This window comes from Mesorhizobium sp. WSM4807, from assembly GCF_055811615.1.
Genome location: NZ_JBVVQY010000020.1, coordinates 1 through 56,357 on the forward strand (window position 1 = coordinate 1; position 56,357 = coordinate 56,357).

Annotated in this window: 52 protein-coding genes, 1 tRNA gene and 6 pseudogenes (1 of these 59 running past the window's edge); 28 read left to right on the forward strand and 31 right to left on the reverse strand. The window is 58.4% G+C overall.

Annotated features, from left to right (window positions below):
• Positions 1-107 precede the first annotated feature (107 nt).
• Positions 108-983, reverse strand: a complete 876-nt coding sequence (gene gluQRS, locus AC0L3N_RS23360) for a tRNA glutamyl-Q(34) synthetase GluQRS (RefSeq protein WP_473549687.1) — start codon at positions 981-983, stop codon at positions 108-110.
• A 91-nt stretch (positions 984-1,074) separates the two neighbouring features.
• Here gluQRS and AC0L3N_RS23365 point away from each other — a divergent pair, with 91 nt between their 5' ends.
• Together AC0L3N_RS23365 and AC0L3N_RS23370 are read left to right on the forward strand one after the other, a co-directional pair.
• On the forward strand, positions 1,075-1,716 hold the full coding sequence (locus tag AC0L3N_RS23365; protein WP_473549688.1) for a DNA-3-methyladenine glycosylase family protein: 642 nt from the start codon (positions 1,075-1,077) through the stop codon (positions 1,714-1,716).
• 129 nt (positions 1,717-1,845) lie between these two features.
• Positions 1,846-2,403, forward strand: coding sequence for an HNH endonuclease (locus tag AC0L3N_RS23370; protein ID WP_029348574.1), 558 nt, complete (start codon positions 1,846-1,848; stop codon positions 2,401-2,403).
• A 152-nt stretch (positions 2,404-2,555) separates the two neighbouring features.
• Here the strand turns inward: AC0L3N_RS23370 and AC0L3N_RS23375 are convergent, their stop codons facing one another.
• Entirely contained in the window at positions 2,556-3,074 is a 519-nt protein-coding gene (locus AC0L3N_RS23375) for a disulfide bond formation protein B (RefSeq protein WP_473549689.1), read from the reverse strand.
• Positions 3,075-3,131: 57 nt separating this feature from the next.
• Complete coding sequence (locus AC0L3N_RS23380; protein ID WP_473549690.1) at positions 3,132-3,719, reverse strand: YqaA family protein; 588 nt, start codon at positions 3,717-3,719, stop codon at positions 3,132-3,134.
• 271 nt (positions 3,720-3,990) lie between these two features.
• Here AC0L3N_RS23380 and AC0L3N_RS23385 point away from each other — a divergent pair.
• A tRNA-Leu gene (locus AC0L3N_RS23385) sits at positions 3,991-4,075 on the forward strand.
• Between the two features lie 6 nt (positions 4,076-4,081).
• Here the strand turns inward: AC0L3N_RS23385 and AC0L3N_RS23390 are convergent.
• The 3 genes from AC0L3N_RS23390 to AC0L3N_RS23400 all read right to left on the reverse strand — a co-directional run bounded on the left by AC0L3N_RS23390 (position 4,082) and on the right by AC0L3N_RS23400 (position 7,061).
• On the reverse strand, positions 4,082-4,807 hold the full coding sequence (locus tag AC0L3N_RS23390) for a tyrosine-type recombinase/integrase (RefSeq protein ID WP_473549691.1): 726 nt from the start codon (positions 4,805-4,807) through the stop codon (positions 4,082-4,084).
• Between the two features lie 1,285 nt (positions 4,808-6,092).
• Complete coding sequence (locus AC0L3N_RS23395; RefSeq protein WP_473549692.1) at positions 6,093-6,779, reverse strand: hypothetical protein; 687 nt, start codon at positions 6,777-6,779, stop codon at positions 6,093-6,095.
• Positions 6,780-6,842: 63 nt separating this feature from the next.
• Positions 6,843-7,061, reverse strand: coding sequence for a hypothetical protein (locus tag AC0L3N_RS23400; protein ID WP_473549693.1), 219 nt, complete (start codon positions 7,059-7,061; stop codon positions 6,843-6,845).
• A 132-nt stretch (positions 7,062-7,193) separates the two neighbouring features.
• Between AC0L3N_RS23400 and AC0L3N_RS23405 the strand changes: the two genes are divergently transcribed.
• The 5 genes from AC0L3N_RS23405 (at position 7,194) to AC0L3N_RS23425 (ending at position 12,099) form a co-directional block, all read left to right on the forward strand.
• Positions 7,194-7,415, forward strand: a complete 222-nt coding sequence (locus AC0L3N_RS23405; protein WP_473549695.1) for a DUF6471 domain-containing protein — start codon at positions 7,194-7,196, stop codon at positions 7,413-7,415.
• A 345-nt stretch (positions 7,416-7,760) separates the two neighbouring features.
• Positions 7,761-8,120, forward strand: a complete 360-nt coding sequence (locus AC0L3N_RS23410) for a hypothetical protein (RefSeq protein WP_473549696.1) — start codon at positions 7,761-7,763, stop codon at positions 8,118-8,120.
• A 6-nt stretch (positions 8,121-8,126) separates the two neighbouring features.
• Positions 8,127-10,562, forward strand: a complete 2,436-nt coding sequence (locus AC0L3N_RS23415) for a primase-helicase family protein (RefSeq protein WP_473549698.1) — start codon at positions 8,127-8,129, stop codon at positions 10,560-10,562.
• On the forward strand, positions 10,540-11,034 hold the full coding sequence (locus tag AC0L3N_RS23420) for a hypothetical protein (protein WP_473549699.1): 495 nt from the start codon (positions 10,540-10,542) through the stop codon (positions 11,032-11,034). The genes AC0L3N_RS23415 and AC0L3N_RS23420 overlap by 23 nt, the downstream gene beginning before the upstream one ends.
• Before the next feature lie 411 nt (positions 11,035-11,445).
• Positions 11,446-12,099 carry a hypothetical protein gene (locus AC0L3N_RS23425; protein WP_473549700.1) on the forward strand — a complete coding sequence of 218 codons (654 nt, stop codon included), beginning with the start codon at positions 11,446-11,448 and terminating at the stop codon, positions 12,097-12,099.
• A gap of 682 nt (positions 12,100-12,781) precedes the next feature.
• On the opposite strand, the pseudogene AC0L3N_RS23430 reads toward AC0L3N_RS23425, so the two are convergent.
• Both AC0L3N_RS23430 and AC0L3N_RS23435 read right to left on the reverse strand, forming a co-directional pair.
• Positions 12,782-13,297 (reverse strand): annotated as a pseudogene (locus AC0L3N_RS23430) (transposase); the annotation flags it as partial.
• Positions 13,298-13,651: 354 nt separating this feature from the next.
• Positions 13,652-13,764, reverse strand: a pseudogene (locus AC0L3N_RS23435) (IS3 family transposase); the annotation flags it as partial.
• Between the two features lie 273 nt (positions 13,765-14,037).
• Here AC0L3N_RS23435 and AC0L3N_RS23440 point away from each other — a divergent pair.
• The gene (locus tag AC0L3N_RS23440; RefSeq protein ID WP_473549702.1) at positions 14,038-14,838 is read left to right on the forward strand and encodes a thermonuclease family protein; all 801 of its coding nucleotides are present in this window, start codon (positions 14,038-14,040) and stop codon (positions 14,836-14,838) included.
• Between the two features lie 118 nt (positions 14,839-14,956).
• Here AC0L3N_RS23440 and AC0L3N_RS23445 read toward each other — a convergent pair whose 3' ends face one another.
• Positions 14,957-15,121, reverse strand: a complete 165-nt coding sequence (locus AC0L3N_RS23445; RefSeq protein WP_353825612.1) for an ATP-binding protein — start codon at positions 15,119-15,121, stop codon at positions 14,957-14,959.
• A 349-nt stretch (positions 15,122-15,470) separates the two neighbouring features.
• Between AC0L3N_RS23445 and AC0L3N_RS23450 the strand changes: the two genes are divergently transcribed.
• From AC0L3N_RS23450 to AC0L3N_RS23465, 4 genes and pseudogenes are all read left to right on the forward strand, one after another.
• Positions 15,471-16,034, forward strand: a complete 564-nt coding sequence (locus AC0L3N_RS23450; RefSeq protein WP_473549703.1) for a hypothetical protein — start codon at positions 15,471-15,473, stop codon at positions 16,032-16,034.
• Between the two features lie 326 nt (positions 16,035-16,360).
• Positions 16,361-16,536: pseudogene (locus tag AC0L3N_RS23455) on the forward strand (transposase); the annotation flags it as partial.
• A gap of 435 nt (positions 16,537-16,971) precedes the next feature.
• Positions 16,972-17,361, forward strand: coding sequence for a hypothetical protein (locus tag AC0L3N_RS23460; RefSeq protein WP_473549705.1), 390 nt, complete (start codon positions 16,972-16,974; stop codon positions 17,359-17,361).
• Positions 17,362-18,875: 1,514 nt separating this feature from the next.
• Complete coding sequence (locus AC0L3N_RS23465) at positions 18,876-19,259, forward strand: hypothetical protein (protein ID WP_473549706.1); 384 nt, start codon at positions 18,876-18,878, stop codon at positions 19,257-19,259.
• A 221-nt stretch (positions 19,260-19,480) separates the two neighbouring features.
• Here AC0L3N_RS23465 and AC0L3N_RS23470 read toward each other — a convergent pair whose 3' ends face one another.
• Genes AC0L3N_RS23470 through AC0L3N_RS23490 form a run of 5 tightly spaced genes read right to left on the reverse strand, consistent with a single transcriptional unit; the run spans position 19,481 to position 20,956 of the window.
• Complete coding sequence (locus AC0L3N_RS23470; protein WP_473549707.1) at positions 19,481-19,855, reverse strand: hypothetical protein; 375 nt, start codon at positions 19,853-19,855, stop codon at positions 19,481-19,483.
• Between the two features lie 57 nt (positions 19,856-19,912).
• The gene (locus AC0L3N_RS23475) at positions 19,913-20,095 is read right to left on the reverse strand and encodes a hypothetical protein (protein WP_473549709.1); all 183 of its coding nucleotides are present in this window, start codon (positions 20,093-20,095) and stop codon (positions 19,913-19,915) included.
• 44 nt (positions 20,096-20,139) lie between these two features.
• Entirely contained in the window at positions 20,140-20,403 is a 264-nt protein-coding gene (locus AC0L3N_RS23480; RefSeq protein WP_473549710.1) for a hypothetical protein, read from the reverse strand.
• On the reverse strand, positions 20,396-20,725 hold the full coding sequence (locus AC0L3N_RS23485) for a hypothetical protein (protein WP_473549712.1): 330 nt from the start codon (positions 20,723-20,725) through the stop codon (positions 20,396-20,398). The genes AC0L3N_RS23480 and AC0L3N_RS23485 overlap by 8 nt, the downstream gene beginning before the upstream one ends.
• A gap of 3 nt (positions 20,726-20,728) precedes the next feature.
• Positions 20,729-20,956, reverse strand: coding sequence for a hypothetical protein (locus AC0L3N_RS23490; RefSeq protein WP_473549713.1), 228 nt, complete (start codon positions 20,954-20,956; stop codon positions 20,729-20,731).
• A gap of 270 nt (positions 20,957-21,226) precedes the next feature.
• Between AC0L3N_RS23490 and AC0L3N_RS23495 the strand changes: the two genes are divergently transcribed.
• Positions 21,227-21,568, forward strand: coding sequence for a hypothetical protein (locus AC0L3N_RS23495; RefSeq protein ID WP_473549715.1), 342 nt, complete (start codon positions 21,227-21,229; stop codon positions 21,566-21,568).
• A gap of 116 nt (positions 21,569-21,684) precedes the next feature.
• Here AC0L3N_RS23495 and AC0L3N_RS23500 read toward each other — a convergent pair whose 3' ends face one another.
• Positions 21,685-22,887, reverse strand: a complete 1,203-nt coding sequence (locus tag AC0L3N_RS23500) for an IS256 family transposase (RefSeq protein WP_473549717.1) — start codon at positions 22,885-22,887, stop codon at positions 21,685-21,687.
• Positions 22,888-23,116: 229 nt separating this feature from the next.
• Here AC0L3N_RS23500 and AC0L3N_RS23505 point away from each other — a divergent pair, with 229 nt between their 5' ends.
• The gene (locus tag AC0L3N_RS23505) at positions 23,117-24,124 is read left to right on the forward strand and encodes a DUF262 domain-containing protein (protein WP_473549718.1); all 1,008 of its coding nucleotides are present in this window, start codon (positions 23,117-23,119) and stop codon (positions 24,122-24,124) included.
• Positions 24,125-24,736, forward strand: coding sequence for a hypothetical protein (locus tag AC0L3N_RS23510; protein ID WP_473549720.1), 612 nt, complete (start codon positions 24,125-24,127; stop codon positions 24,734-24,736).
• 744 nt (positions 24,737-25,480) lie between these two features.
• On the opposite strand, the gene AC0L3N_RS23515 is transcribed toward AC0L3N_RS23510, so the two are convergent.
• Positions 25,481-25,810: a KTSC domain-containing protein gene (locus AC0L3N_RS23515; protein ID WP_473549721.1), complete on the reverse strand. Its 330-nt coding sequence runs from the start codon at positions 25,808-25,810 to the stop codon at positions 25,481-25,483.
• A 100-nt stretch (positions 25,811-25,910) separates the two neighbouring features.
• Positions 25,911-27,074, reverse strand: a complete 1,164-nt coding sequence (locus tag AC0L3N_RS23520; protein WP_473549722.1) for an SH3 domain-containing protein — start codon at positions 27,072-27,074, stop codon at positions 25,911-25,913.
• An 876-nt stretch (positions 27,075-27,950) separates the two neighbouring features.
• On the opposite strand from AC0L3N_RS23520, the gene AC0L3N_RS23525 reads away from it, so the two are divergent.
• The 3 genes from AC0L3N_RS23525 (at position 27,951) to AC0L3N_RS23535 (ending at position 29,614) form a co-directional block, all read left to right on the forward strand.
• Entirely contained in the window at positions 27,951-28,124 is a 174-nt protein-coding gene (locus tag AC0L3N_RS23525; protein WP_473549724.1) for a hypothetical protein, read from the forward strand.
• A gap of 140 nt (positions 28,125-28,264) precedes the next feature.
• The gene (locus AC0L3N_RS23530) at positions 28,265-28,462 is read left to right on the forward strand and encodes a hypothetical protein (RefSeq protein ID WP_473549725.1); all 198 of its coding nucleotides are present in this window, start codon (positions 28,265-28,267) and stop codon (positions 28,460-28,462) included.
• A 456-nt stretch (positions 28,463-28,918) separates the two neighbouring features.
• Positions 28,919-29,614 (forward strand): hypothetical protein, encoded by a 696-nt coding sequence (locus AC0L3N_RS23535; RefSeq protein ID WP_473549726.1) that lies wholly within the window; start codon positions 28,919-28,921, stop codon positions 29,612-29,614.
• A 145-nt stretch (positions 29,615-29,759) separates the two neighbouring features.
• Here the strand turns inward: AC0L3N_RS23535 and AC0L3N_RS23540 are convergent, their stop codons facing one another.
• From AC0L3N_RS23540 to AC0L3N_RS23555, 4 genes are all read right to left on the reverse strand, one after another.
• A complete protein-coding gene (locus AC0L3N_RS23540; protein ID WP_473549728.1) occupies positions 29,760-30,302 on the reverse strand; it encodes a hypothetical protein in 543 nt (180 codons plus the stop codon).
• Positions 30,303-30,492: 190 nt separating this feature from the next.
• On the reverse strand, positions 30,493-31,164 hold the full coding sequence (locus tag AC0L3N_RS23545; protein WP_473549729.1) for a hypothetical protein: 672 nt from the start codon (positions 31,162-31,164) through the stop codon (positions 30,493-30,495).
• Positions 31,165-31,255: 91 nt separating this feature from the next.
• Positions 31,256-31,690, reverse strand: coding sequence for a hypothetical protein (locus AC0L3N_RS23550; protein WP_473549730.1), 435 nt, complete (start codon positions 31,688-31,690; stop codon positions 31,256-31,258).
• Positions 31,691-31,993: 303 nt separating this feature from the next.
• The gene (locus AC0L3N_RS23555) at positions 31,994-32,236 is read right to left on the reverse strand and encodes a hypothetical protein (RefSeq protein WP_473549732.1); all 243 of its coding nucleotides are present in this window, start codon (positions 32,234-32,236) and stop codon (positions 31,994-31,996) included.
• A 351-nt stretch (positions 32,237-32,587) separates the two neighbouring features.
• On the opposite strand from AC0L3N_RS23555, the gene AC0L3N_RS23560 reads away from it, so the two are divergent.
• The 5 genes from AC0L3N_RS23560 (at position 32,588) to AC0L3N_RS23580 (ending at position 38,161) form a co-directional block, all read left to right on the forward strand.
• Entirely contained in the window at positions 32,588-33,343 is a 756-nt protein-coding gene (locus AC0L3N_RS23560; protein WP_473549733.1) for a thermonuclease family protein, read from the forward strand.
• A gap of 64 nt (positions 33,344-33,407) precedes the next feature.
• Positions 33,408-34,847 carry a hypothetical protein gene (locus AC0L3N_RS23565; RefSeq protein ID WP_473549734.1) on the forward strand — a complete coding sequence of 480 codons (1,440 nt, stop codon included), beginning with the start codon at positions 33,408-33,410 and terminating at the stop codon, positions 34,845-34,847.
• A complete protein-coding gene (locus tag AC0L3N_RS23570) occupies positions 34,840-35,676 on the forward strand; it encodes a hypothetical protein (protein ID WP_473549736.1) in 837 nt (278 codons plus the stop codon). The genes AC0L3N_RS23565 and AC0L3N_RS23570 overlap by 8 nt, the downstream gene beginning before the upstream one ends.
• On the forward strand, positions 35,673-37,031 hold the full coding sequence (locus AC0L3N_RS23575; RefSeq protein ID WP_473549737.1) for a hypothetical protein: 1,359 nt from the start codon (positions 35,673-35,675) through the stop codon (positions 37,029-37,031). The genes AC0L3N_RS23570 and AC0L3N_RS23575 overlap by 4 nt, the downstream gene beginning before the upstream one ends.
• Before the next feature lie 71 nt (positions 37,032-37,102).
• Positions 37,103-38,161, forward strand: coding sequence for an OmpA family protein (locus AC0L3N_RS23580; protein ID WP_473549739.1), 1,059 nt, complete (start codon positions 37,103-37,105; stop codon positions 38,159-38,161).
• A 695-nt stretch (positions 38,162-38,856) separates the two neighbouring features.
• On the opposite strand, the gene AC0L3N_RS23585 is transcribed toward AC0L3N_RS23580, so the two are convergent.
• From AC0L3N_RS23585 to AC0L3N_RS23595, 3 genes are all read right to left on the reverse strand, one after another.
• A complete protein-coding gene (locus tag AC0L3N_RS23585) occupies positions 38,857-40,023 on the reverse strand; it encodes a hypothetical protein (protein WP_473549740.1) in 1,167 nt (388 codons plus the stop codon).
• Positions 40,024-42,665: 2,642 nt separating this feature from the next.
• Positions 42,666-43,766, reverse strand: a complete 1,101-nt coding sequence (locus AC0L3N_RS23590) for a helix-turn-helix transcriptional regulator (RefSeq protein ID WP_473549741.1) — start codon at positions 43,764-43,766, stop codon at positions 42,666-42,668.
• 167 nt (positions 43,767-43,933) lie between these two features.
• Positions 43,934-44,362 carry a transposase gene (locus AC0L3N_RS23595; RefSeq protein WP_473549802.1) on the reverse strand — a complete coding sequence of 143 codons (429 nt, stop codon included), beginning with the start codon at positions 44,360-44,362 and terminating at the stop codon, positions 43,934-43,936.
• A gap of 464 nt (positions 44,363-44,826) precedes the next feature.
• On the opposite strand from AC0L3N_RS23595, the gene AC0L3N_RS23600 reads away from it, so the two are divergent.
• From AC0L3N_RS23600 to AC0L3N_RS23615, 4 genes and pseudogenes are all read left to right on the forward strand, one after another.
• Positions 44,827-45,459: a hypothetical protein gene (locus AC0L3N_RS23600; RefSeq protein WP_127208446.1), complete on the forward strand. Its 633-nt coding sequence runs from the start codon at positions 44,827-44,829 to the stop codon at positions 45,457-45,459.
• A 29-nt stretch (positions 45,460-45,488) separates the two neighbouring features.
• A pseudogene (locus AC0L3N_RS23605) lies at positions 45,489-45,698 on the forward strand (transposase); the annotation flags it as partial.
• A gap of 525 nt (positions 45,699-46,223) precedes the next feature.
• Positions 46,224-47,161, forward strand: a pseudogene (locus tag AC0L3N_RS23610) (IS5 family transposase); the annotation flags it as partial.
• A gap of 692 nt (positions 47,162-47,853) precedes the next feature.
• Positions 47,854-47,992 (forward strand): annotated as a pseudogene (locus tag AC0L3N_RS23615) (IS1380 family transposase); the annotation flags it as partial.
• Between the two features lie 280 nt (positions 47,993-48,272).
• On the opposite strand, the gene AC0L3N_RS23620 reads toward AC0L3N_RS23615, so the two are convergent.
• From AC0L3N_RS23620 to AC0L3N_RS23650, 7 genes are all read right to left on the reverse strand, one after another.
• Positions 48,273-49,112 (reverse strand): PAN domain-containing protein, encoded by an 840-nt coding sequence (locus tag AC0L3N_RS23620; RefSeq protein WP_473549743.1) that lies wholly within the window; start codon positions 49,110-49,112, stop codon positions 48,273-48,275.
• 91 nt (positions 49,113-49,203) lie between these two features.
• Positions 49,204-50,403: a glycoside hydrolase family 3 protein gene (locus tag AC0L3N_RS23625; protein ID WP_473549744.1), complete on the reverse strand. Its 1,200-nt coding sequence runs from the start codon at positions 50,401-50,403 to the stop codon at positions 49,204-49,206.
• Positions 50,404-50,405: 2 nt separating this feature from the next.
• Positions 50,406-51,299, reverse strand: coding sequence for a PAN/Apple domain-containing protein (locus tag AC0L3N_RS23630; protein WP_473549746.1), 894 nt, complete (start codon positions 51,297-51,299; stop codon positions 50,406-50,408).
• A 53-nt stretch (positions 51,300-51,352) separates the two neighbouring features.
• The gene (locus AC0L3N_RS23635) at positions 51,353-52,102 is read right to left on the reverse strand and encodes a PAN domain-containing protein (RefSeq protein ID WP_473549747.1); all 750 of its coding nucleotides are present in this window, start codon (positions 52,100-52,102) and stop codon (positions 51,353-51,355) included.
• Positions 52,103-52,160: 58 nt separating this feature from the next.
• Entirely contained in the window at positions 52,161-53,093 is a 933-nt protein-coding gene (locus tag AC0L3N_RS23640) for a hypothetical protein (RefSeq protein ID WP_473549749.1), read from the reverse strand.
• On the reverse strand, positions 53,090-55,774 hold the full coding sequence (locus tag AC0L3N_RS23645) for a virulence factor SrfC family protein (protein WP_473549750.1): 2,685 nt from the start codon (positions 55,772-55,774) through the stop codon (positions 53,090-53,092). The genes AC0L3N_RS23640 and AC0L3N_RS23645 overlap by 4 nt, the downstream gene beginning before the upstream one ends.
• 15 nt (positions 55,775-55,789) lie before the next feature.
• Positions 55,790-56,357: the end of a virulence factor SrfB gene (locus tag AC0L3N_RS23650; protein ID WP_473549751.1), read on the reverse strand. 2,546 nt of this gene lie beyond the right edge of the window; only the last 568 of its 3,114 coding nucleotides appear in the window; its start codon lies off the right edge, out of view; it ends in the stop codon at positions 55,790-55,792.

Sequence of the window (56,357 nt, forward strand, 5' to 3'; positions counted from 1 at the left end):
CCGCTGCATTGTTCGGCTGATGTCACGGCATGGATCCAAGGGTCTGCGCCGCGTCGCTTCGCTCCTTGCTCCGCCCTGGGAATGACGAAGCGACTATGCGCTTGGCCCTAAATCCCGATCAGCCGCCTGACATCGGCCGGCGATGCGCCAGCCTCGCGCAGGGCGGCAAGGCCGGTATCCGCAAAACTCTTCGACAGCTTTCTTCCGTCCGGGCCGAGGACGAGACGATGGTGGAAGTAGCTTGGTTGCGGCAGGCCGAGGATCTCCTGGAGCAGGCGCTGCACGCCGGTGGCGGAATAGAGGTCCTGGCCGCGCACGACATGGCTGATACCTTGCAGCGCGTCGTCGACGACGACGGCGAGATGATAGCTTGTCGGGATTTCACGGCGCGCCACGATCACGTCGCCCCAGTCCTGCGGCCGAGCATGCACCGTGCGTGTCGCGGAAAGCCTCTCATCCGAAAATTCCAGCCATGACAGGTCTGTGCCGGCGCGCGCCATCGCAGCATCGACGTCGAGCCGCCAGGCGAAAGGCGCGTTCTCGGCAATCCGACGCTGGCGTTCCCTCATTGGCAACGTCTTGTCGACGGCGGGATAGAGCGGCACCCCGTCCGGGTCGCGCGGCCAGTCGCGGCCGCGCCTTTCGCTGTCGGCAATGAAGGCGCGGATTTCGCCGCGGCTCATGAAGGCCGGGTAGACGAGTTCTTCCCTGATCAGCCGATCGAGCATCGCCTGATAGTCCGAAAAATGCTCGGACTGACGGCGCACCGGTTGTTCCCAGCCAAACCCGAGCCATCTCAGGTCGCGAAAAATGCCGGCCTCGAATTCCGGCGTGCAGCGCGTCGTATCGATGTCCTCGATGCGCAGCAACAGCCGCCCGCCGGTTGCGCTGGCCAATTTTTGATTGAGCAGCGCCGAATAGGCATGGCCGAGATGCAGTTCGCCATTTGGGCTCGGCGCGAAGCGGAATGTCAGGAGTGTCATTCTTCGGCGGCAATCGGGTTGTGCGGCGCTTTCACCAGTTGCTACTTTGCGCCTGATTACATCTGCTATTTTGCGCTGGGAACAAGCAAGCATGCAACGCATCGCCACGCTCGACGACATCGCACAAGGGCTGGACGCACTCTGTCTGCTCGACCCGCGTCTTGCAAAGGTGCGCGGCATGGCCGGCGAGGTGCCGCTTCGGCTTTCCGAGCCGGGGTTCAGAAGCCTTGCCTCGATCATCGTCTCGCAGCAGGTTTCCCGCGCCAGCGCCGACGCCATCTTCGGGCGGCTGACAAAACTCGTCGATCCGCTGACGCCGCATGCGATCATTGCCGCCGACGAAGCCATGTTTCGCGAGGCCGGACTGTCGCGGCCGAAGCAGCGCGGCCTGATCGCCGTCGCCCAGGCGGTGGTCAATGGTCTCGACCTCGATCATCTCTGCTTGCTCGACGCCGCTGAGGCGATCACAGCGATGACCAAGGTGCCGGGCATCGGCCCGTGGACGGCGGAAGTCTATCTTTTGTTTGCCGCCGGCCACCCCGATGTCTTCCCGGCGCGCGACGTTGCCCTGCAGAGCGCGGTCGGCCACGCGCTCGGCATCGACCCGCGTCCGCCCGAGAAAACACTGATCCAGCTCGCCGAATCATGGAGCCCGTGGCGAGGTGTCGCATCGCGGCTTTTTTGGGCCTATTATCGTGAAACCCGGGGCAGGGACGCCGCGCCTCCTGCCTGAATCCGCAAAAAAGCATGAAAATCCTGCATTTTTAGCGCTGCGTTTGATCGACAAGCCGCTTCACATCCCTGTCATGTCGGGCTTACAGTATCCGCGCCGACAGGTTCGAGAGCCAAGGAGGTCAATGACGTGACGGTTGCCGTATCTCCGGATGGGCTTCCAGCACTGGTGCTGAACGCGGATTACCGTCCGCTCAGCTATTACCCCCTGTCGCTCTGGTCGTGGCAGGACGCCATCAAGGCGGTGTTCCTCGAGCGGGTGAACATCGTCGCCGAATATGAGCACGCCGTGTCGTCGCCGACCTTCTCGATGAAGCTGCCGAGCGTCGTCAGCCTGAAGGCCTATGTGAAGCCATCGCGGCATCCGGCCTTCACCCGCTTCAACGTGTTCCTGCGCGATCGTTTCCAGTGCCAGTATTGCGGCACACCCGAGGATCTGACCTTCGACCATGTCGTTCCCCGGCATCGCGGCGGCGCGACGACGTGGGAGAATGTCGTCGCCGCCTGCTCGCCCTGCAATCTGAGGAAGGGCGGCATGATGCCGGCTCACGCCAAGATGTGGCCGCTGCAGAAGCCATATCAGCCGACGGTGCATGACCTGCACAACAATGGCCGCCTGTTCCCGCCCAACCACCTGCATGAAAGTTGGATGGATTATCTGTACTGGGATGTCGAACTCGAACCATAGAGTTCGGCAGAAATCCGCCATGCCGGTCGCCTGACGCAGCTTTCTGCGCTTCCGGTGCTCACGTACTGTAAGTACGCTCCGCTCCGGTTCTCGAAACCCACGTCATGCGCTCCGGCCTGACGAATTTCTGGACGAACTCTGCGCTGTGCAGCTCAGTCGCGGGCAAAGGCGCCGCGGAAGGCGATGACCGCCAGGACAAAACTGGCGATAGCGTTCCAGCCGGCCAGCGACAGGCCGAGGATACGCACAGCCGCCTTGTCGCAGGAGGGCGGGACGAATTTGTCGAGCGCGTCGAGCACGCCCTTGCCGCCGGTATCCACCGGTCCTGCCGCCGCCGCACAATCGGTCGGGCCCGGCCACCACGCCCATTCGACGCCGGAGTGATAGACGCCGACATAGACGCCGTATGCCATCAGCAGGCCGCCGACGGCCAGCAGGCCGCGGGTCAGCCATGCGGGGGCACGCAGTGTCGACGCAAGCGCCGCCAGCAGCATCAGCGGCACGCCGATATAGTAGGGGGTGCGCTGCTCCAGGCAGAGCTTGCAGGGGATGTAGCCGCCCAGATACTGGAAGGCCAGCGCCGAGCCGACGGTGGCGGCCATGGCGACAGCGAGGAACAACGCCGTTCGCAAGCGCTGGCGTGCAGTGTCGGCATTCAAGGTCGCTGTCATCGATCTACCGTCCATTCCCGTCAGAGCAAAGGATGGGTCAATTCGAACATCCTTGCTCTAAAACGCGTATTTGACGACGATATAGAGCGAAATCAGGGCAGCGGCGGCGCCACCCGCAATCATGCCAAGGCGCTTTTCGATGAACTCGCGGATCGGTTCGCCATAGCGGCGCAGCAGCCAGGCGAGGAACAGGAAGCGGGCGCCGCGCGCCACGATCGCCAGCACGATGAACAGCAGCAAAGGCGTGCCGATGACGCCGGACAGGATCGTCACTACCTTGATCGGCGGCAGGTGGGCGAGGCCGGAGGTGACCAGCATCAGGATGATGAATCCGGTGCCCGCCGAGACGCGCAGTGTCTCGAAGTCGTCGTACTTGCCGTAGAATTCGAGGATCGGCCGCGCCACCGTGTCGTAGGCATAGTGGCCGATGTACCAACCGGCGATGCCGCCCAGAACGGAGGCCAGCGTGGCGACCAGCGCGTAGCGATAGGCGCGATCCGGCCGTGACAGCGCCATCGGCAGATAGAGCACGTCGGCCGGCACCAGGAACACCGAGCTTTCGACGAAAGCGATGATGGCCAGCCACCATTCGGCGGATTTCTTTGCCGCCAGCGACAAGGTCCAGTCGTAAAGTCCGCGAAGCATCGGCACTCCTGATGCATGTCGCCCAAATGCGCAGCGGTTTTGGGATAACAATGCATAAAAACAAAGACCAAAGCGCGCCACATGAATCTCTCCAGACGCGACGCGCTTCAATGCGCTGCCTGTCTAGAAAGATTTTCTGCGCTGCACAATGGCCGTAGCTTCACGAAATCGAAAGGCCAAGTCTAAGCGAAGGCCGGATGTCTGGAATTGGCCAGTTGACGAACAGGCCTCCAACCGTATAGTCCGCGCCCATCCAGGCCGCCCGGTCTGAGCCCCTATGGCGGAATTGGTAGACGCGCTCGACTCAAAATCGAGTTCCGCAAGGAGTGCTGGTTCGATCCCGGCTAGGGGCACCACCACCTTTATGGAGGTGTTGATTTACCGGAGCTTTTTCTGATTTTTGTCCCACTTTTCGTTGTCGACTTTTTTGGTGGGACAATTTCGTCCTGATTTTGTTCCGGAATGGCCAAGAGGTGGGCGGCCTGTCCGGCCATCCGGCGGCGTTGCGCCTTCCTCGTGTAGTGCGTGGTTTGCTGCTTGGTGGTCCAACCGAAAATCGCCATGAGTTGCTCGTCCGTGGCGCCGTTCTCGGCTGCTATAGTGGCTCCTGCTTTTCGGAGGCCGTGAAGGGTGCAGTGGGGCAACTCTGCTTGATCGCACCAGTCCCGCATTTTGTTACCAAGTGAATTAACGGTGAAGGGTGTTCCCCACTCCGACGTCAAGAAGGTCAGGTCACCGCAAGCACTGGCGTCGATTGTCGCCCTCAACTGAGGAAGAATGGGGAGCTCCACCTCCACTCCTGACGAGTTGCTGGTCTTCTGGGGGCGGATGTGTAGCCACCCATTCCTGACGTGCTGGCGCCCAAGGATCGCAAGATCCTGGCGACGCAGTCCTGTGAACAGTCCCAGATGCAGTGCCAGACGTGCCTTGCTGCCAGGTGGATGGCGTGCCTCGAACTGACGCACCTCTGCGACGGACCATGTGTGAAATCCATCGCCAGATTTCAGGCGCTTGATCCCGAGAGCTGGATTGCTCCGGACGATCTCGTTCTCAATCGCCCAACCGTACATGGCCGAGATTACCTTCACGACCTCATTCTGGGCACCTGGCGTCGAACGGAGATCATCTCGAATTTCGAGGACGTGCTTCCGCTCCAGGAGGTCGAAGGGGAGTGTCCCCCGCTTGCTGCCGCTTTTGTGCTCGCTGTTGCAGATTTCATCGAGAACCGATGACCGTCGAGCCAAGATTTTGGGTGAGAGCCTTACACGTCGCTTGTACTCCTGGCATAGCCAGCGAAAGGACCTCTGGGACACCGGTTCATTTCGGTCCGCGGTGCCGCTGAGCTTCTGAGGCGCGTAGGGAACGTTTAGCCGAGCACAAGCCACCTCGGCCTCAAACTCCTTTGTCCCCGGCTTCTCCCGTAGTCGGACTTTGGACCGGCCGAGGGCGCGAAAGTACAGGCGCACATTTCCATGTCGGTCACGATCAGGGGAAACGCCCTTTGGTAGCTTTCTAGGCATCAGTTCCAGGGGTTGTTTGATGGGGACGGTATGCCCAATCTATTGGACTCGCCCCGATGTGGGATCGCGCGAAAGGCGGCAACTACCTCCTCCACGTCCCAAAGAAGGCGTGAAGCAATTGGCCTTGGTTCTGGCATTTGGCCTGCAGCCACTAGCTGGGTGAACAGAGACGAGCCGATCCCGATGAGCGCGGCAGCTTGGTCAAGATTAACCGCAACAGGTGCGAGGTTGTCTGGCAATCGGCTTGACGGTCGCTTCATCCGATGTCGGCTCAAATCATGTGGAACTTGACCGAGATCTAGTTCCGTGATCGCCGCGGTTCCATGGGCCTCCTGCGTGGTACTAGAGGGGAAATGCGTTTTCACAGCTGAGCGACCTGTGGCGGCGCATGCTATTACTTGAAAAATCAAATTTTCATACGGGCCGTGTTCGGGACCATACCCGCCGCTAACCCCGTCCTCTCAAAGGAATATCGTGTACTCCTTCCCCTTCCCACCCAAGGTGAGCGGGCGATCGATAGATCCCGCTGCCGAGCCAGTTCAAAAACGTCCCAGCTAATGGCGAAGTTGCAGGCCAGAAATGCCGCCCGAAAATCCACCGGGCCGTGCCGCTCCTCCTCGGGCCTGCAGTTGGATGGCTTGACCGACGGCGAGCCTCTGACGGAGGAGACGGCACGCGCGAGACGCCCTGTAGGCTCCTGGAGGGCGCCGTTGTCGATCAGCAGATGCAAAGAACGTGGCGAGAGCGGTGGCCGAACGTGGGCGCTGGGGAGGATCATTGAACGATAGCAGGCTTGTTTGTGGAATGGGGGACCGGTGCTCGCGACCTCATGGGGCACAAAGTGCGCGGGCGATCATTCAGCATCGTTCTTAGGCACGATACGCTCGACGGCCTCCCGAAGCCTCGCGGCCGTCCGTCGTTCGCGCTCCTGGATCAACTCCTGCAGCCGATCAGGCGGAATGGTTGGCACGAAGTCCGCTGCGGTTACTTCGCCATCCCGATAGGTGAAGTTGAGCGCCATTGCTCCGACCAGGTTCACGTGCCGGGCGAGAAAGGACGCAAGTTCTTTGAGGCGGGCGGCATGGGCATACAAGAGAGCTGCGGCCGCGGGGGATTTGTGAATAATGACATCGTCGACCAGCAGTTCATAGCCCCTCCACCACATGAGTTCCCCAAGGCTTCGCCATGGGACCGAGTGGGAGGATCGGACCGCGACCGCGTACCTGGCCAGAAAGTCTTCGTCATACAGGATCTCGAGATCGCCGCCGCGGGCCCAATTGATCTCCGCGTTGCCCTTTTGATTGGTGCGGCCTTGGAGGAACACCCTGGGCTTCCTGTTCTCATCGCGAACGGCGGCGCTCCAGTTGACGGGGTCAATCAGGATGTCGACGTGCTCCTTGTTGAGGCCGCAGTCGTAGGCCGCGTCGCCCAGCATCCAGGCCAGTTCCTCGCTCAGTCTAGATGTCCCGGTCCGATGGTGCTTACGCGCCAGAGCCAGGTAGTCGGAGCTTGATATGGAAGGATCGAATGGTTCAGTCATTTTGAAAAGTCCTGGAGAGGAGATGGTTGGATGCCATGGAACTTTCGCTGTCGCATCGCTATGTCAGGAGCGAGTCATCCGCTCGAAGCGGCCCATGACATGGTGGTAGACCTCAGGGGTCTTGTGGCCGGCGTTCGTCATCAGGGTAGCGGCACGTCGCAAGGTCTCGATTGTTTGGCTAAGCGCGTGGAAATCGTGATCATCGTAGTGAAGATCGAGTTCCGAGGAGAGTTCGCGCAGGAGGTCCGTCAGCACTTTTGCCGTTGTCGGGTCGATGGTCATGTCGTGGTTTCCTAACTGAGTTTGAGGAAGTTATCTATCGTGTTCAGTAGATTTATATTGAATACGATAGATAAACACTAAAAAGGTGGTTTCAATGGGCCGCACAAGATTTTTTTGGCGGAGAATGTTCGGATGACCGAGACAGAGTGGGAGCGGCTGGTGAGCGGGCTCTTAAAGGCGGAGCTAAAGCTCCAGGGCCTGAGCTATGCCGATCTGGTCGAAAAGCTGGCAGCCATCGGGGTGGAGGAGAAAGAGGCCAACATCAGCAATAAGCTGTCACGGGGACGCTTCAGCGCCGTCTTCTTCGTTCAGTGCCTAACGGCCGTAAGATCGCAGAGGCTGAAGCTCGACTGACCCTATGAGAGGGGATGGCGCCTGCGCATCGCCTGCGCAGTGATCTAGACGTAGCAATCGCAGCTCTGGGTGAGCAGACCGGGTTTGGGCCTTGGGCCTGGCTCGAGTTTTGGCGCAGGCGGGGCCGGGTCGAGTGGCGCCCTTGTTGGACCTGTTGCGCGCACCACTTGCGGAGGCGCGGGCATTCGTCCTAGGGCACAATATTAATATTACAACCCCACAAAAAATAAGAGTGATGCGCAGAGCATCGTCATGATGCACCTCATCATCGATCAATACTTGCGCGTAATATACACGATCAACACCTAAGGCACATCACCACAAACTTGAAAAGGATGTGTCCTAATGGAATCCAAAAGATCAATCGATCTCTATCAGTATTTGGCAAAATGTAGTGACCTGCTTGTGGACTTCAAAGTCGCACAACGGCTTCATATCCCCAGGGACGCGCTTGTCGAAATGGCGAAGGAAGGGCTGTGCCCGGAGCCGCGTCCCGCGTTTGCTTGCAACCGCTATTGGTTTTATCGGTGGCAGCCTACGAACTATAAGTCCTGGGCTCGCACCGCCAGCGACGACGATGTGAGGCGAACAGCCGATATCATCCTGAAGGACGATCGCGCTCGACGCATCCGTGAGTTCGCCCATTACGACGACGCCGATCCGCGAACGTTTCTCACGACCGTGTTCTCCAGGAAGGCATGGTAAGCGCCCATGCACTCCAACAGGAAGCAGATTAAGGACTACATCGAGCTGATGTTCGGGCAGGAAGGCGAGGGCAACCTCGTTGTGTTCGAGTTGTCGGGTGGGCGTCCGCGGCACACGGTGTTTCCGTATAGCAGTCGAGAAATCGCCTTCGATTTTTTGGCAGCACAGCCCGATGACGTTCATCGGTACCTCGCGGTAGCCCTTCACGATGGGCGCGCCGTCGAAAAACAGACGCGCCAGAAAGACACGGCCTGTGCCGTCGCCTTCCTGGCGCTCGACATCGACCTCGCCACTGGGGTGCACTCCGCCAAAAACCTCCCGGAAAACGAAGAGCAGGCGCTCAAGTTGCTAGGGGAGGCCGGACTACCCGAGCCCACCCTGATCGTCCATTCGGGTGGGGGGATCTACCCGATCTGGCAGTTCGAGCAGCCCTTGCTTCTGAAGACGTCGGAAGATCGGAGGCGCGTTGAGCGACTCTGGTCAGCCTGGAACGAGCAGGCTCGGGTGGTCTGGGAACGACATGGGCTCAAGCTGGACACGATCGCAGAACTCGCACGCGTCCTCAGGGTGCCGGGAACGTTCAACCCTAAGACCAAGCCGGCCAAACCCGTCCAGATCTTGGACGGGGCAAGTGGTCGGACCTGGACCCTCGAGCAGATGGAAGGCGTCGTCGCAGCCCGAATAGCCGAGAGTTCTGACAGTTCGTCGCGTTCTGGCGGGCATGCCCTGGCTGACGCACTTCGTCAGGAAATGATCTCGGGGGATGGGGACGCCAGCAAGAGTGCCGCTGGTGCTCTTGCGATGGTTACAGCCTGCAGCTTTCTTCGTTCATGTGACGAGGCCAGTGAGCGCCTGACCGAGCCGCAGTGGAAGGACGCCGCTGATATTCTGGCGCACATCCCCCAAGGGCAGCGGTATTTTCATCTGATGTCTGCCCGCGACTTGCGATACGACTATCGTGAAGCCCAGGACAAGCTGGATCACGCCAGCAAGTACCGCCCGAAGCTGTGCCAGACGATCGCCGCAACAAACTCCGAGTGCGTGGGCTGCCTTTTTCGGGAAGGAATGGTCATTCGCACTCCGGTGGAACTGGCCAACACCGATCCGGGGCTTGCACCGCTACAGGCGAAGTACGTGCTCGACACTAAATCGGGTTTGTTCTTTGACGTCTCGAATGGGCGAGACAAGACGCGGGAGGATTTCGATCGCTCCTTCACGCGGGACATGCGCAAGAAACAGCCGGCAAGCACCGCCTTCCGCAACTCGAAGCTGTCGTGTCTGGCCGATGAGCACGACTTCCTGGTCGGAAATGAAAAGCTCATTGTAGAGGAGAACGGCATCCGAAAGTTGAACACGTGGCAGGACGGAGGAGTCGCAGCCGCGAAAGGCGATGCCTCGATATGGCTTGACCACCTTCGCTACCTTCTGCCTGGCGAGGACGAGAGGCGGTGGGTCCTTCAATACCTTGCTCATCTTACCCAGCGGCCGGCCACCAAGATCAAGTCGGCGATCGTGCTGCAATCCAGACAGGGCGTTGGCAAAAACCTTCTGGTGCAAGCCGTCAAGCGCATGTTCCACGAGAATGATGTTCGGGAGCTGTACGGCGCCATCCTCGGCGAGCGTTGGCAGGCGGAGATGGGAAACGTTCGCCTGCTGGCCCTCGACGAACTGCAGATCGATGAGTTGAAGACGGCTTACAACCGCCTAAAGCGATGGGCGACAGAGGAGATCCAATCTGTCGAGCGCAAGGGGGTTGATGCGTTCAACGTCAGGACGCCTCGTGGCATCATCATCATGACCAACAGCGAAAAGCCCATGGCCATCGAGCATGACGACCGGAGGCTCTTCGTGTGCAAGGTGGAAGCCGCGAAACGGGAAGACGCCTATTATCGTCAGCTCAGGCAGGTTGGCTTCTCGGACGAGAGCATTGCCGCCTTCAAACACTATCTTCTGAACTTCGACCTCTCCGACTTCGACGCAAATGCCGAGCCGCCGCGAACCGTTGCGAAAGAAGAGTTGATCCGGGCTAGCGCATCCGTGCCGGAGCAGATCATTGCGGAGCTTCGGGAGAGCGGCTCTTCGCCGTTCAATCGTCCGGTGTATCTGGCCGAGGACGTGGCCAGCGCCGTCGAGGAGCGTATGAAGAGAACGATTACCGTGCAGCAGATTACGCCAATCTTGAAGAAGCTGGGGGATTGTAAGCGGAGCACGAAGACATCCATTCCGCGCCCTGTGGGAGTGACGCAACGTGGCTATGTCTGGGCGTGGCAGGAAGTGGAACGGTGGATGAGCGCTTCGAACGACCAGGTAAGAGCTGCTCTGCTGGGTAGAGACTCGGATGTCATCACATCGGGATTGATGCCAGTCGTCGCGGCACTGTCCAACCGGCAATCTAGCCAGGTGCGCGGAGCAACGGAACATGCAGACTTATATCTCTTCTAACTATCATTTTGAAGAAAAAGAGGTTGGACAGTTTGACAGTTGGCCAAGCTGGCAACCGAAGGGGATCGCCAAGAACGTCGACATTCAACACTTCATCGCGGTTGCCATGACGACAAACCTTCCTCCATGGCGTCCGATACCGTCTCGCCTTGCAGCACGGTTTCTTGGCGCCAGCCTCCAGAGCTTAGCAAATTGGAGGATCCGGGATTTGGGGCCCGCAACCGAGCCGATGCGGCGGGGGCAGGGCAACCGCATATATTATCGCCCTGACAAGATCGCCGAGTGGCTCTCGGGTGGTAGGTGTTCTGATTGGCAGTTCTCGGCGCTCTGGCTCCAGCAGATGGGCATGCCACTCGATGTGATCAGCGAGGATGCCGTACGCGCACGTATCGCCCAGCTAGAGGGCGTGGATAATCTGTTTCCCCCCGTCAACCGGCTGTGGCGGAATTTCCGCGAGGTCGAGGCCATCTAGCCCAGTGAAATACTTGTACGGAATGTGGCGGCCACCACCTATCGACCGCACCTCCCAAGTTGCTTCCGCAGTGGCGGCCAACCTGCTCGGTCGGTTCTTTCAGCCGCGAGACGTCGGCGCTGCCAACACCAGGCCCACCGCCGCCTCAGCCATGCCTTACCGGGAAGCGCCGCGAGGGGTTGAAGATCTCCTGCCCGGCGGATCATTCGCAGCAGCAGCACTGCAGCACTCAGCGTGCGTCTGAGGGTGACAGCGCTCAAGGTCTGAACTCACGGACCGGCCTTCTGAACGATACTATAGGGCAAGTCGAATTTGGCCATCGTGAGGCGTGGCAGCGTTTCCTATTTCACGTTGCGAAGCTGGCGCGAAGGGCGTGCCAGAGACGGACTTAACCGAAGGAGACATCCAAAAATGGATATTTGTGAATGGATTGGTGAGGTGGCCAACGACCTCGCAGACGATTGGAATGCCGATTTCCTCTACATCAATTCTGATATCGATGAAGAAGCCTTTGAATGTGTGTTCCATGAGACAGAACCTCGCCGGAGTAAGGGGGAATATCTGTTCATGCTGATAAATGCAGAAGCCGGCTCGGCTGCATCAGCACTCAAGATCATGAGCTATTTCCAATATAAGTATTCAGGGACCTGCATTGTTGTCTTGGGTCAGTGCACGGAGGTTGGCAAGATCATGTGCGGAGAAGCCACCGAGACCTGGGTCGGGAAGGCCAGCGGGTTGGCGCTCCTCGATCTTCGGAACATTGTAGAAAGCGTTGCGTGTGACTTCGACGGGCCAGTAGGAGGAGGGAGCATGGAAACATTCCAGCGCCTGCATGACCAGAGTGATTTTTCTGCTCTTCACGGAGCAATAAATGCTGTCGAGGTTTGCGATTTTGTGACCTTCAGGGAAGGCGGTGTAAGTATTTTCAGCAGGGCGATCGACGTTAAGAAGAAAGATGACAAAAAGCTGAGCACGATGCTCGAGGTTCTTCCAAAAAAGCCCAAGAAATATATCAGTGGAGCGGAGCGCGATATTTTCTACCTGAACGGTGAGTATGGCTGGTAGGCGTACTGCCGGCAGCTTCGCGGGCAGCTAACTATTAGCGCGCCGTCATGCACGTCGCCGGCTTCTTGGGGCAGGGCGCTGCCGCTTTACGCCCAGGCTTTCGGAAGCGATGCCACTACGCGCAGGGAGGCGCGAAACAGCGTGCGCAACTGCATGGCGTGAGGCTCCTGGGTATCTTTTGTGGGTCATCCAGGAAATGAGGGAAGATAGCCCGTCGGCTTCGGTCGGCGGGCTTTTCTTTGGCGGAGCCGAATCCCGTCGCCTGTGCCTCTCTTAGCATCAGTAAGTGTGTCTCGGACTTCGTGGATGAGTGCGGGCCACATGCTGAATGGGACGAGAGAGGACTCGGCCGTCATCAACTCAGCAGAGGGTTTCGCATGGACGCCGTCACCGTCCCGATCTAGCTTCCGGCCCCATGAACAGTACTGCAGATACCATTGGGCCTCGTCGCACGATTGATCTGTCCACACGTTTGCCGCGGTTCGCATGACAGACCGCTTTTGCGCGACCAGCCTTCAGCATTCGCCTGCTGCGCCGCATAGGCACCATGGCTGTAGCGCGGCCAATCGAGCGCCTGGCCGTGCTCGACCATCCAAGCCGCCACGCTGGCGCTGTCTGCGCGCCGGCAGTCCCACGTCTCGGATGAGCATTGCACCGGCCTTGAAGCTGCCAGGAACGCGTCCAGCGCTTCCACCGATCGCCGGCCGGCGTCCCACAACAGGCTGCTGTCGCTCGGCTCGTGGATGAGGGCTGCGGTGACGGTGCTGTCCACACGTATCACCCTGCCGCTTTCCAGCTTCTCGTGGCGGGGGCTCGAAAGCAGCACCTCGTTGATGTCTTCCCAGGTCGAGGCCCGGATCGCGCTGATCGTCTTGTGCAGGACCGACTTCTTCGGGCTCCATCCCCATGGCAGCCGGGCAAACGCCCGGAACGAGGCGGAGTCCTCCAGGTGGAAAGCCAGTTCCTGGTAGCTGAGCTGGCGATGCTGCTTGAGCAGCGCGCAGCGCAGCACCGCCTCCGCCGGCAGGCTCTCGCGGCCGGTCTCCTTGACCCCGTGCCGGCGCAGGTCGGCGGCCACCAGCCCGGTCAGGTGACGCTGCTCGTCCAGCCAATCGGACATGCCCTTCAGCTCACGGCCGATCTCGTGTCCGGCGAAAAGATCGAATACACTGGCTTGGACGGTGCGTTCTTGGCGCATTGTCGGCTCCGGGGGTGGCAGAAAACGCTTTGGAATCAGTGGTATGATGCCAAAGTGTATCTGAAACCGCCGGAGCTTTCCTGCGGAAAACTACGATTCCTCAAAGAAGGGCGACACCAACTCAAGGCGCATTTCTCGGACAACCTGATTGGGCCGTGTAAGCCAGAGCTCATCTACCGGTAGTCATCGAGGGTTACATCTATGGCGCCATTGGCCACGACGACGGTGTGAGCATCGAATTTGGTGTCAACGTCACTGACGTGACGATCGCCAGCCGACCTGTTCAGTCTCGATAAAGGATCAGGCCAATGCCTCTTCTTACGGCGACACATCGAGCGCACTGCACGACTATTCCACCGGCCAGATGCTCCGGTGCCTCGCGAAGAAGAATCTGACGTCACTTCCCTCGCGAAGTAGGCTGTGGCCTTTCTTAGGATGTCGCGCTCCGCATTCAGTTTGGCCGCTTCGGCGCCGTCCTCGCTGGCTTTGCCGCGGTCTCGCGCCCGAACCCGCTGGCCGTCATTGCACAGCCACTAAACTCGAACCCACAGTGCTGGGAACGATGGATGAGCAGCAAGCTAGGGCCGCAGCCGTTGCAGCAGCACCGTGTGGTATGAATTTGGGGGCACGGGAGGCGGTCTGTGCATCGGCTTCATGTGATGGTAGCCTGGAACTTGGACCTCGCTTGCTTGAGGCAACGCAGGCGTTAGTTTGCCTTGTGAGGCCGGGGGCATTCACGCATGGAACCCGAGGACCTGAAGTCCCGCATCGAGATTGCGCTGGGTCGCGGTCACCTCAGCCAATGGCAAAGACAATTCCTGGTCGACATTCACGCCCGTCTGATGAAATACGGCCCCAAAGCGAGGCTGACCGACAAGCAGCGCGCCAAGCTCTTCGAGGTTATCGGCTACGTCCCGGCGACCAGTCAGACACCACCGCAGTCACGCCCGAACAGCTCGCAGCCGCCACGGTGGAGGCAGCGGCGGCGGCGGAACCCGCTCGTGCGCGAGGTCCGGTATCTGGCCGGCCGGTTTGTCCGAGCCTTTGGGTTCGCGCTGGCTTTGGTCGTCGGTTCCCTAATCTACTCTTACGTCGACCGCTCCCACACGACCTCCCCAAGCAGTCCCGCCCTTGCATTGCCAGACGCTGGAACCCTGAAGCCATTGGCGAGGAGCCAGTTCACGATTACGGACGGTGATACCATTCGGCTCAAGGGTGCCCCGAAGGGGACCCGGCTGGTCGGCTTCAATACGCCCGAAAGCATCGAGCCAAGATGTAGAGCTGAGGCTGACCTGGGGCGTCGAGCGAAGGCACGCCTCCAAGAGTTGGTTGCTGTCGCGAAGCTGGAACTGAAGATGGTTCCGTGTTCATGCCCGCCGGGAACCGAGGGTACGGACGCCTGCAACTACGGCCGAAGCTGCGGCTCTCTCTTTGCTGATGGCCGCGATGTTGGCGAGGTGCTGGTGTCAGAGGGGTTAGCCCTTACGTTTGTCTGCGGTTCCACAAGTTGCCCGCCAACGCCCCGCCCTTGGTGTAAGTAAACGATGGCACCCGCCGACGAGACCGAGAAAGCGCCTACTTCGGCTTACCCTTCGCCGGGTTGGTTAAATGCCGATGCGCGACTTCGGATGATGGCTGCTAGATCGTCTGCTTCTTTCATCAGCCTGAATACCTCAGCCCTGATTCAAGATACTTCGCTAACTCGTTGCGGGCCTGATGCTTCATGTCATCAAAGGTGAGCCGCTGCGCCAGCATCGATTTTCCCGACCCCGTCGGTCCGACCATCAGCATGTTATATACAAAAGACCCTACCCTGTGAGGCAATTGGAAAACACACGCAGCGCGGGATCACCACCCCCGTGCCCTCTTCGGTTCCATCACAGGCCATCCTAGGACAGCCTCGACCTTGCCGTGCGGTTGACGCGCCAGAGCTGTTGGGGGCGCTCCGACCGCTCGCCGTAAGGCCGCAGATGTCGTGCGCCTCAAGGCAGAGGGGTTACAGGTGACGCGCCATTTGCCGCCGAACTAGGCTTTTTCCGTGTCTTGAGGCATTTTCAGACCAAAAAATGCTAGAATGGGAAGTATGTAGCTATTCCTGTTGACATCACCTCTCTGAAGGCGCATTTAGGCGACAGACTATTTATGCCTAAAACGCTGCAAAGAGGAGCCAAAAATGTCTACTTCCGAGGTTTTCATCCCGTTTGATCGAGTGCTTTATGCGGACATCGTCTATCTTTCGGGCGGCAAGATAGAACCTAGTACGCTTGCTGAAACGCTGGTGCGTAGCTGGATCGAAAACACGATTCGCGACGGCTGGTGGCCAGAGGAGCATCTCGAAACAGTGGCCGAGAAGTATGCTCCTGACGTGTACGCGCAGTGGATGGAGGAGGACTTTCGCACCTATACGCGCAGAGAGGACGCAGCGCCGTTGGTATGGAAGGAGATTGCGCTTCGCCCAGGTACCGAAGTCCGCATGGCCTACGGCGGCAAGCACCACTATGCCAAGGTTCAAAGAGGGCGTATCATCGATGAAGAAGGCTCCTACTCTCCCTCCGAGTGGGCGTCCAAAGTTGCAGAAGGCACGTCCAGGAACGCTTGGCGCGACCTTTGGTTCAGAGAGCCGCCGTCCTTCACGTGGGTGCCCGCCCAGCTTTTGCGGCAACAAGCGGTGGAAGAGCTTCGCCGACGTTCAAATCCCAACCCTGCAGGAGGCAGTGATGAGCAAGCATCATCGTGACTGCGTAAGGTTGTGCAGGGAGGCAGGGCTCCATCCTCTCGAAACGGAAAATCGCGGTCGGCATTGGGCCGTGGTTTGCATTGAGGGCCGGGTCTTCTTCCCCTCTACGCCCTCTGACCATCGGTGGCGTAGGAACCTCTATGCCGTGGCGCGGCGGCTGGGTACTGCGCCATAGTCACTCCCGATCTTCATTCCCGTATTGAATAAGTGACGCCAATATTTCCCCCTTGGGGGGTGGTTGCGCAAGGCGGGACGGCAAGCGTCGTGAGCGCCAACGGCGCGACCGAGGCTTTTCATATTGCGGCAGAATCTGATTCAGGCTCATCATGAGCCGATATGACCTGACTGACTTCGAATGGCGCGTGATCGAGCCTATGTTGCCGAACAAGCCGCGAGGCGTGCCCGCGCGTCGATGACCGGCGGGTGCTCAACGGGATCTTTATGGGTGCTGCGATCCGATGCGCCATGGCGCGATCTGCCAGAGCGATACGGCCCACGCACCTAATGATGCAGCACCTCGCCAAGGTTTCGCTTGTCGAACGTCTGGCCACAGACAGGGCAGAACTCGAAATGCGCTGCTTCGTCGTTCACAGGTGGCCCGTGGCGCTTGCCCCTGATCCCCGTTGCGGGGTAGTTGGTTCGATCTCGGCTCACGCTGGTCGCTACCGTGCATACTCTGATTGGGACGGCCCGACAGCCTATCGGGGGTGACCATCGGGCCTAACCAGCGGAGGGCAACTAGGGTTCGTTCGCCGGCTGCGAATTATATGCCACTTTCATGCATCGTTCCTAATTAGTAAAATGGTTATGGTCCGTCGACGCGGCAATGCGCTTTGATGAACGTCAGCTAAATGGCGGGTTCAAGACGAATTCATCACTAGAAGCGCAAGTTCCCCCAATCCTCATAGATGAGTTCTGAGGACAACGGGAGGAAGAAATGAACGCACTGCTTGTGAAGACCACGCTTGCATTCGTGCTTGCCAGCTCACCTGTTGCCGCCAACGCGGGCGGTTTCCTCGGCGACATCGTTAACGAGTTCGTCCCCGGTGCGGGCACCGCAATGGACGACTGGAATGACGAGTTCAAGAGCAGGCAGTCTGATGAAAGCGTCTGGAACCAGGTCGACGACTATCTCTCTGTGGACAACGATGGCTTTCGCTCGGCGCGGCCCACCCCGTCCAAAGCGCCGGACTATCAGACCCAGGCCATGGGCTATCACTGCTGGACCTATCTTGGCCGTTCCGGCCAGGGCGCGCCCATGCCGCTCGGCTCGCAATGCCACGTGATGGTCAACGGCATGATGTATGTGGGCCAGATCGGCAACTAGGAATGTATTTCCCAACTAGCTCGACTTCACCCATCTCTCCAAGCCCCGGCCAATTCGCCGGGGCTTTTGCAGCACCCGCAGCGTTTTTGCATCGGGCGCAATAAGTGGCACCTGCGGTTCGAAGATTTTGTTCGTGCTGCCTTCGTCAAGAAAGCTCAACCGCTACACATTAGTTAGCAGTTACCGTCGTCCCCGTCGGCGCTGACCGCCCAAGGCTTGTGGCGGTCACGCGTCTTAGTCAAAACGTACTACATAACAGGTGCTAAATACTAGCTCCAAAAAATAACTCCATGCGATTTTCTATGTCATGACAACGACACAATTAGGTCGAGATTAGACTGCGCGGTTTAAAATCTTAGGAGAGAACTATGCGTGTCATCCTAGCAGCAGTGCTTTTGGTTTCGGCGTTTTCCGTCCTTCAAGCCGCCGACTTTCACGGCAAAGCCGATTCAACAATAATCGCCTTCGCGGTGCCTACGCCAGACGTAAAACAGAGTTTTCCTGCGTTGAAAGTAAGCGAGTGCACTCAGAGTTGCCGGATAGTCTATGAACATTGCAAAAACATCGGCAACGAGGACTGCCGCGAGAGGTACAACGTCTGCCGCGACTCCTGCTGATTGATCCCATATCGTTTGGCGGCCGGAAAGTGTCGTGCTGCCTGCGTCGAACATGAGTATTAGCCGGGCCGGACCGATTGATCTGGCCCGCCACGACGCTCAAGACTTTCACTGCTATCCTATGGCCTGCTGCATGGACGCCTATAGGGAAGTCTGTCGTTCTAACCACTGGGATTGACGCTATGGCCATTCTAAGAATCATGTTGCTCGCCGTAAGTGTCTTGATGACAACCAGCGTCTCGGCTTTTTGCAGTAGTTGCCCAACTTTTCAGAAGGATTACCAGCTTTCCGTTGGACAAATGCTGAATATAGCATGGCCCGTTTCGTTCAGCATGCGTCTAGAAAAAATAGATGCAAATGGTCATCCGAAAGGGAGAATGAAATTCAAGAACAGAGTTATACACGCTGGTTACTGGTTCTTTGGTGAAGACGACCCCTTTGTAGTCAATGTGAGAGATCAGAACGGGGTTAATTGCGAATTATCTGTTTACTGGTTATACACAAATCGAAACCTCGATCCAACGGAGGCGGGATTTAGGGTGTCGTTGTTTTGACAGTTGTCTACAGCATCTCCGCTAATATTTGAATCGTCCTGTTTCCCGATAGCGAGGTGATCCACCGGGGTCTGAAGGACGGACGAGACCCCGCGGCTCGGCCCAAGGCACCGACGCGATGGTTCATCGAACCGGCAGCCGCGGCTGCTTGCAAACAGGGACCTAAAAATGACAGGGAAGCCCTTTGGCAGGCTTTATGGCTCTCTCCGGCGCCGCGAGAGCGAAACAAGCATGCCCACGATATCGCCACCGCCGGTAGCCGGCTTGTTGCGGTGGCCGGCTTCCACTGCCCGGCGAGCCAGACGCGATCTATCATCTGATCGACGCGGCCGGCCTGGAAGGGATGGTATCGAAGCGTCGAGACAGCAAATATCGCAGCGGCCCAACTACCAATTGGCTGAAGACAAAATCCTTCACCGAAAGCGAGTTCGAGCTTCTCGGAGTTGAACGCGAGCGGGGCAAGCCGGCGTTTGCTCTGATGGCTGACCCAGGCACCCGCAAATATGTCGGCAGTGCGTTCGTGAGAATCAACCGCGAGATGAGGGAACGACTTTGGAAAAGAGTCCAGGAACATGCCGGGCCACCGCCCAAGGATATGCCAAAGCGGCCGGCAACGCAGTGGGTCAAGCCAGGCATCAAAGCCCGCGTGAAGCACCTTCGGGGCGAGGAAGAACTTCGCCATACCTCACTGCAGGACTTCTGGGATGAAACCACGAAGAGGCGATGAAGGCAGACTTGTCCTGACAGAAACTCAGCGTTCATCCGGGGCTATCACTGGTGCCTTGATGTCCGTCCGATAGGACCAGCGCAGTTTTATCTCTACAACCTCGACGGGATCAACGCTCACGCAATCCGATTTCCGGTTCCTGTATTCTGGAATCTCAACCCAGATGGTGCATCGATAATATCGCGAATCATACTCGGGGTAATGTTTCCGATAGAAGATAACTACCGTGTTGACACCATCCAGCACCTCTTCGCGCAGCCGGTGACAATCCGAACGGCGGACATTGTCAACGATACTGTACGGCGTGCTGCGCCAAGCCCGGAAGGTGCGCTCCGTTTGTACGCGATGCCATTGTCAAAGATCGTCTCTTCATACATCACCTTGCGTTTGTTGTGGAACATCTTGATCACGAGGTTCCACGTCGTCTGAAAGGTAGGCATCCTAGCGAGCGCTTCATTAGCCGCAGCAATAGGGTAACAAGCGTCTTCAATCTGCTGATTGTTGCGCAAATCTGCATAAGATGCCGAAGGCAAACACGCCGCGCTGACGGCAAGGGCGGTGAATCGTGTCAAAAGGCTCATCATCGTTGGAAGCATGTCTCGTCTGGCGCGGTGAGATGGAATCTCCGACTGAATTAGACCATGCCTGGGGCCTTAGAGGAAGCGCTCGCCGTCGGCGCGGTGCTCGAAACAGAACCAGTGCGGCGTCTGCCTCGGCTTGGCGAAGCCCCATCCCGCATTCTTGCCGCAGCCGCGATGCTCGCACCTATGGTGTTGAATGCCGGGGCGCGTGACGGGCTCCATTGCATCCGGAAGGCGGATCCGTTCGTCGCTCATCCTACGATCCTTCCTTCTGAGCAGGAGGTGGGCTAGCCACCTCTTCACTCCATGTCGGGCACGTCACCGCCAACGAAGAGCGTAGTCGGTTCCCCGTATTCGCCGAGCGCGGGATTGGCTTCGCGCGACCATGCAATCACACCAGCATGTTTCGCCGCCAGACCCTTGGCGGTTCTTATCGCCCGGTCTTCGGTCTGCTGCTCGGCTGGCCCAAAGACAGGCTGAAGGTCGCCGCTCTCGTCGCGGTCGAAGGCGGTGACCACGATGAGTTTAGTGGTCTTCTGCTGTGGGAGGATGTTCTCAGACACGTTGGTTGCCTTTCCGCTGGGCGGGGAGTTGGACAGCAGGCATGGGAAGTCGCTCCGGTTCCCTGGGATAAATCGCAGTGGCACCGATCAAAGGCACCATCGACAGTTCCCGCTTTGGAGCTTTCTGTTCGCCCTTTAGGTCTGCGATTTCCTCGTCACGTCTTGCTATTCGGCTTTCCAGATTGGCGATACGCTCGGTCAGCAAGTAGCGGCCGACTAGGAAGCCCCCGCCTCCGAAGAGAACTGCAAACGTCGCAAAGACGACCGGGTTCGCCAGCACCAGCGCTGAGTTGGCTTCTAAAAAGGCGATAAGTTCCTGCATAGTCTATTTGGCGCGTCCAAGGTCATCAAAGACAACCGGCGTGTCGTCGTAGCTGACAGTTGCCAGCCCCGGGTGCCGATGCACTATGACGAGTATTTTGGTCTCCAGCTCACAGTTGTAGGCCATGAGCGCCTTTACGGTCTCGAGCGGGTTGTCGTAACGGGCGATCAGCTTGACCGCTTCGGAGTGCAGTTCCGCCTTGGCCTCGGGGTCCAGATGCATAATGCCCATTTTGGTGCCTCCTACCGCGTGGCCCGGCGCGGTGCCGACAAGGCGTCCAGGCGCTCTTGAAGATGACCGTTGAGGACGGTCATTTCCTGAGCGCCTTCAGCACATCCCCGTCGTGGACGGCAACGGACCTGTTGGCGGTGGCCTGTAGGGTAGCCTCTTGGCGGCTGTCGAGCGTCACAATGCGGTCCATGGCAGTGCCTCCAAACATTCCATGGACGCAGTGAACAAAATAGGAACAAATCTGTCAAGAGTGGATTGACCAGAAGAGGAATGGGTTCCTATTTTTGGGTCATGCCTGACACTGGTGGAAGACGTAAGCGTGGCAGCGAATGGAAGCTCAGCAATGCCCATGAGGTCGGGCAGCTTGTGCGCGTCCAGTGCGGGCTCTGCAGTGTCAAGCGCTGGTATCAACCGGGAGACCTGAAGGAAATCTTCGGGGACATTGAGGCTGAGCTGGTGGGGAGCAAGATGAGCTGCGAACGCTGCGGAAAGCACGATTTCATGCATGTCGAGACGCAAAACCCAACGGCGCGAGAACGCCAGGGCATCCGGGTTAGGCGGCTTGCTCACATAAGAGTGGTGCGCCGAGTGGTCTGGCGCGATGAGGACTGAGGAAGGCTGACTTCGGACCGATAGCGGACTTCGGACAACACATGGTGGACGGCCGCTCGCTCCGCCGACAGCGGACTTTGGGACTGTCAGGAATTCTGTGCGCGAGGCCGATTTCGTCATTGGCTGACGAACCTCTCGCCGAAGACGACGGCGAACTGGGTCTTGGCCTCGAACCACTCGCGCGGCGGTCGTTTCCATTCCTCGGCGGCGTGGTTCAGGACCAGGTATAACAGTTTCATTGCCGCGTCGTCATTGGGGAAATGGCCTCGGGTGCGGACGGCGCGGCGCAGTTTCGAGTTCAGCGCCTCGATCGCGTTCGTGGTGTAGATGATCCGGCGCACGCTTTCGGGGAAGGCGAAGAACGGTACCACGTGTTGCCAGTTGCGCCGCCAGCTCTGGGTGATCGCCGGATACCGCTGGCCCCAGTAGCCGGCCTCGAATTCCTCCAGGGCCTTCATGCCGGCTTCGGCATCCTTTGCCCGGTAGATCGCGCGCAGCGCCGGCAAGACCAGCTTACGATCCTTCCACGACACGAACTCCAGCGAATGACGGATCAGATGCACGATGCAGGTTTGGACCACGGTCTGGGGGAAGACGGCGTTGATCGCCTCGGGGAAGCCCTTCAGGCCGTCGACGACGGCGATCAGGACGTCGGCGACGCCACGGCTCTTCAGTTCGTTCATGACGCGCAGCCAGAACTTGGCGCCCTCGGTCTGCTCGATCCAAATGCCGAGGATCTCCTTCGTGCCGTCCGGCAGGATGCCGAGCGCGATGTAGACGGCCTTGTTGCGCACGAAGCCCTCGTCCCTGATCTTCACGCGGATCGCATCGGAGAAGACGAGCGGATAGACCGCATCCAGCGGGCGGTTCTGCCACTCGGCCACTTCCTCCAGGACGGCGTCGGTGACGGCCGAAATCAGGTCCGGCGACACGTCGATGCGGTAGAGCTCCTCCAGATGGCCGCGGATCTCGCGCACCGTCATGCCGCGCGCGTACATGGAAATGATCTTGTCGTCGAAGTCGGGAAAGCGGCGCTGGTATTTGGCGATCAGCTTCGGATCGAAGGTCCCGGCCCGGTCGCGCGGGATCGACAGCGTCATCTTCGACGTGCCCGTCAGAACCGACTTCCTCGAATGGCCGTTGCGGCGATTGGCGCTGCCGTCAGTGCGGTCGTCCTCGAGATGCTCGTCGAGTTCAGCGTTCAGAATCCGCTCTGAAAGCGCCTTCTTCAGGTCGTCGAGCAATCCGTCCTTGGCAAACACCTCATTCGCATCGCGGCCGGCAAGCAGTTGGTCCAGAAGTTCCTTCTCGATGGCCATGTGATGATTCTCTCCTTTCCATCATCATGGCCTCGCGCACAGAATTCCTGACAGTCCCGCGGACTTTCGAGCCTACCGCTTACAACCGCCTAGCTTCGGCTTCGAACCGTGGTACGTCCCATCTGATCCGCTAATGCGTGGTGAGCTTTTCATACGCATCCCCGGCACAACCATAGCCAATGAAAGGAGCGATGTGCCACAATGATCGTAAAGAATCTCGGGGGCATATATGGACCGCGTCGACTACGAATCTCTTATCATCCAAGACCTGCTAAACTTCCACAGCAATGAGAGCCTAAATATCAGCCCGTGGTACCAGCGGCGCTCGGTATGGTCGAACCCGCAAAAAGCCTACTTGGTCAACACCATCTTTGAAAAGAAGCCAGTACCGAGCCTCTATATTCGTCACCAGATCGATGTGGATCTCGAAAAGAGCATCAAGGAAGTTGTCGATGGGCAGCAGCGCATTCGGTCGATTATCTCTTACCGTGCCGATGATTTTGCCGCACGGCATCCGGAGCACAATAGGAAAGTCAAATACTCTGAGCTGACGAAGACACAAAAGGGTGCGTTCTTAGCTACTGCGCTCTCGGTTGGCTATTTGATCGGCGCCCAAGATCAGGACGTCATCGAGATTTTTGGTCGTATCAATTCGATCTCTAAGACGTTGAACCCACAAGAAAAGCGTAACGCCCAGTACAGCGGAGATTTCAAGCAATTCTCGCTAAGCCAGGCGGCCGAGCGGCTGCCGTTCTGGCGTGCCACAGATGTTTTCTCAGCCTCTGATATCTCGCGCATGCAAGAGGTGCAGTTCATCTCCGACCTAGTCATCAATATGATCAATGGTCTCAGTGACTTCAGCGCAACCGCTATTGACAGGTTCTACAAGGCCAATGACGAGGATTTTACGCAGGTCGACGACATAACAATGCGCATTGATGGGCTTTTTGCAAAGCTTGCTGTCGTTCCGGCCGGAGCCTTCAAGGACACTGTCTTCAAGCAATACCAACTCGCGTTCAGCTTAATGGTCGTCGTCGACCGGCTCCGAGCACAGAACCCGACACCGGCGAAGATCGAGCAGGTGATGAGAGACATCGACGAGCAAGTCGCCGCCTTTCAGGAACTCGACGTTAAAACTGACGAACAGACCACGTTCCTTGAAGGGTTCACGGGTGGCAATCTGCACCGAATTAGGACCCGAACGATCCGCGATGAGGCTCTTGCAGCGGCGTTCTAAATGCCATCGCTCGCTGACGACTACACCGCGTTTAGGGCTGAGACGGCACGGTTGACAGGTATCCTGGCTTCGACGACGAATCTTGCGCCTGCACATCGGAAATTCGTAGCGGAGATTGCGCTGCTGCGGCTGGCGATCCTCATAGAGAACTCGATGAAGTCGATATTCTGCAAGCTCAGCTGTGGAGCGGCGTACATCAACGGAGCCGGGCCGATGGTGCTCACGCAGCAGCGTAACATCCCCTCTGCCATCAACGCGATGCAGAACCACGGGCGCTCCAAATTTCGATACAGCTTGCCATGGAACGATGGGCCGGAGATCCGCGACAACATCCAGTTTCTTATCGACCCAACCGACCAGTGCCACCAGGAGCTCAAAAACTACGCTGGCTTCCTGACGGAGATACGATGGATCAGAAACCACATCTCGCATCGAAATGACAACTCGCGAGCGAACTTCGTGAAGCTCATCCGGCGATACTACGGCGCCAGAGTTCCGGGTGTCACCTGCGGCAACCTCTTGGTTTCGCCGCGCGTGTCAGGTACGCGACCGCTTCTTGAGACGCACATTATCACTGCAAACGTGATGATGAAGGACATCGTTAGAGCATGAGGCGCTGACGTCTTGAAGATAACTCATCAAAAGAACAGCGGGCGGTCCTCGTTCCGGGCAAACCAGAAATTCCGCTGAATACCGCCTGTCTCGGGGTCCTTGTCGTTCGGTGTGGGCTAGGCTCCGCGAAGCTCGTCACCGGCACCACGCATCGATGCTCGACGCCGACATACTGCGCCAGTGGCCATACTGCGGATTGCGTATGTTGGTGGTGCCGGCCCCACCGCAGATTGGCAAGCTCACGTTCACCGTCCGGTGCATTGCGGACCACGGGGCCGAATTGGTTGGGATAGATGTCAATGGACGCTTCAAGGTTGCCCAAGATGTCCCGCAGGGCGCGGGTCCACTGCCGGATCGGCTCTTTGCGACGTGGTGAGGTTGTAGGGGTCGCATATGGCTCACCTGATGCCGGTTAACGACGCCGACGCTTGCCCGCCAGTGCTTCCGATAGTCGGTTTCTGGCGGTAGCCCGAAAGTCTGGCTCGACGACCATTCGCGCCCACGTCTCCAAAAAACCGATTCCCAAGGCTCGGTAGCACCAGAACTGTAGCAGGACGAACATGTTGAAGACCCACCAGATGCCAAACGGAATGAGCATTACGTCGGATAGGCCAGCAACGCCCATGCTCGCCGCCCAGACCCCCAACGCGATTGAATAGATCAAGCACCCAACCCAAATGCTTATTGTGAGCTTTATCTCCAAGGGCCAGGATCGAAAGGCGGCCTTGCTGAACATGGACATTGTCAAAACTCCGGCACCGTTTTGTCTCTGCAACCGAACTTGCCGCCCGTCCCTGAATCCTTGATGCTCCCGCTGTAGAAAGTCCCCTTGGACCTTGCCGCCAAAAGGGCGGACACGGTGCCTTGGTCAATCTCGCAGTAGTGATACCAAACCTGCTTGAGCCGAATGAGCATATAAGAGTGCTCAGCGTTGTAGCAGACCCGCTTGACGACACTGCCATCTAGCTCCTCGGTGCATTCGAACTTGGCAAGGTCCACCGGGCCGCGATACTTCACGTCCACCGTTTCTGCAGCCACGGCCGACCCCGAAGCCGTGGCCAGCAGCATCAGCATTAGCCCGACCGTCGCAACACAGGTCTCCAGGCCGGTCCTTAGCCTCTCCCACAATGGATTCGCCCTACCCATTCCCTTCGAATATCGCGCCAGCGGCCCCTCAACGGCAGCAGACTTTGCGGACATAGGTGTTGCCAAAAGTCATGTGTGCGTCGTCAGGAATAGCACCCCGTGCTTTCAGTTCCGCCGCGAGGTTCTTAGCCATCACCTGATCGAAGGTGTCTTTAAGGGTGATTGCGAACCATCCGTTGGTCGCAAGATAGGCCGTTAGGGGGATCGAGGAGGAGCGAACATAGGCCGACGCATCAGCGAGGTTGTCGAAGCTTTTGACCTGTATGTGACGCTGCCCGAATGGCCCGCTTTCATACTGGTCCACATATACCCAGGTGTCATGCATATAGCCAATCAGCCCGTTGAACTGCACCCGATACCAGCGTGCCGCATTATCAAGGATGGCAACCGGGCTCCCGTTGGGGAGATTTACGAGTGTAGCCGACTTTCCGTTCGCAAGAGTCTTCAGCGGGGCCGCGCCTTTGGGATGCCGAATGCGGCCGGAGTGTGCCCCGGGAACGGCAAGTGATGAATTTTCAGAAGCCGGCGGCAAAGAGGCAACGGTCGGCTGCGACGGTGCTGGCTGGGGCGATGGTAACTGGCTCGCAACCGGCGGTTGGCTTGCCTCAAAGTCCAACGTAACGACCTTGTATTTCGCCATCTCGCTCTTGGAAAGGTAACGGATGTCGTCACTGTCATATTGCAGCGAAAGCTGAAGCAGAGCGGGGTCCACACCCATCTCGACCATATAGGTGATGATCTCGGCGGTCATTTGCTGAACACCGGAAACGGCATCCTCGGTGCTCATCGAGATATCGCCACTGAACGACGACTTGTGAACGCCAATGGCACCGGGTTCGGCGTAGCGTAAGACGCCGCCAAGGAACGCCAGAGAACAGGCCGAAGCACACTCGACAGCTCTGAACTGAACGGTATTAAGGCCAAGCCTGCGAATAAGGCGACCAAGCTCCATTGCCTTCTGGATGTTGCCACCAGGTGACTGGAATGTGACCGCTACTGAGGCATTGGACCGTGCCAGCGCCTCGAAGCCTGACAGGTCGTCCTGATAGGCGAAATCACCCGACACGAAAATGTAGCGGAGCCCGGCATCAGTCTGCCCAGCCTGGAACTGCAATCCTGCATGGGCCGCCGCGGCTCCCAGCAGCACCGATGCAAGACACAACAGGACGCGAACGGAAAAGCTGCGAGACATGGCCCAAGAACACCCCCAAAAGGCAGCCTAGCGCCAGCGGACGAGACTGTCGAATCCTCGTTGCAGATTTGGTGATAGCAACCTTAAGTTCAATCGCGACCGGCGGGAGGCGCCGGCAATCTCTTCCGTGTCAGTGTGATGTCGGATTGTGGTCGCGTCGATGGTATCATGTACAGCCTTCCGCTTTGGCTCAATCAGCTCCTCGGGTTGAACCCGGAAAAAGGATGAGGGCGGTAAAGCTATGATTACGTGGCCGACCAGATAGGATTTCGTCACAAACCACTCGCGCAGCACAAGGACCGCGCCAGCGCCTTGCTTGACGTCATTCGCGCTAGGCGCGCCCGCCAGAGGCCCACCGCGTCGCTGATGCCTCCGCCGGCGCCGCAGACGATGATCTCGGAGCCCGCGCTCGAAAATAGTCCGCCGCCCCACGGTGGCGGGCCTTTAAACGGCCCGGGGGAACAAGAGACCGGCGATCCCGGTTTTCTGTCGCAGCTCCAGGCCGCGCCCTACGGCCGGGGGGAAGGAAGAACTGGATATGCTAAACAAAATTAAAGATCCATCATCCAGGCCCGACCCGAAGAAGACACCTGTCCGCCGTATCGACAAGAAAGTACCGTCAGAGCTTGAACATGTCGATCCGCCACCGCGGCACCGACGCCAAATCCAAACGGCGATAAGAATTCCTAACCGCCGGCACAGACGACGAATGCCCCCGCTGCTGCCTCACGGGTTCGGGAGGGCTGGCTTAACGCTCCATTGCTGATGGCAGGCCGCGGTGTTTTGGTGGTCAAGCGTCTCCTTCGCTCCGAGGCTGCAACAACCGGATCGAGCTTCGTGAGGCGACCGCACGCACCAGCGAGGCCGAGAAGGGCCGTGGCAGCCCACAAAGCGGCAACGCCGCACCGCGGAGCTTGTCGAGACAGGGAATGCCTGCTGGCCGCCAAGGGCTCGTTGCCGCATGGCGAGTTCGGCCCGTGGCTGCGCGACGAGCCTGTCACTCACGATATGGCGCTGAAGGCGATGCGGCTGCCCAAAGCTGAGGTTTAGTGGGAAGAAAATCGGGCTGATCTATACCTCCCGATGCGAGATGCCGGCAGATCGCGTCCAGATGCCCGTTCCAGCCTTTAGCTCAGCTTGCCCATGATGGCTTTCAGTGGTCTGGTGGATAGCGTGTTGAGGGAGGCAGGATGCGCAAGACAATCGGTATAGAAGAACTGGATAACTTCGAGGTCGATGGTGACCGGCTCTATTGGAAGGGCACTGCTGTCGTAATGGAACGCAAGCTGACGCTCGACTGGTACCAGACCCTGCTCGCGACTGCTGCGGCTGCGGGGGCCCTTCTTGCCGGTGTCCATCCGTTCGGCGTCACCTTTGGCTGGTGGTAACTAAGCCGGTTCGCCTCTGCCCTTTCCGCTGGCGGCTTCGGTGCCGACCACAACCTCGAAAAGGTCACATGTGAGCGAATCTCTTCTTGGCCATTTCATAGCGTGGATACCTATGGTGGTAATCTTGGCTTTTTATGCACACTTCATAATGAAGCTAGTCCGCGTTCAACGAGGCTCAGTTGCTGCGCTCGAGAGAATTGCATAGCAGCTCGAACGGATGGCCGAGCGACTTCACTTCGCCGTTTTTGAATAGGCCGGCGAGGGAGACGACGCGCCGACATTTGCGGTCGAGCGTTCGCAGTAGCAGTTCAGACTGCCGGCAGTAGCGACAAACACGATTATCGCTGGCACTATTAGTCTCTGAGAACAGAGGAGACCCTACGAGAACGGCGGATGGCTGGCGCTCGACAAGCAGTCCCGCTAAGGTCAAGCGCCCTACAATCTTCAGGCGCGCCAATGATCGACTTCACCAAAATCCTCTCTCAACCTACACGGTGGCCGAGCGCCGGCGATGTTCTCTTTGCTCAATCGCCGTCTGGTCGACACACTCCGATCCAACAAAATCCTGCTGATCGCCTTCGCTACATGATTGATGGATATGAAGACGCGGCGTCGCATTTAGTCGCCAAGGCGCTGCGCGATTCGCACGCGGACGAAGCCCTCATCTATCCAATCGTGTTCATGTACCGCCATCTGATCGAACTCTCTCTGAAGGAAATGATCGAGACTTTCGGACCTCGGGCAGGAGTTGAAGCTGATCGGAAAAACCATCGGCTCTGCATTCTTTGGGAGAAGTATCGCAAGGTCTGTGTCGCGCTCAACGTCGCCGATGACGACGAAGCCTACCCGCATATGTCCGCGATTATTGCTGAATTCGACGGCGTCGATCCGGGCTCCTTCAGTTTCAGATATCATCTCGACAAGCAGGGCGGTTCGGTCGATCTCAAACACGAAGCGATAGACCTTGCCCGGCTTGGGGATGTGATGCGCGGAGTTACCAACTATTTCGGAGGCGCATATTCCTACATGTGGGACAGAGAAAGTTTCATGCGGGAGTACGAGGCAGAGCAAGCTGCCGAGTGGCGCGCCGAGCAGGCTGCAGAATGGCGCGCCGAGCAGGAAGCTGAATGGCGAAGTCAGCACTACGAATGATCAGCAGCGGTGGTGGCGCTGCTTGGGCCTTCTAGGTTTCCTTCTGCATCGGTCGAAATTGCTGCGACCCAGAACTCGTACGCGTCATGGTGCGCTTCAATTAAGTGTTCTTCTGGCCAATCGTTGAGGCCGGACGTCATCAAAGTCAGTTGGCCCGCCATCTCACAGCACGCGCGAACCACGGCTTCCACTTCGGAATACGTGACTTTAGCCTTTTTATAACCTCAGGCCACTTGATGTGTGCGATCTGGTGGTTCCTGAAGGACTGGATCCTCCCGAAACCTTTGAAATCGACCTGACGGTAAACGGAGAGAAACTTCTCCAGCGCTTCCGAGCAGGTCGTAAACGCGTCTCCCGTTGGCTCCTGGCCGCCGGAGTACCATTGAACCACATCCGCCAATGCTGTTGGCTGGTTGAGAAACCGATAAGCTGACTGCAGTGAGACTTCGGATTGGCGGTCCATGACCGCGAACAATCTGATCAGCGTCATCATAATCATTTCTTGGCGAACTTCGCTCGCGCGTTCCTTCGCCAAGGCGCTCTTGCCACGTGTCTTTTTGATCGCTTCATTGATGCCAGAATACATGCCGTATGCCCGACCGGCCATCGACGTCCAGCTGTTCAACTCGGGAGCCATCCGAGCAACTTGCTGGACCGTAGGTATAGACAGCTCGACTTTAGGCTTCATAGAAAACCGTCTCCCGCATGAGTACCGGTCGGCGCGACGAACGTAGGTCTCCACAGATCGAGGATCCCGGTGGCGGCTCACTTCCATGATGCGGCGGATCAAGGCCCGGTTGTCGGCGGCCGATATGATGAAGCGCAGCGAGTGGCCCTGACCAGGCGGGCCACATCGACCCCAGCGGCACCGCGTATTTTCAACGAAACCAGTCCATTACACGTTCAACGAAACCTGGAGCCTGCGTCGAAAACACTGCCCGGAAGCTAGTGGGTTGGTCGCTCGAAAATGCTTCTGCGAGGGGCAGTGAGTAGCTAGCGGTTCTTCCGTCGTCGGAGACAGTGCCGCTAGTTTCAACGATCCGGGGCGCTGTAAGACTCCAAGCAATTGTCCGTCCCGACATCTTTGCCAAGAAGAGCGCTTCCATACTTTTCGCCATTGGGTTGTCCGCTGCTTTGTCGTCGTGCTTAAGGGCGGGAAGGCTTACGACGAATTCGTAGTTGTCCCCCAAACGCTTGAACTCAACGCCTTGGCCCTTGTCTCCATTCAGCTTCGCTTTCGAGAGTGCTGCAATCACGTCGTCTAACTTGCCGATAACCGTCAAAGTGCAAACGGCATCACGCCCGCCCGTCGACTTTACCGCCGTTCCTTGCACGCCTTTGTTTCGAAATGCGTTTTCGTCGCACCATTTGTCGCCTTCTCCGTTAGGAGCGAGCGCAAGCAAAGCTGCGTCGACCGCGATGCGAATTTTCGCGGTTGCAGTTCCGTCGCTGCCGATATCGATATCTTGCTTCAGGTCGAAGCACCCAGCCAACAACAGGCAGATCGCCGCAACCACGACCGGCAACCTCACAGCCTTATTCAGGTTCATATCAGCATTCCATCCTCCGAGTCGGCGTATGATGCGCGCGCAAGCTTCGCCCCGAAAGGGCGTGTTTGACGATTGAACGTGCGCCAGGGTCCTATCTGACAGCGCACGTTGGGAACTGACCTGCCGCCCGATCCGCAAGAGCTTTCGTTACCTCGGATTTGGTGGCGCACGCCCTCGCAAGCTTGACGCCGAATCCTTGGCCCTCCAGGCAGCGAACAATGTAGCGGTCTCGCAAATCGGCATTCACGTCATATGTCGTGCTCGAAGCGGGGATGTTTATTGCTCCGACTCGGTTGCAGGTCGTCATAGTGCCATACGTGTTGCATTGGATCGTGCCGGGATTGTTGTAGCCGGGGTTAACGTCGGTCGCCAGCGACTGCGGAATCTCTCTGAACGAGTTGATTTTGCATTGATCGGTCGCAGTCTGGGTTGAGTTGAGATCAACACCAGGCTTGAAGACCACATAAGCCGGTGTGGACTGACATCCAGCAACAGCCAGTGCCACGAAAACATAGCGTTTATGCATGTTTCTCCCCCCGCCGGCACTGAACGCTAAAAGGGTCGCTTCCGCAAGGGCCTGCCGCCGTTAGCTCCGCTGTCTATGCCGCCGCCTCCCTTGAGCCTGACGCCGGCGCCACCGCCGTTCTCAGGGATGAACTCGACGCCAGCCGCCTCTAGAGATCCTTTGATGGCTGATAGATTACTTTGAACAGGGACAGAGCGACTCGCTCCAAAATCCGCACGGTCGACAATCCAACTTTCGCCGCTTTCGCCAATCCTTCCTGTGAAAGGCCGATAAGTGCTCGACCTGCTCTGCATTGCGCGGGGGTCAGGCAGCATGCCGAGCGGCGATCAGCTTGGCCATCAGTTCGGCGAACTGGCGCAGCTTGATAATGGCAGTGGAAGGATCGTCGCGGAAATAGTGTTCGGCCTGCCGCCGAGCGTCACCAGCTTGGCGTCGTGAACTGCGAGAAAAATGAAATTGGACGTGCCGCTCATCGCTCCCCCTGGCCGCACGTTGGCATACTTTTGTTACGGGATCATCAAAGTTTTGCGCGGCATTCTGCGGCAACGCTGTTCGTTTGCAGAAGGCCAAAGTCGCGGCGGCATCTGGGCGGGCATCTGCGGACGTCAGCCCAAGGAGCTACGTTCTAGTCGAAGTGGGTTCTCGGACCCTCACTCAAAACGTCCATTGCCCCAGTCCAACCAGTTGGCGGCGGCTCGGAATGGTTGAACCCCATCGGCGCGGCCTACCGTAAACCTGCGCAAACCAAATGGCAGGCTGCTCTGATGTTTTTTTGAAACTCAATGCTCTCACGGTGACTTCAGTACTGTACTAGTGAAGTCCAACGGCGTAATTGCATTGTAGGACCATCGATGCTCGTCTAAGAGGAACGGTGGTCAAGTCCTGCGGGGGGCTTTAATGGAATTCGCCGAATCAATTTCGGCTCGCTATCGAATTGCATGTTGTTTTCTGGCTGTGCTGTTGGCGGCAGCAGCGTGCGCTCTCGACGCATTTGCTGACGCCTTGGCGCAAAACGGTGCAATGATTGCCGGCCGCGCATCCGTCGTCGACGGAGACACAATCGAGATCCACGGGGAACGCATCCGCTTCAACGGAGTCGACGCTCCGGAATCTTCACAGCTGTGCCTGAACGCAAAAGGTCAGAAATACCGCTGCGGATCCATCTCGGCGAAGGCGCTCGATGTCTTCCTCAGCAAATCCTCACCTACGACATGCGAGTTCGTCGAGCGTGACCGTTACGGCCGCTTCGTGGGCAACTGCTACCGCGCGGACGGGTCCAGCGTTCAGGAATGGCTTGTGGCAAACGGCCTTGCTCTGGACTGGATACGCTACAGCGGCGGAGCCTATGCCCAGCTGCAGCTAAATGCCCGCGAACAGAATTTCGGCTTGTGGTCCGGCACGTTCGAGAACCCTTGGGACTGGCGTGCCAACAAGCGCGCCCCGGCGGTTTCCGCACCCCTCGCGGGGTTAGCCACCCAAGGCGGCGGAGGCTGCAAGATCAAGGGAAACGTCAGTGCCAAGGGAGAACACATCTTCCATGTTCCCGGGCAAGCGCATTATGAGCGGACCAGGATTTCGGAAAACCAGGGCGAACGGTGGTTCTGCACAGTAGACGAAGCCGTCGATGCAGGCTGGCGTCCAGCCGCCCGATAGCAGCATCGCCGTTGACGCGGCGACAATTAGAAAACCCAAAACATAGTCTCGCGGGGGTGAGCGTTTGGCAATACGATTTGAGAGCCTGAACAAGCTCAGGGACAAAGTCCTTGAGGCAAACCATGATTTCAGATCAGGGACGCAAGTATTCCCCAGCCTCAATGTCGACAAGATGGCAAAGGACCTCGAGCTTGTAAATGAAGGCAAAAGACGCGGCGCGCTGAACCAGCCTCCGAAAACAGCAAAACCTCACGACGACATCGAGTACACCGTCATCGAGAGGGTGGAGGAGGAAAAGAAAACCTCCCAGCAGGCCGTCGAATCCGACCTCCAACTGTTTGCGGGCCGGCTTGCCAGCCTCGACTTCGAGGACCAGTTCAGCCTGATCAGCCTGGCGAATTCGTCCAGCGTCTCCGACTTCAAAGCCGAAGTGGCCGTTGGCGTCGACGAGCTCCACGGCCTGAGAAAGGCGCTCAACGACGCGGAACGGGAGCATACCTGGTTCAAGGACAAGCATAAACTAATCCGCGCCGCACGCATTCCCGAAGGGGGCGCACACCTGCTCAGGGTGTCGTTGCTGGTGTTCCTGTTCCTTGTCGAAACCGGGATGAACGGCAGCTTTCTGGCCAAGGGAAACGAGCAGGGCTTTTTCGGCGGCATCATCGAGGCGGCGGCATTCTCCTTCGTAAACATCGGCATTGCCCTGCTGGCATCGATCTATTGCGCCCGGCTCGTCACCCACAAATCCTTTCCCGTCAAAGCCATCGGAGCCGCGGCAATTGCCGGCTACGTGGTCCTTGCGCTCGCCATCAACCTGGCATTGGCGCACTACAGGGAAGTCACAGGATCGCTCGCGGACGGGGCGGGAAACCTCGTGGTCAGCAACATGTGGGCCAACCCGGCCGGGCTAACCGACATCAAATCATGGCTGCTCTTCATGATCGGCATGCTTTTCTCGATCATCGCGTTCATCGACGGGTGGTTCGTGCTCGACCCGTATGTCGGGTACGCGGGCGTCGAAAAGAGGCGCAACTCGGCGAGGGAAAACTACAAGGACGGGAAGGGCGAACTCATCGAGCGGCTTCAGGACGTCCGCGACGAGCACAATGACAAGGTCAAGGAAATCATCAAAGGCCTCGGACTGCTGCAGCGGGAACACCGCGCAATCGTCGAACACAGGGGTAAGCTCCTCTCCCTTTTCGCAGAGCACCAGAACCATCTCGAACGCGCGTGTAACCAGCTTCTTTCCAAGTACCGCGAAGCAAACGTCCAGGCGAGGGGAACACCGCCTCCCAAATACTTCTCGAACCCGTACCACCTCGAAAAAGTGAAGCCGAAGGTCACGGCCGACGGCGAATGGGGCGACAAGGAATTGTCCGCTTCGATCAGGGATGCGCAGGCGAAACTCAACGAGGAGGTCCGCCTGATCGGGCAAGAGTGCCAAAACGGCATCGCGGCATATCAGGAACTCGACAGGCTTCACCCGGACAAGATCGATGGCTAGGCGTTACAGCAGGAAAAAGAAGAAAACCAGCATCGGCACGGTTCTGGGGGCGGGTGCCCTTGGCCTGCTGTCCCTTGCCATGGGCATCGGCTTCGTGTGGATGTGGTTGCGGACGGATCACACCGTGACCGTGGAGGGCACCAACTGCCCCGCGGCAGGCGCAACCAGCGCAACGGTCGTGATCTTCGACGCGACCGACCAGCTCTCGCCAACGACCTTGAGCGACCTGAAGAACCAGTTCAGGGACATCGTCGGCAGCGTCGAGAAAGGCGGCTACCTGAGGGTGGTCAGCCTGTCAGGTAAACCCGGCGACATCCCGCTCATGTTCGAAGCCTGCAATCCCGGCGACGGTTCCGATATCGACAATTGGACAGGCAACCCCGAAATGGCACGCAAGAAATGGAAAAAGGCGTTTGACGAACCGCTCGACAAACTGCCCGATGTCATCGCGAACGGAACCGGGGCCATTCAGTCGCCGATCATGGCGGCGATCCAGAAGGTGAAGCTGACAGTCTTTGACGGCGAGATCGGGGCAGGGCGGCCGAGCAGGCTGATCGTTGCCTCCGACATGATCGAGCACACGGAACTCTATTCGCAATACAAGACAGGTCCCGACTACGAAAAATACGCCGGGAGCGTTGCCGCGAAAGAGTACCGGACGCCTCTCGGCGGGGTGGATGTCTCGCTCCTCTATGTCGAGCGCCCCAACCGGAAATTCGAGTCCCTTGCCCATGTCGAATTCTGGAAGCAGTGGGTCGAACGGCAGGACGGGAATTTCGTAAACGTGATCAGGCTGGCGGGCCTCAACATGGCGGGGGCCGAACAATGAGGACGAAGAAACATCAAGGTCTCTTGTCCCATCCCTACTTTCCGATGGGGGTTTTTGCCGCCTTCACGATCGGCGGATGCTTCTTCATCGCGGTCTCGAAATGGTTCCGGGTCGACCCCTTCCTGTCCATGTCCGTCCCGATCCTCCTGATGCTGACCTACCTGGCACTGTCAACGATTACAGGGAAGCTGCGGCTGCATGACGAGCAGACGGGCGACAACCTTTATTACATGGGGTTTCTTTACACCCTCTCGAGCCTTGGCATGGCGCTCTACCAGTTCAGCTCCGACGCCTCCACCGACGCGGTCGTCAAGAATTTCGGCATCGCCATCACTTCAACTATTACGGGCATCGCACTTCGCATTCTCTACAATCAGATGAGACGCGACCCCGCCGACATCGAACGGTCCGCACGCCACGAACTGGCGAATATGACAAGGCGGGTCCGGGCGGAGATGGAAAACGTCACCAGGGAGTTCTCCGACTTCCGTCGGGTGAGCAACCAGATGCTGGAGGAAGGCTTCGACGAGATCGCAAAGCAGGCCGAGCGCAACGGAGAGCATATCAGGACGATCCTCGACAAGCTCGCCATGGAAGCCATCAAGCCGATTCAGGAAGCCGCAGGAAAGCTGGGCGGCGCAATGCAGAGCAATTTCGACCAGATCGAGGGCCAGTTCACCGCCGTCGCCAAGAGGGTGGAAACCGCGGGAGACCTGCTTGAGAAGGCGAATTCCTCGATGTCTACCTCGGTTGACAGGCTGGGGACGCAAGCGGATGTCGTAGCGGCCAAGCTCGAACGCGTTGTCGTGCCCGAAGAGGTCCTGAAAAACGACCTCGCTCCCATGGTGAAGGCGTTGGGGAATGCCGTCGCCCAGTACGCCGTCAAGACCGAGACTGCCTCCGTCGAGCAACAGTCGCGGATGGCGGAGATCGGCAACGTTTTGCAGGGGGTGGCAAACACCACGGCAAAGGCACTCCATGTAGTGGGAGAGCATTCGGAAAGGGCGGCAGCTGCAGCGGAAAAAACTGCCGAAGCGGTCAACAGCCAGCAGCAGCTGATTGAAGTGCTCGCAAGGGTGGTTCAGAAACAAAGCCAGGACACGAACGACCTGGTCGCCAAACTTCTGGCGGGCAGGCAGCCCAACGCTTACGAAACACGGCCCACTACCCAGCCCGCAGCAGCATTTGCCCCAACCACAGCCGGTCCAAGTATCGTGCCTGGTGTCGCCTTGCCCAGGCCCGCTCCCGAACCGGTGGCGGTTTTCCAACCGCTGGATGGCGTGTTGCCGCTGAATGACGTGTTGCCGTCCGCTCCCGTAGAGGCCTCGCGGATCAAAGGGTGGTTTAGCCGATGAGCACGCCGGGCGACACGTCCGTCAATTACGAACGCAAAGGTTACGGCCGCGGCCTGATCCTTGGCCTCACCATGGCCGAGACGATGCTGCTGCTGGTCTTCTGCCTCCTGCTTGCGGCAGGGGCGATCATCGCAAAAAAGGAAAAGGAGGCCGCGGCGGCGGAGAGCTGGGCCATTGAGGCGACGAAGAAAGCCCGGATTGCCGAAGCCCAGGCCGCCAAGGCCAAGAAGGAAAATGAAGCACTTCTCTCACGGGTAGCCAAGATGATGGAATCGGCGACTGGCGGTAGGATACCGGATGAGGAATGGCGCGAACTGGTCAAGGCGAAACAGGATGTCGAAAGGATCGAGGAAACGGGCCTGACAGTCGAAGAAGCCATCAAGCACGCCCCCGTGACCAAGGTCATCAAGGAACACACGGTGGACGAGAAAATCGCAAAGGAGCTTGTCCCCGCAGTCAAAACGCTGGCCGAGCAGGGGATAACGGCCGAACAGACTGAGAAATTGGCGTCTTCCATGGCGGTGCTGCGCGACAGGGGCTTCACTGAGAAGGCCGATCCCGCGGCCGATCTCGCTGCTGCCTTGGACAAGGCCGCCGAAGAAGGGAATTCAAGGCCGCACAAATGGCCGCCCATCATCAGCATGAGTGAGCTGGAGGGCTACAACTTCAAGGTCGGCAGCGCGGAGTTGTCGGACACGTTCAAGATCAAGCTACGCCAAAAGGCCTCGGAGATCGCAGGGAGGGCGAAGGAATACGGCGTCGACATCATCGAGGTGATCGGACATACCGACGAGCAGGCCATGTCGGGATACGCGTCGAACTTGGACAGGGGATTAAAACCCGTTCTGGACGGCCAGAAGCCCATCGGCTCCCTGCATCCCGCCGACAACGCCGGTCTCGGCCTCGCACGCGCCATTTCGGTCGCCGAACTGCTCGGAGGCATGCCCGAACTCAAGGGCCTGACCATCCTGCCAATGTCGGGCGGCCAGCTGATCCTGCCCGGAGACCAGCTTACGGACGGTGCGCAGTCAGGAGACGTGAAGGCCAGGAGGCGGATCGAAATCCGGGTCCGCAAAAGATCGGAGCAACAAACGACAAAGGCCGTCGTTCAGCAGACTCGCGACGGGTAGCGTTGGATACGCTCTCGGCTTCTGACAACTTACCTCGTTTTCTTTGGCCATGGGATTTCGCGGTCCGAATCTTCTGCGCGCGGCCGTTACCAGCGAACGACCTGAAACCCTTCCGTCGGCGAAGGTCTCCAGATCTGCCTGCTCGTTTCGATTGACATGAAGGATGGCTCTAAGCCTCTGAATCTCGTCCTTGCTGAGCGCCGCCAAGAACGAAAATCTGATACGCTGGGGCGCGATCTTACAACTCATGCCTGCCGAGAGGGGCAGGTCGCCGGAGCTGAGACTTCGACGCCGCAGGTGGTTCGGCGACACATTTGACTGTCGTCTCCAGCGCTGGAAGGCATCGGTAGTTTTCTATACGTCGCCCGCGACCTCATCGCCACGGAAGAAGAAGTTGTCCACCCGTCCTCCCCCGCGCAGGACCGAACAGCGACGACGTTGAAAGCAGATCGTCCATCTTGGCATTTAACGCCCAGGGTTCGCCTGGTCGTGACGCGGTACGGCCAGCGGCCGTCGCCGGTGCCGAGTTCCCCGGCGAGCAGAACTCCGGCGCGCCGGCGTCAGGCAGTATACGAACGATTTAGTCGTGCGTGTTTGGAATGGAGATTATCCCCAGGTGCCATGGCAAATCGCGTGCTCCTGGCGCGAGCCGGGCCGCGTCAGGTCCGGGTCAACGTTTCACGCGCTGCACTCGCTCAACACCACGGAAGACAAATCCGTGTGTTGCCAATCTTCCCAACTTGCACCGGTGCAGGGGCCAACTGACTGGGATTATTAAAGACCGAATTATCCCCTCCCCATATCTGACTGGGATTTCGGACGAACGAGTTATCTCCACCCAAAATTTGACTCGGATTTCGAACGAACGAGTTATTGCCGCCCCAGATTTGGTCAGGGTTATTAATCACTGAATTCGGCCCGCCAGCGATCTGTCCTAGCGTTCGCGCTGTCCAGCCGCTTCTTCCGGTTAAGTCATTGTTGTCGCCAAAACAGCCATCGCCGCCGATACCATCCGTGAAGCATTTTGTGAGCTCGCGCGCTGTTAGTCTGGTCGCCATGCAGCCGGCGGCGGCATACGGTTGTCCCCCAGTGGACACCAGGCATTGAACCGCGATTTGCTGCTCCGGGTTAAGGCCAAGTTCCATGTTCAAGAGGTTGGCGCCGGTGCAGGTAGCCATGCCCTCGATATCACCGCCGGACTGCGCCGCACATGTGAGCGCGATCTGTTGTTCTTTGGATGCGTTCTCGCCTAGGATTCCGGTGGCCGCGCATAGTGCGAACTTCTCGGCATCATCGCCGGAATCCGTCGCACAACGCACTGCAGTCTTCGCGTCGCGCCCAAGATACTTATCCAGGGCCGCAGAGCCCGCACAGGCAATGAAGTCCGATGAGTTTCCATCAGAACTGACGGTGCATTCGATTAGCGCTTTTTGATCGTCTGATAGATCGACGAAGTTCGTCGAGCACATCAACACATCGTTCTGGTCTTGAGCTTCGGACAAGCACTCAATTGCTCTCTTCTGCTCCTCGGTGACGTTTTCACCTAGAATGTTTCTTGCGGAGCACTGCGCAAATGATTCCGCATCGCCGCTAGCTTCTCGATAGCACTTCAGGGTAGTGGCGGCGTTTCGGCCAAGCGTTGCGCCGCCGGCACATTCCGCAAGTTTGCCTAAATCGCCGTCGCTCTCTGGCGCACACTCCGCTAGTTTCTTTTGTCGGTTGGTAACCTTGAGGCCAAGGAGCGGCGCAGCGCATTTTGCAAACTCCTCGGTATTCGCGGAATTTACCGCGCAATCGACCATGTCTTGTTGATTTGGTTGGAGAACGGTATTCCCCCCCGTGCACGCGGCGAAATTGACCACATCTAGGCCCACCTGTCTCGCGCATTGCTGAGCTTTCTCTATATCGGTAAGAGCATCGAGATTCGGGAGCGGACCGATTGTAGGGCCTCGACCAGAATCGACGATCTCCTGTTGAAGGATTGAACACGGTTGCTTACCGGCCACGCCCTCGCACATGGTCTCTACGCCGGGTATGTCACTGCGCTCCACCTGGACCGACGTTATGTCAGGCAGCGTCGCTTGAAACCCTCCCTTTAACCGAGCCAGATATGCCTTCACTGCGGCGCAGGGCCCAGGCCCTAGAGGGCCGACACAGATTGGACCGGCGACGGGGTCATCGCGGATCCTTGGCGGGTCGGGAACATTCACGTTGACTATTGCCGGTGCCTGGCCGAACTGTTCCTGGATGTAGCGCGCCACAGCTTCGCAGGGACCTGGACCTAACGGGCCCGCACAGATTGGACCGGCGGCAGGATCAAACCCAATTTGTTGAAGCGGAGGAAGAGCTGGCGGGGGTGGGGTTCGACCTTGCCGTTGGAGAAACTGCTGGAGCTGACCGCATGGGCCCGGCCCCATCGGTCCCGCGCAGATTGGACCTGCTACAGGGTCTACCCACAAGATTTGAAGGGATTGCGTATACCCAAATGTAGTTAGCGCGAAGAAAAAGCTGGCAGCTATCGCGAGCGCTCTCATTTTACAGCCCTTCAGTTTGTTACCGCCCTCTACTCTGGCTTTGATCTGCTTATTCGGACTCATGTTTGGATCGGAAGCGCCGTAGAAGGCCTCGTTCAATGCGCGGTATGCTGGTCCACTCGTGCCCGATTTTACTGAGCACAAGTCGTCTCCAAGTTTTTTCCCAATTAGGATAAAGGTTCATTGCCGCTGGCGCACAGGATTGCGGTCTCGCTCCATAAATTTTGACTACAATGTGGCGCGGGAACCCTGAATATAGCGGTTTAGTTACATCCGCCGTAGCTATCGCAGCTAGTTCCCGACGAACAACAGTACGGTCTCGCCGGGTTGTATTTGTAGTTGGCGCAGCAGACTCCGCTATCAGAGCAATAGGTTCCGTTAGTCCAGCTGCCGCACAAATAGTCCGCGACTTCTGTGCCTTCGCCTCGTCTGGTCATCGGCAGTGGGGCCGGTGGGCTACTATCTATCGATACGCTCACGGTCTTGACGGCGGTCGCATTGGCTGCCGGTTGAGCAAAGACCGAATTCTCCCCGAATAGCGCCTGCGGCAATGAAACTAGCGCAATCGCCAGGGTTATGGCGGATACAGCAGCACGGTCCATGGACGGACTCCACTATTTTCGCTCAGGCGCATCTCAGAAGATAGCGACCAGTCCCAATCTACCCGCCTCGGGCAAAAGAAGCATGACCCATTTGGGCCATGCTTTAGAGAACTTGTTTCTTGGGAAGGGCAATGCCATTGTCCGGGAACCTGTAATCCAAGTAACCGACAGATGGCCTCTGACGTCGATGCTGAGCTTAGCTCTGTAACGGTTCGAATTTGTGAGCCGTCGATCGAGTGGCCGCCATTCAACGGCTGGAAACGGGCTTGATGGGAGCTGTCCCCCGTCGTCGTTCTCAAGCAAAAAGGAGACTGGGCAGCCCAAAGGCCACAGCTGGCGTGCCACGCCAGAACCGATCAGAAGCTGCCATCCGCTAGCAGGTCTGCCCGCCGCAGTCGTTGCCACAGCTATGACAACGCCAGCAAACTCGACCGCCACCGTCTCCTCCCCAAAATGGACGGTAACATGGGTCGCAGTCATCGGCGCCGCATCCTCCGTATTGAGCGTGCGCCTTGACGGGCATAATCGAGATGAGTGCCACGGCCGCCAATCCTCGGCCCGTCAGCACAAAGCTTGAGCGCCGCCCAGCGTCGAGATGTTCATTGCGCGGAAGTCGGACGCGCAAGAGGAAAGCGATCATGTGTCCGCCCCAAAGGGAGGTTAGCGCCAAGGCTAGAACGGCCAAGAGAGATGCGGTTCTATCCAGATCAAATACGGCGGCAAATAGGACAACGATCCAAGCTATCGCCGCACTGAGAAAGGCTTTCCGAATACAAACGTGACAACTACCCAGCTGGCCGAACAAGAGGTTTCGCATGTTATTTCCTCCAATGCCTACAACTAAACTATCCTTGTCATCGACCGGGGCGTAACCAATCACCCCTTTGCCTATATTCGGGACGGCAATTATGATCTATACAGATCATGCAACTGTTTATGCAGGAGTTGTACTTGTTGACGCAATTGGGAGCGTTGACATCTTCGCAGTGCTTGTAGGTGATCTCGCAATACGACTCGCAGGCTCCCACACCGATGACCGGCGACAGGTTTCTGACGTTGCCTATGGGGTTTGGCGGACTTATCGCGATGGCAACATTGCTGCCTTCGTAGTACCGTGGCTGGGTGCCGGCTCCCCGCCCTCCGATGCACCAATCACCTGTGAGGAAAACATGGCGTTGCCGACACCCACCGCAAAGACAAATGACATTCTCATTGTGTCCCATCATTCTACCGCTTCCCGATAAGGCCCAGCCGACTCTTTCGAAGACGTGGACAATACATGGGGACTTCCGGCGTCGGCATGACCCACTTGGGTTACACATCGGCAAATGCAGACACCTCGCGTTTAGCCAAAGTTGTTTTTCGCTGTCAGCGTAGGGCGGTGCTGGCCATTCTCGCGAGCAACGCGACCAGTTCCGGCTGGCGATGGGTGTCGGTTTTGGCGAAGGTGGCCTTCAGTTGATTCCTGGCGGTTTCGTAAGTGACTCCCAAGTCATCCGCGACGGCTTTCAACTCTGCGCCCGATGAAACCCGGCAAGCCAGTCTCGCCTCGGCAGGGGTCAGCCCGAAGCAGGTCCGCAAGGCAACCTCAGGCGGGTGAGGGTGAATGTCCGGATCGATAAAGCAGACTACGATCTGACAGGATGCAAAGACGTTCGTGGCAATTCTCGGCAGGCGCGTTGGATAAGCTAACAGGTGCCTGCCCTCGAGGCGGGGCAGCATAACGGGGTTCACCGTTGCTGGCGGGGTCGGATTTCGCAGCAGCACGTGAAATGCGCGCCTAAGGGCATCAGTGGCGTTCCTGTCGGCACAAACCAAATGGCGGTCAGTCACCCATAGGTCTCGACCGAACAGTCTCTCCGCAGGTTCGTTCACCAGGATCACGGCGGCGTTCCGGTCAAGCATCACTGCAGGCGTGCCGCTTGCGCTGAATGCACCCATCGCGCCTTCGGCACGCGCGAAGCTCAGCATCCTCGCGAGCGCGACTGCGGAACCCAACTGTTTTGAAAAGTCGGCAAGGCTCTGCATCTCGGATGGCGAAAAAGGGCCTTGTTGGATCGACCTCTGGATCGACAGGCACCAGAGGTCATCGCCTGCCGAAACCTTGACACCCGCAAACCACCGCAGGCCGAATGGCGCGAGAAATTCCTGATAGTAGGGATGCCTGGCGATTTCCTCGGGCGTCAGGACGTCAAGCTCGCTGACGGCGCCTCTCCGGACCATCAGAGGCAACAGGTTGTATCGGTCGTCCCGGTCGATCCAGCCATCCTTAACGTATGCCTCGAGCGACGGACCCATTCGGCGACTTTTCGGTATGCCGGGCAGATGCCCTTTCGCGTCGAACAGCATTGCGCCAAAGCTTCCGGTAGCGTCCGCAGCCACGTCCATCGCAGCATCCCAGCGCGCCGGGTCGGCCGCCGCTTCGGCCATGGCATTGCCCACTGCATCGAGATCGAAAGCTGCGCCCATCTCCGCCCCGCAACCGAGAAGAAATCCGACCTTATATTAGCGAACTGGAAAGTCGAGTCGTCCTTGGCCGAGGGAGCCTACCTAGTCAGTATGTGTCCGACCCGGAGACATGGGTAACAGATTGTACCTAAAACATATTTAAGTGCACCCCTCGGGTGAGACAGAGATCAGTAACAGTTCTCCGTTTCTGAGATCGCCGCAGGGGCTTCCCGCCGCAATCGCATTAGGCCGGCTTCATATTCATCCGGCGATTGATAATCGATCGCGGAATGTAGGTGCTGCTTGTTGTACACGGCGTCGATGAATTCGCCGATCCTGTTCCTTGCATCGTCGATGTCGCGATAGGCTCTGCCGTCGGCTTCCTCCTCCTTCAGCGTTCGCATGAAGCGCTCGGGCTTGGCATTGTCGTAGGATTTGCCTACCCGGGTCATGCTCGGCTGGATGTCGTATGCTGCAAGTCGTACGGCGTACTCGGCACAGGCATATTGCACGCCGCGATCGCTGTGATGGATGATGGATCCCGGTGCCGGCCTGCGCACCGCAATCGCTTGGTCGAGCGCCTCGATCGCCAGTTCAGCCCTGAGATGGATCGCCAGTGCTCAACCGACGACTTTGCGGCTGAACCCATCGGGTTCCATCCAGACAAATGGGCGTTGACGGCGGCGGACTTGACGTAGGTGCGATTAGCTTCGCACTCGTCCAACTTTGCCGATGATTAAGTCATATGTCGGTCAAGAATGCTGGGGCGCTGGCAAGACTTCCTTGTCTGGCCACCACGATGACCCGTTTGGGTCATGCGCGGTTTCGGGGCAGAAGGTAAGTGTTTTGTTGGGCCAAAGGTGATGAATGCTCATCATTCGAAAATCTTAGTTGGAATTCGACGGGTCCGTTTTGAAACGTGTGCTTGCTTCTCGGCTAAAAGAGGGGCGGATGGTGGCAATCGAATGCAAGGCGTCCACTCCGAGCCTAAGGCTTTAGACCTGGTCTCGTAGTGTCACTTAGTCACCCGACCTCCTCCGCGAGCAGAGAGGGAGGAGGGAAAACCTAGGAGGAACAGGCCATGCGCAGCAAACTAGCAGTTACTATCCTCGCATTAATGATCAGCCCCCTCGCGGCCACGACACCCGTCGCAGCCAAGACGATCGGCGCGGTGGTATGGGACACTTGCAGAGGGCCAATGTCCAACAAGTACGACAGAATCCGGTACCCGAAAGTGTTCGTCGGCGGGTATCGGCATAGCGACGGCGAGGCATATTGTTTCTGGCGGCACAACAAAGGCCTCAAATACACAATGAAGAACGCCCGTTCCATGATCACCAACACTCTGAACGATTGCTACAGAGCCGGTTATGACCTGTGCCAAGTAGTCGCCCTAAACGGTTCCCTTACCGAGAACGGGCTCCGAATCCGCAACTTATCTGTAGCAGACGCCAGGTATTCACGGCAACAAAGGCAGCAACAAACGGCAGGCAACGTGGACGCGTTCTTGAACGCCTTCGTCGGAGGGCTCGGCGCGGCTGGCGCTTTCGTACCATCGCCGCCACGCGAAACTTACCGCCCGGCGCCACGGTACAACAAACAAGCTGATGATTACATCCGTCAGAACAACAACCAACTTCTCGGCGGGGGCAGGGTCTGCAGCGCCGCGCAGCGGGCGAGAGGTTGGTCCGAGGAACGTTGCGCAGTCAACTAGACTAGGGGCTCAAACCCAATCAAGCTGCATTACCGAGGGGCCATCCCGGCGCCAGGCGCGTCGACGACCGACCGGTGATCTCCGGCATCCTTCACGTCCTGAAAGTGGGCTGCCGCTGGTGCAATTTGCCCGACCGACTGTTAGAGAGGGAGACGGTTGCCTCGACAGCCCAGCTGCTAGCATGCAAAAAAGAAATTAAGGGAGGGGCAATATGGCTCCATTCGGGATTCTATTTGTGACCCTCTTGGCAACGTCAGAGAGTGAGGTTTTGCCGATTTACGACTATCTAAAATGGTGTACTCAGCAAACAATCGGGAACGAAGACCAGCGCATGCGTTGCGTCGTCGAAGAGCGTAGTTCTTTGGACAAGCTGTTGAGAGTGCAAAGTCAGATCAACAGCACATTTCTGAACCAGTGCGATTCCGATATGCGACCAGTCGGCAGCAATGAATTTTCTTACTCCGTACTGTTAAGTTGCGTGGAAATCAAAATGGGTGCTCCTTTTTAGGGGATGAGCTCTATATCCGCACCGGCTTCAAGCTCAAGGTTCTGCGGAGTGAGGAAATGTCAGCGAAAAATGTATAGTAGGATTTTCTAGTCGTCCGTGAAGAACTCGGAATGCTTTGATTCCGTTTAACAATATCCCCTGATTTTGGGTTTCTGATTGCCGAATTTCGTGGCTTTGCATGGCGATTTCCGGCAAATTGTAATCGTGTCTGTACGCGTGATTCGACTGTTCTTGCGAAGCAGCGAAGGAGCGAGCGATGCGGCCGAAGGAACGGCGCGAGAGCGGCCAGGCGGACTTGTTGCGATCCCGGCTCGACCACATCCTCAATATGGATCATGCGCTGGTGAAGCTGGCCAAGGCGATCGACTGGCGCTTCCTGGAAGAGCGACTCGCCGAGGTCTATGACGACGATCCCGGCCGGCCGCCTTTGCCGACACGGCTAATGGCGGGATTGGCCATTCTCAAGTCGATGCACAACCTGTCCGACGAAAGCCTGTGCGAACGCTGGCTGGAGAATCCCTATTACCAGCTGTTCTGCGGCGAGGAGTTCTTCCAGCACCGTTTGCCCTTCGACCGCACTTCACTGACGCGCTGGCGGCTGCGTATGGGGGAAGAGCGGCTGATGGCGCTGCTCCAGGAAAGTCTTGCAGCGGCGGCCAGGCTGGGGGCGGCCAAGCCGTCGGACTTCCGCGCGGTGATCGTCGATACCACCGTGCAGGAAAAGGCCATCACCTTCCCGACCGACGCCAAGCTGATGCATCGCGCCCGCGAGCGGCTGGTGAAGCTGGCCAAGAGGCATGGCATTGCCCTGCGTCAATCCTATGCGCGGGTCGGCAAGATCGCGCTGATCAAGCATCAGCGCTATGCCCATGCCAAGCAGTTCAAACGGGCCAACCGGCAGCTCAAGCGCCTGCGCACCATGCTGGGAGCGGTGATCCGCGACATCACCCGCAAGCTCGTCGGGCGACCAGAGCTGATGCAGGTCTTTGCCCTGCCGCTGTCGCTGGCCCGGCGCCTCAGGGATCAGCGCCAGCGCGAGCGGGGCGGCGCAGCCGCGGCGGCCAGTTCGTCGCCCATGTCAAGGCGCTGCCCGGCAATCCTTATGACGGCCACACGCTGGCCACCATCATCCCGGCAATCGAGGACACCATCGGCGTCAGCCTCGGCAAGATCGTAGAGCGCTCCTCTTTGCGCTTACAGACCTCTTGAACGAGATGCTGCTCCCCTCGCGGCCCAACGCCCCTAGCGGCGCTCCGCAGGTTTATTCTGAGCTCAAAACCTGATCGTCCGGGCCATGGCGGCATGGGTAAGTTATTACCGCCCCGCTATGAGGTGTTCGCCCTCAAGAATTGGGCCGCGCCCCAACATCAATACGTTCGAGCTTGGCCAGCATGGGCGGCTAACGCCGAACGTGCTACCTTTCTTATATTACATGAGGGCAGCATGGGCGAACTCATTTCGTGTATGATTTACATCGGCCTGAGCGCCCTGATTGCGTTCACGGTGGCGCCTGGAAAGGGTCGGTCAGCAGGCGGGTGGTTTGTGATCTCGTTGATCCTGTCACCAGTCATGGCTGTCATTCTCCTGCTCGTGCTGCCCAGTCTGCCAATTAGCCTATATCCTCGAGCGGGTGTTCGGGTTCCCAAGGCGGAAGATGAACAAGACCCCTCACCCCTTCGCACGCCACCAGTCTGGAGGTCATGTCCAGCCTGCAATAGGCTGGTATTGGCTGACAAGTTAACCTGCCCGTGGTGTGATCACAGCTTCGGCCCAGGCTGTTAGCCTGAAAACTCATGGGGTCGGCGGATGCGGTGCAAGCCGTTGAAATGACGTAGGATTTGGTTACTTAGGCGATCCGCGTGCATTTCCCGGAGACCACACCCGCCATGAATGATCTTACGCTGCCGCTGAGCGGTTTGCCATCAGTCGGCGGCAAGTTCGTCGCCGCCCGTTTCGACGGCAATGCTGTCATCCAACAGCGGCGTTCTGGCTCTGGCTGAGGTGGAGAAACGTCTGCGAGTGGCCGGTGTTGATTGCCCATGATCTGCACTCCTACGCTGGTATACTGGGACACCCAGGATCCCGTCACGAGGTCGGCGCCTCCGGGCGAAAATAATGATAATTGCCAAGAGCCGATCCATCGCTCTCGCCGCTCGCTACCGCTCGGCCGTCCCCCCACCGAAGCGATCATCTCATCTAAATGTGCTTGCATTTCGGTCGGTCCTTCTGACGTCGCGACATGCGAGTCTTGCCGTTTGCTTAGAACTACTTGCTACGACCGCTCTAGGCTTAGGCTAGAAAGAGCTCAATCTTGGCGTTTTGCGCCGCTGTAACTCCCCCGACTGCTCGAATATTCACCTGGTTGGTCGAAAAGAACGCAGCGCCGATGCGATACGGTGAATGAGAAAGCCACACATTCGTTCAGGTCCCAGCACTCGCTCTCGCATTCGTCCCGGCTCCGTGCTGACAGGACACGGAAGCCACCCCCCGGGAAAGCCTTGTTGTTGAAGTATTCGAAGTACATGTTGGCCCCCGATTGAGATGGAGTACCCAGGCTTGAAACGACGCCGCTGGTGGCGCGAGCGTCCGCGCGCAACTGACCAGTTCCCCTCTTGAGGAAGCACTTCCTGTTCCAGGCATCGTACGTGTAGGCTTGACACCAGGCATCAGCGCTTCGGCACATGCCTTCACACTGGTCAGCGTCCTGAGCCCCAATTGTTTCGGTCGCCTCACTGGTGAGATCCCTGTTGCGAAATCTCGTGAAACTGGCAGGCGGTGGCGAAGCCGTGGCTTCCTCGATTGGTGGCTCCGACGGTTGAGCCGCGACAGGCGGATTCGATGGCGGATGGTAGCCCGTGACCAGACTGCGAGTGCCGGCGATGTGTCGCTGGCTCTCGCTGGCGCCGCCGACGTTCTTGAACAGCCTGCAAAGTCCGTCTGCCAACGAGTAGTCAAAGCCGGCACAGCCTGAACGTGTGGAGCAGAGCTTCCTGCAGGACTCCATCGGGATGCTGACCTTCGCGCTGACTTCTCCGTTCAGGAAAGTCTGTGGATAGTTAAAGAGCTCGTCGGTCGATTGCGCGTTCGCTGACCGGACCGCTGCCGACTGAATGACAGCAGTCGCAACTGCGCCAACCAGCGCCAAAAGATGTCCAGCGATCCTGTAGCTAGAACCATCAGCCGACATGCATCATTGCCCTTGCCCCAGACGGTCGCGCCAGCATCCTCCGCCAGCGCTAACGCTCTCTCAAAATGGTTGTTTCCTTGGCAACAGCCGGCGCAAGCTTCCTTTTCAAGCGTATTACGTTGCCATAGGACTTTCGTATTCGTTCAAGCATTTCCGGGTTTTTGCGCGCTTCTTCGGACAGGAGATCAGCAATCTTTTCCGGGACAAAAGGGTCGGGACGTTTGTCGTTGGCGAATATCAGGATGTCGTTCCCTGCCAAAACTGCTTGCCGCACCGAGTCTTCGAAGCTGACGCTGTCAGTAATACCCTGCATCTGCATGTCGTCGCTGATGACCACTCCCCGGAAGTGCAAGGTGTTTCGCAGGAGCCCGGTCAAAGTCGCACGGGAAAGAGAAGAAGGAACGTGGCTCGAACCCGACAGCTTGTCGTTTATGACATGCGCGGACATGATTATGTCGACGTCGCCGGACCTGATAAGGGCTTCGTAGGGAAGAAGCTCCTCCCTGCTCCATGTCCCGGTGACATCTGCCATGCCCTTGTGACTGTCCTTGGTGCTGGAACCGTGTCCGGGAAAGTGCTTCAGGGCGGTCAGAACTCCCTTCGCCCGATGCGCCTGCACGAAAGCCCTCGAGTATGCCTCGACCTTCTGCGGATCAGCGGAAAAACTCCGTCCAAGCTTTCCAATAATAGGGTTCGCCGCATTAATGTTGAGGTCAACCACCGGAGCCAGGTTGAGGTTGAAACCCAGGTTGGAGAGACCTGACGCAAGGCCTTGGTAAACCAGGTTGGCTGCGCCCGGACTCATTTTCTTTGCAACCGCTGCCTCGCTGGGGGCCTCCTTGAATCCTACGGCGCTCGTGAGCCTCTGGATGCGGCCGCCTTCCTGGTCGACCGCGATGAGCAGCGGGGTTGCTGCGAAGCGCTGCAAGCCGTCGTTCAGTTGCCGCACTTCCTTGAGGCTACCGACATTGCGGCCCAGATAGATGACTCCCGTTATTTTCCCGTCTCCTGCTTGTTTGACGACCGTCTTGTAGCCCTCGGCATCCGGGTCGCTGCCGACGAAGCCAACCAGCACCATCTGCCCGATCATCTGACGCAATCTGGCGTCTTCGATTATGCGGTGCAGATTGGCCTCTTGAATTTTGGCTCCCGATATCGGTTCCGCCCGCAATGGAGCCGAAAGTGCTGCGATGATGCCGGCCAGGACCGCGCAGACGATAGCAAGGACAGGTGTGATCCGCGGCGGCATGTTCATTCCCTCGGAGAGACGGGGCTGACAAAGTCCGGATAAACGTCCCGTTGAGACTTTCGCGCGGACGTCTTCGCTCTGGAGCTTCTGACGGGAGAGAGGTCCGTGCCGCTTTTCAGGTAGCAGCGATTGGGCCTCCTCGTTACATACGTAAATCCACCGCATTGGCTGTCCGATCTGCACTGTTGCATGCAATCTTCGTACGAACGCGCAGGCCAGTCATTTAGGTCATTGCCTATTAGATCGCTGTTCATGAAGAGTTCCCATTCGGTTGTTAGGACCTTGGCGGACTGTGAGGGTTTCGCCTTGAAATAGAGGCCCGACGCTCCGCCCGAGTAAGATTGCACGAAATCGTAGCCCGACTTCAGGAAGCAGCGGTTCGCCTCCTGGTTGTAGGTGAATGCCAGGCAGGAGGCATGGCCGTCACACATTACGGAGCATCTTTCGGCATTAGATGCAGCCAAGCCTTTCGGCACGATATCTTGGCCCCAGAGATCAACGCCGCTGAAAGACGCGTAGTACCAAGACTCGGAGTTGGCGGGATCGCGGTATCCCGGAATCCGCTGGCGTGTGCCGGCAGTCGAAAGCGGATCTGACTGAGCGGAGCCGATTCCTTCGAACAGGCGGCAGATGTTGGTTGCAGAGGAGTGATCGAAGCCAGCGCAGCCCGAACGTTCCAGACAGATTTTACGGCAGTCATCCAGAGGCTTCTGGAACCCCGCGCTGGTGGTCCCCTTCAATGCAGTCTCTGGGTAGTCGAGAAATTCCCCCACAGGAGGCTCCTGCGCCGATACCCTCTGCACAATTTCCGGCATCGCGAGCAAAAGGAACAGCAGCAGCGTGGCCGACGCGATTCTTGCCGCGACCGCGCGAAACCGACGATCCCTCTGCTGCATTCCCGCTTCCCCCTAAGCCCAACCCATGAAATCGATGCGAAAACGCCGCCGGGTCAGGGATTGATCGACCCTTCGCAGTAGGTTGTGCGAAGGAAGTTTTCGTATGAGCTGGCGTGATTCGAACCGGAATCGCTGGATTCGAGACAGAGCGAGTTCAGGAGGTTGTTGGCCTTCGGATTGCCCTCGAGCGCAAGTTCGAAATACGAACGCGCGGCTTTATTGGCATCGATTCCATCGACGCGGTCCGGCGCGAACGTCCTTGGATCGTACCAGCGCGCCATTTCGAGTTTCGCGTCCTGGTTGCCTCTCTGCATAGCAAGATTGATGGCCTCCATGCCCACGCTCCGGTCTCCACGTTTGAACGCCTCCTGGCTCAGGGCGAAGAGTTCATGACCATCCGTGTCCGTTTCCCTTAGCTTCGCCAGCCTGACTGCGAGCGGAGGATTTGTCGGACCGGGGCAATTCGGAACAAGGCTGCGCGTCTCCGAGGTCGAGCCACTCCCCGAGCGGCAACCAACTACGCTCGTAAACAGGCGGCATTCGTTCTTTTCAGAGTGGTCAAAACCTTGGCACCCGGAACGCCCTTCGCAGAGTTGCCGACATGCTTCCAGCTTCATGGGAACCTGGGCGCTGGTGATCCCGTTCAGCACAGTGTCCGGATAGTTGAAAAGCTCGACGGGCGCGGCAGCATCCTGCGCGCCCGCCGACACGGCCGTGCAAAGGAGCATTGCCGCGGCCGCCACAGGAATACGGAAGGGCAGGGCGCACAAAGCAAGATACTTCTCTAGGCTGCTCTTCCGCATGCTTCCATTCCTCCGAAGATTACACAGGCGGCGGATTGCCAGGCCTTGTCATTTGTCATTATTCCAAAGTCCCCTCGCAATAAGTGTTCGTCAGGAACCCGTCAAAGCCGGGACCTTGAGGAGAACTCGCGCTTTTCGCGCAGAGGGAACGAAGCAGTTCCTTGGCCCCCGTTTGACCCTCTATCGTCAGCTCGAAATAGGTCCTCGCAGCCTTGTTCGCGTCTGGCTGATCTGCTTTGGCGGGATCGAAGGAACCCGGATCGTACCAGCGCGCGACTTCGAGCTTTGCGTCCTTATTGCCCCTTTCCATCGCAAGATTGATCGCCTGCAAGCCGATCCCTGTGTTGCCTTTTTGGTATGCCTCGCCGCTCAGGGCGAACAGTTCAGCACCGCTAGTGTCCGTCCGCTTCAGCCTCTCGAACTTCACGGGCAAAGGCTCGGGCTTAGGTATTATCCAGTATCCTCCGCCCGCCAAAAGCAGCACCAACGGGATCAGAAGGTATAGGTACCGCCGCCTCTTCTTTGGCAGCCGCAAAGGCGGAGTTTCCTCCTTCAGCTTCGGCTTCTCTTCCTGCACGATCTTTTCGATCACATCTTCGCGGGGCTTCTCAATAGGTGGGGATACGGGAGGTTTGGTCAGCTCTTTGGACCATTCAGGCGGGCGACTAGCGATCTCCGGCCAGAAGGCGCTTCCCCATATGTCATAGGCCTCGACTTCGATCCTTATCTTGGTGTCCAAGTAAATGTGTCCGCAGACCTCGGGCGCAACTGCAACCGTGGCCGAGTTCGCGGTACGGCTGACGACCACCGCTTCTATAGTCGCCGGGCGCGCCTGCCATCCGGCATCGCCAAGATACGGAGTGTCATTGGACTTGCGTGTTATCGTCAGGCGCAACCGCGGAGAGCTGCCCAATTGCTGCGGGAACGTGACCAGGGCATGCCAGAAGAGGCGCTCTTCGTCCTCTGTGACGTCGATCTTAACCTCCGTCATCGAACCGTCCCAACCAACCCGACGGGCTGCGTAGCCGACGCATCGAGCGCCTCCAGGATCGCCCTCAGGCGTTCGTTCTCCCCGACGTTGACTGTGACCCCTTCGCCTGAAAGGACATTGTCGGTGACCAGCTGGTTGAAGGCGTACATCCACTCCGAGAGCGCAAGGTAGGAAAAGTTCCGACGCTCCTTGCCAATCCCGTCGCAGTTGGAAACGTTCGGGCGGCGGGCAAACACCTTGACCTCACCGTCTTCGCCGTCAGGAGCCGTTGGCCGCTTGTCCTCGGGCACCGCCTCGAAACCGAGCGTGCTGACGAAACGGTTTATGCGGCTCGTCGCCAGGAACCCTGCCTTCTCGAGCAGGATGGCAGGGTTCTCGAGCGCTCCCGAGAGCTTGGCAAGATCCTCGGCTATGCGCTCTTCGACCCCAGAGCGACGCGCTGCGGCAGTTAGCTCCGCGATCAGCTCGCTTGCCAATTCCTGGCCAAGGCTAATGGCCTGCAATGCGCCGTCGTTTCTCGCAAGAGCAGAAAGCCCGTCCACCCAATGCTTCATCGCGGAGCGGGCGAGATAGGCTTCGCGCGGGGGCGCTTTCTGTGAAACGGACTGCGAGGACACCGCGGCAGTGGCCACCTTCGTTTTCCCAGGCAGAAGAGGAGGTGATCGGGGCGGCCCCGTACGCTTTCTCAAGGTGGGGTCAGATTGGGCACCTTCCTCCGGCGCGTTCTGGCGCTTGAGACGGTTGCCGTAATCAATGTGAAGATGTTCGGAAATTCCGCTTTGCGAAATCTGCAGCATTTTCATCGCGAGGCCGAACTGGTCCCGCTCCCAAGCTTCGGTCAGGGCCCCAAGAACCCGGTCTGTGACCTCCCTGCGCTCGGCAAGGCGCGTGCTGATGTCGCTGTCGACGAAATATGGAGCCAGCACACGCCGGATTTCATGGACAATGCTGCCAACGCGTCCGCCTATTTGCCCATACTTGATCTCGGGACGGCAGATTGCCGCGAGGTTCTCCGCCAGATAGCTCACGCCACCGTCGTTTAGCTTGAGTGCCTCGTCGAAAGCCCTGGCCGGTTCACGGAAGTGCTGTTTGACTTCGTCGACCTCGAGATAGGCTTCACGCAGAGCGGCCACTTTCGCCACCTTATCCGGCAATATTCCGACCTCGTCACTTCCTCTGTACTTGATCAGGAACTCTGCCTTGAAATTCGGGTTGCGGAGCCAGAACGTGTTGTTGAACGGCCCCTTTGGGGTCCATTCCGAGGGCCACTTGTGGGCCTTGCCGAAATAGCGCGTCAGCGAAGATCCCAGGCGCGCGCCGAAACGATCCGCCAGACTCTGCCCTTCATCGCCCGCCCTTTCGTTGAAGTGCTTGTCGAACATCGTCAGCACAAGGAACAGCGCAGTCTCGACGTTGGCCCGGTCTGCCGGAGTGCTGCCATGCGAAGTCTGGATCCAGTCGTCTATCATGTCAGGAAGCGTCGCGACGTCCTGGTTCGAGTCTTTGATGCAGAGCAACATGCTGGAGAGTTCCTGCTCGGCCACGTACCGGTCAAACAGGAAGGCCACCTTGCCTCTGACGAATAGGTCTTTAAGCCCGTGCGGGTTAAGCTCGAGGAAAGACTCGATCTCCACCTTCTGGCGGCTCCGCGCGCCGGGGAAGTCGAGGAGGTCCGTGTGTTCGAAGAACGGCCAGGGCTGTTCGGAGATCGCGATGCGGAGTTCAGCGGCCAAGGCGGTAATGACCGGCTTCGGAAGCGAAACGGCAGAACCCTTCATCGGCTGGATCAGCAGTTCTTCCTGGCCAGATTTTCCGAGGCCGAGCAGGGTTTCGACGTCGATGATACTGCGATCCCGCGGAACGATTGCCTCGATCGGGCAGTAGGCCTCCTTCGGGAACCCCAGCATCTCGAGGGCGGAAGTGAGCTCCAGATAGATGTCGCTGAACCTCTGAACCCCGCCCCACAGTACGGAAAAGAGGTCGGCCCTATCCGCTACGGAAAGCCGGGGGGCGAGCGCCGCCGCCTCTTCCCAATACGCGCCGAGCGTCTCGATGTTCGTCAATCCGGCAAACTGCTTTTCGAAGTATTCCTGGATGTCCCAGACGTCCTCCTCGGTGATGCCCTCGGCCGATGCCTTCGGAGCGGTCCTGCCGCGGGCTTGTTCCAATGCGGAAACGACAGTATCCGGCGAGAGCGGCGCACGCTTTTTCGCGTCGCCGTCAAGGAAGAAACTGTTGCCTAGAATTTTGGCGACGTCGGCTTCGCTGAGCATTCGCAGGACGACCGGCGCGCCCGGCGGGCTCGGTTCTTCGCGGACCGAGAAACGGGTGACAAGCCCGGTGGACTCCCGATCCCCGCCCGGATTGATCTCCCTAATGAAATCGACCTCCCGTCCGAGATCGCCAAAGCGGGCCATCAAGGGCGTGCTTCCATTACGGGCCAGGACCGACACCAGATACGACTTGCCAGCCTGACTAGGACCGAAAACCCCAACGCACATCGGGCGATCGATCGCCGCCATCGCCTTTCGGGTGGCGACGATGGTCTTTCTGAGCTGCTGCTCGGCGTCAGCGCGCGTTTTGCCGACCCGCTCCGAGTTTGCAGCGGTTCCGATCCAGGCAAGCCCCTCCTGCGCCGATTTCAGCGCGGTGTCACAGGCCTTCTTCAATTCCTTACGCATGCTTCAACCGCCGTTTCACTGGATAGAGATTATTCCCGTGTCGAGCCAGTAACCGTCACCGGTCTCGACCGCGAGCGTGTCCAGCTTCAGCTCCATCAAACGCTTGACCGGAACGCCTTCGGCGTCTTCCGCGTCCTGGATCACGAATTCCTCGCGCGTCGCCTCGCTCGACAGAAGGGCGATCTCGCTCGACTCGTCCTCTTCCGGCACCTGCACGTTGCGCGCGATAGTTATGCGGACTGGTTTGTTTATGTTTCTCGCCGAATGCGTTTGAGCGGTCGTCAGCTTGTAGAGCGGCGTCGCCACCCAGCGCTCCAGCGGAAGTTGCCTGAAACCGATGCGAGTCGGGCTGTGATAGTCGAACTCTGCCTCCTCTGCTGAGGTAGTTGCGGTATCGAGGTCGACCTCCGAGAAAAGCAGACTTTCGTCCGGCAGCGTCGCGTTGCCCTGGAGCCGCCCGATGTAGCGGGCGGTCGACTTCATCCTGAGGTATCTGGAATAGAGGGTGAAGTTGGTGAGCTGCCGTTCCGAGAGCGCGCACAGCATCGCTCCCACGACCGCGGTCGTCTTTGGATCGTTGATG

What these genes read in the sequence shown, in the direction of transcription:
- AC0L3N_RS23630 (WP_473549746.1), bottom strand. Translation starts at nt 51,299, where the DNA reads ATGCAGCAGAGGGATCGTCGGTTTCGCGCGGTCGCGGCAAGAATCGCG.
- AC0L3N_RS23495 (WP_473549715.1), top strand. Translation starts at nt 21,227, where the DNA reads ATGGGTTCCTATTTTTGGGTCATGCCTGACACTGGTGGAAGACGTAAG.
- AC0L3N_RS23365 (WP_473549688.1), top strand. Translation starts at nt 1,075, where the DNA reads ATGCAACGCATCGCCACGCTCGACGACATCGCACAAGGGCTGGACGCA.
- AC0L3N_RS23550 (WP_473549730.1), bottom strand. Translation starts at nt 31,690, where the DNA reads ATGCATAAACGCTATGTTTTCGTGGCACTGGCTGTTGCTGGATGTCAG.
- AC0L3N_RS23600 (WP_127208446.1), top strand. Translation starts at nt 44,827, where the DNA reads ATGCGCAGCAAACTAGCAGTTACTATCCTCGCATTAATGATCAGCCCC.
- AC0L3N_RS23500 (WP_473549717.1), bottom strand. Translation starts at nt 22,887, where the DNA reads ATGGCCATCGAGAAGGAACTTCTGGACCAACTGCTTGCCGGCCGCGAT.
- AC0L3N_RS23410 (WP_473549696.1), top strand. Translation starts at nt 7,761, where the DNA reads ATGGAATCCAAAAGATCAATCGATCTCTATCAGTATTTGGCAAAATGT.
- AC0L3N_RS23510 (WP_473549720.1), top strand. Translation starts at nt 24,125, where the DNA reads ATGCCATCGCTCGCTGACGACTACACCGCGTTTAGGGCTGAGACGGCA.
- AC0L3N_RS23405 (WP_473549695.1), top strand. Translation starts at nt 7,194, where the DNA reads ATGACCGAGACAGAGTGGGAGCGGCTGGTGAGCGGGCTCTTAAAGGCG.
- AC0L3N_RS23475 (WP_473549709.1), bottom strand. Translation starts at nt 20,095, where the DNA reads ATGAGCGACGAACGGATCCGCCTTCCGGATGCAATGGAGCCCGTCACG.
- AC0L3N_RS23625 (WP_473549744.1), bottom strand. Translation starts at nt 50,403, where the DNA reads ATGCCGCCGCGGATCACACCTGTCCTTGCTATCGTCTGCGCGGTCCTG.
- AC0L3N_RS23530 (WP_473549725.1), top strand. Translation starts at nt 28,265, where the DNA reads ATGCGCAAGACAATCGGTATAGAAGAACTGGATAACTTCGAGGTCGAT.
- AC0L3N_RS23520 (WP_473549722.1), bottom strand. Translation starts at nt 27,074, where the DNA reads ATGTCTCGCAGCTTTTCCGTTCGCGTCCTGTTGTGTCTTGCATCGGTG.
- AC0L3N_RS23580 (WP_473549739.1), top strand. Translation starts at nt 37,103, where the DNA reads ATGGCCGAGACGATGCTGCTGCTGGTCTTCTGCCTCCTGCTTGCGGCA.
- AC0L3N_RS23545 (WP_473549729.1), bottom strand. Translation starts at nt 31,164, where the DNA reads ATGAACCTGAATAAGGCTGTGAGGTTGCCGGTCGTGGTTGCGGCGATC.
- AC0L3N_RS23570 (WP_473549736.1), top strand. Translation starts at nt 34,840, where the DNA reads ATGGCTAGGCGTTACAGCAGGAAAAAGAAGAAAACCAGCATCGGCACG.
- AC0L3N_RS23395 (WP_473549692.1), bottom strand. Translation starts at nt 6,779, where the DNA reads ATGACTGAACCATTCGATCCTTCCATATCAAGCTCCGACTACCTGGCT.
- AC0L3N_RS23635 (WP_473549747.1), bottom strand. Translation starts at nt 52,102, where the DNA reads ATGCGGAAGAGCAGCCTAGAGAAGTATCTTGCTTTGTGCGCCCTGCCC.
- AC0L3N_RS23515 (WP_473549721.1), bottom strand. Translation starts at nt 25,810, where the DNA reads ATGCTGATGCTGCTGGCCACGGCTTCGGGGTCGGCCGTGGCTGCAGAA.
- AC0L3N_RS23485 (WP_473549712.1), bottom strand. Translation starts at nt 20,725, where the DNA reads ATGCAGGAACTTATCGCCTTTTTAGAAGCCAACTCAGCGCTGGTGCTG.
- AC0L3N_RS23425 (WP_473549700.1), top strand. Translation starts at nt 11,446, where the DNA reads ATGGATATTTGTGAATGGATTGGTGAGGTGGCCAACGACCTCGCAGAC.
- AC0L3N_RS23645 (WP_473549750.1), bottom strand. Translation starts at nt 55,774, where the DNA reads ATGCGTAAGGAATTGAAGAAGGCCTGTGACACCGCGCTGAAATCGGCG.
- gluQRS (WP_473549687.1), bottom strand. Translation starts at nt 983, where the DNA reads ATGACACTCCTGACATTCCGCTTCGCGCCGAGCCCAAATGGCGAACTG.
- AC0L3N_RS23380 (WP_473549690.1), bottom strand. Translation starts at nt 3,719, where the DNA reads ATGCTTCGCGGACTTTACGACTGGACCTTGTCGCTGGCGGCAAAGAAA.
- AC0L3N_RS23375 (WP_473549689.1), bottom strand. Translation starts at nt 3,074, where the DNA reads ATGACAGCGACCTTGAATGCCGACACTGCACGCCAGCGCTTGCGAACG.
- AC0L3N_RS23420 (WP_473549699.1), top strand. Translation starts at nt 10,540, where the DNA reads ATGCAGACTTATATCTCTTCTAACTATCATTTTGAAGAAAAAGAGGTT.
- AC0L3N_RS23415 (WP_473549698.1), top strand. Translation starts at nt 8,127, where the DNA reads ATGCACTCCAACAGGAAGCAGATTAAGGACTACATCGAGCTGATGTTC.
- AC0L3N_RS23465 (WP_473549706.1), top strand. Translation starts at nt 18,876, where the DNA reads ATGGTATCGAAGCGTCGAGACAGCAAATATCGCAGCGGCCCAACTACC.
- AC0L3N_RS23505 (WP_473549718.1), top strand. Translation starts at nt 23,117, where the DNA reads ATGGACCGCGTCGACTACGAATCTCTTATCATCCAAGACCTGCTAAAC.
- AC0L3N_RS23640 (WP_473549749.1), bottom strand. Translation starts at nt 53,093, where the DNA reads ATGACGGAGGTTAAGATCGACGTCACAGAGGACGAAGAGCGCCTCTTC.
- AC0L3N_RS23460 (WP_473549705.1), top strand. Translation starts at nt 16,972, where the DNA reads ATGAACGCACTGCTTGTGAAGACCACGCTTGCATTCGTGCTTGCCAGC.
- AC0L3N_RS23400 (WP_473549693.1), bottom strand. Translation starts at nt 7,061, where the DNA reads ATGACCATCGACCCGACAACGGCAAAAGTGCTGACGGACCTCCTGCGC.
- AC0L3N_RS23440 (WP_473549702.1), top strand. Translation starts at nt 14,038, where the DNA reads ATGGAACCCGAGGACCTGAAGTCCCGCATCGAGATTGCGCTGGGTCGC.
- AC0L3N_RS23470 (WP_473549707.1), bottom strand. Translation starts at nt 19,855, where the DNA reads ATGCTTCCAACGATGATGAGCCTTTTGACACGATTCACCGCCCTTGCC.
- AC0L3N_RS23450 (WP_473549703.1), top strand. Translation starts at nt 15,471, where the DNA reads ATGTCTACTTCCGAGGTTTTCATCCCGTTTGATCGAGTGCTTTATGCG.
- AC0L3N_RS23490 (WP_473549713.1), bottom strand. Translation starts at nt 20,956, where the DNA reads ATGGGCATTATGCATCTGGACCCCGAGGCCAAGGCGGAACTGCACTCC.
- AC0L3N_RS23560 (WP_473549733.1), top strand. Translation starts at nt 32,588, where the DNA reads ATGGAATTCGCCGAATCAATTTCGGCTCGCTATCGAATTGCATGTTGT.
- AC0L3N_RS23535 (WP_473549726.1), top strand. Translation starts at nt 28,919, where the DNA reads ATGATCGACTTCACCAAAATCCTCTCTCAACCTACACGGTGGCCGAGC.
- AC0L3N_RS23575 (WP_473549737.1), top strand. Translation starts at nt 35,673, where the DNA reads ATGAGGACGAAGAAACATCAAGGTCTCTTGTCCCATCCCTACTTTCCG.
- AC0L3N_RS23540 (WP_473549728.1), bottom strand. Translation starts at nt 30,302, where the DNA reads ATGAAGCCTAAAGTCGAGCTGTCTATACCTACGGTCCAGCAAGTTGCT.
- AC0L3N_RS23590 (WP_473549741.1), bottom strand. Translation starts at nt 43,766, where the DNA reads ATGGGCGCAGCTTTCGATCTCGATGCAGTGGGCAATGCCATGGCCGAA.